The sequence below is a fragment of the Gammaproteobacteria bacterium genome (genome assembly GCA_014075255.1).
In the GTDB taxonomy this organism is placed as follows: domain Bacteria; phylum Pseudomonadota; class Gammaproteobacteria; order UBA4575; family UBA4575; genus JABDMD01.
In genome coordinates this window covers 2,549,711-2,607,381 of sequence record CP046178.1, presented here as the reverse complement: position 1 = coordinate 2,607,381, position 57,671 = coordinate 2,549,711, and the positions used below count along the sequence as shown (strand labels likewise).

Here is a 57,671-nt window from a genome sequence, read left to right as displayed (position 1 = left end):
CCACCTGGACCACGGGTACTTTTTACTAAACCCTGCTGGCGTAATCGCGTGAACAATTGCTCTAAATACGACAACGATATGCCTTGTCGATCTGCTATATCTGACAGCGAAACCGGACCCGTTTGATGATGCAATGCTATATCAAACATAGCAGTCACTGCGTATCGCCCTTTAGTGCTCAATTTCATGGTGCGCTATCCTCGTCATGCTTAACCCATATACCAGGGTTGTAGTATAACAAATAACCCAGTAGATCACTCAGGTATTATAGGGAGGTGAGCTATAAACGGCACTATCCCCAAGGTAGTGGGAAATAAGATAGAAAATTAAATACCTTTTTAAAAACAAGGTATTAGAGGCTCATTTATCCAGTGACTTCGTCTGGCGCCTAACCTTTTGTACGGCGCTGAGGATGCCACGCAGAATGTTGGTTTCTACCAATGTGGGCCGAGCTCGGCTATAAAGATGGCGCAATCGACGCATCAACAACTTAGGCTGCTTGGGGTCAAAAAACTCAATTTCCTGTAGCACTTGCTGCATATGCTCAAACAAGTTTTCTAATTGCTCTACGGTTGCCAATGGATCCACATCCTTACCAGACTCAATACCATCATATGTTGTTTTATTAGTAGAAGATTTTTTTAGATATGCACTATAAATTTCGTAACTAATAACTTGTACGGCAGATGCTAAGTTTAACGAACTAAATTCCCAATTCGCCGGAATCGTTGTTAAATAATGACATTGATCTAACTCTTCATTGGTAAGACCACTACTTTCGCGTCCAAATACTATCGCCACATTACCTTGCTCAAGTTCTTGCCATACCCTTGCCCCCACTTTATCTGGCTTGATTTCTGGGCACTGCAATCCTCGTTCACGCGCACTTGCACCTACTACAAAAGTGCAATCCGCAATCGCCTCCTTGAGAGTGTCACACACAACTGCTCGCTCAAGCACATCTATTGCACCCGTTGAACGCGCTCTTGCTTCTCCACTTGGAAATTTTTCAGGATTAACGAGTACTAAATTTTCAATACACATGGTTTTAGCTGCACGCGCTGCCGCACCAATATTCCCTGGATGAGAGGGTTCGACCAAAACGATTTTGATTTGATTAGGCTTGTTCACTTTTATAATTAAAATTCGAAATGATCAGAAGAGATATTTTTCTAGTGAAGTATACGTAATTTATCAGTCAGTGCTATGCTGGGCTAAATTTTTTCATACACTAGCTATACCTACTCATCATGCAAGCCACTTTAAACATTGCAATCGAAGCTGCGCGCGAGGCCGGGAAAATTATTTTTCGCAATATGTCTCGTGTTCATTCGCTAAATATTAAAACAAAAGAAAAGAATGACTTTGTAAGCGAAGTGGATCTACAAGCAGAACAAGAAATCATTAATGTAATCCATCGCGTCTACCCCCAGCATGGAATTCTTGCCGAAGAATCAGGTTCAAGGTTTAGCGGCAAAGATGATGAATATCAGTGGATCATCGACCCATTAGATGGCACGACCAACTTCTTACGTGGCTTTCCCCATTATTCAGTATCAATAGCACTTAAGCACAATGATCGACTGGAAGTTGCGGTAATTTATGATCCGTTTAAAGATGAATTATTTTGCGCGGGTCGCGGCAATGGCGCTTCATTAAATGATAGAAAAATTAGGGTTTCTAAATTACCTAGTTTTGATGGCGCATTATTGGCAACCGGGTTTCCGTATAAAGAAAACCAAAACATCGATACTTATATGACGTCACTTAAAGATATCATGCTGCAAACTTCTGGCATTCGCCGCGCTGGGTCTGCAGCGCTCGACCTTGCTTATGTTGCAGCAGGACGTGTAGATGGCTTTTGGGAATTTGGTTTAAATACTTGGGATATCGCTGCTGGGTGCTTAATCATCCAAGAAGCCGGAGGCTTAGTTGGTGACCCGGAAGGCGGACACACACATTTAGAAACTGGAAATATTGTGGCCGCGAATACGAAAATATTTCGTCAGATTTTACAAAGCCTAAATAAGGTTAACTAAAAATTATACCTGACTACCATCTTCGTTAGGATTTTCTACTTCTGCCTGCATTAGATCTTCTTTGCTTACATCAAGCGCTAGCAATGCAGAGCCGGCTACGTAAATTGAAGAGTACGTACCAACAATCACGCCTACGATTAGTGCGATAGAAAATGAATGGATCACTTCACCACCAAAAACAAACAACGCTGCCAACACTAGCAAGGTAGTAATCGATGTCATCAAAGTTCGTGACAAAGTCTGGTTAATTGAAGTATTCAACACACCTTCAGAGGTCGCTTTACGAAGACGTCTAAAGTTCTCACGTATTCGATCAAATACCACAATTGTGTCGTTGAGTGAGTAACCAATTACCGCAAGCAATGCCGCAAGCACCGTTAGATCAAATTCAATCTGGGTAATGGAAAAAAAGCCAACCACTATAATCACGTCATGAATCAATGCGGCAACCGAGCCTAAGGAAAAGCGCCACTCAAAACGTAAAGCGACATAAATAAGTATGCCAACCAAGGCATACAGCATGGCTAAACCACCTTTATCACGCAATTCATCGCCCACTTGTGGGCCAACGAATTCAACACGACGCATCTCGGGAGCACCGGTAGAAACGAGCGAATCTAGCACTCGATTACTTAATGCCGCTTTATCAGCATCCTTATCCGTTACAGGCAATCGAATCAGAACATCTTTCGTAGTTCCAAAATGTTGCACGATAGCATCATCATAACCACTTGAGGCTAACGCCTGTCGCACTGGCTCAAGCTCTACAGACTCCGCATAACCGACCTCAACTAAGGTACCACCTGTAAAGTCGATACCTAAGTTCAACCCTCGCGTTACCATCGCAGCGATAGAAATTATTATTAAAATTAATGAAATTATTAAAGCAAGCTTGCGCTTACCCATGAAATCAAAATTGAGATTATTTTTTAGAAGTTGCATAAATTTAGATTGAAAGCGAAGGAGATTTTTTATTGCCGTAATATAAATTAGCTAATGCGCGCGTTCCCATAATGGCAGTAAACATTGAGCATACGATCCCAATGGACAATGTTACTGCGAATCCTTTAATAGGCCCTGTACCAAATACGAATAGAACTACTGCTGCAATTAATGTGGTGATATTGGCATCAGCAATTGTAGACAATGCCTTTGCATAACCAGAATGAATACTTGCTTGCGGCGAATTACCATTTCGTAATTCTTCACGTATTCGTTCAAAGATCAGAACATTAGCATCCACAGCCATACCTACTGTTAACACAATGCCTGCAATACCGGGAAGCGTAAGCGTCGCACCAGGAATTAGAGACATGATTCCAATAATTAAAACTAAGTTAGCCGCCAAAGCAATGTTAGCCGCAAAACCAAATACCTTGTAGTAAAAAAGCATAAATATCATCACCAAAACCAAACCAATTAATATAGATTTTTTACCTAACTCAACATTTTGCTTACCTAAGCTTGGCCCTACGGTGCGCTCTTCAACAATCTCTACTGGCGCAGCTAGTGCACCTGCACGTAATAGTAGTGAAAGCTTAAGCGCTTCATGAGTTGAATCTAAACCTTCAATTTGGAAGCGCTTGCTTAACTGTTCTTGAATTCGAGCTACGTTAATTACCTCTTCACTCTTAACGGTTTTTCTAACTTTCTCACCATCTTTATCTACAGTTATAGATTTATTATCAATAAATACAACCGCCATGAGTTTTTTAATATTTTCACCGGTTACTTTGCTAAAACGACTTGCACCCTGCCCATCTAAAGTGATTATTGCTGCCGGTGAACCATTTTCATCATAACCAGAATTAGCATTAATGATGCGATCACCCGTTAGCATCACGCTACGCTTTAATAAAATTGGATTTTTACTGTCACGCTCGTAATACAAAACAGAACCCACAGGTACTCGCCCTGTTTCTGCCGCTGCAAATGGATCGTTTTGTTCATCCACCATGCGAAATTCAACCGTAGCCGTTGCACCTAAAATTTCTTTAGCTTGAGCAGTATCTTGCACACCAGGAAGTTGCACAACAATGCGCTCAGCACCTTGCTGCTGAATCACAGGTTCTGCAACACCTAATTCGTTTACACGATTACGCAGAGTTTGAATATTTTGCTGAATGGCTAAGGACTGGATTTCTTTCGCTGCATCTTCACTTATTTTTGCAGTTACGAAATAATCACCACCTTCACTACTCTCATCAAATATAAGCTCATTGTTATATTCTTTTCGTAAAGCCTCTAAACCTGCCGCCTTGCTTTCAGTATCTCTAAACTTAACACTTACTTTATCTTTACTTTGTGTTACAGAAAAACGCTTTTGTTTAGCTTCACGCAACGAGGTTCTAAAAGATGAAACATAGTTATTAATAGATTTCTCTTTAGCCGCTGCCATATCAACCTGCAAAAGAAAATGCACTCCACCGCGCAAATCCAATCCGAGATTCATCGGAGAAGCACCCAAGCCTCTTAACCAACCTGGAGTATCCGATGCTAAATTTAATGCAACGATATGCTGACCATCCAAAGCATCTTTTGTTATTTCAGAAGCCTGGAGTTGTTTTTCAGTATCTTCGAAACGCAACAAGATTCGGCCGTCTTGCTGCTCTTCACCCTGAACAACAACGCCTTTCTTAGTAAGCGCTTCTTTTACAACATTCAATGTTGTATCGCTTAATTCTCCAGATTCGTGAGAAATTTGTACCGCAGGGACATTGGGGTATAGATTAGGCAATGCATACAATGCAGCCGCTGCTACGATAAATAAGATCAGCAGATATTTCCACAGTGGATAATGATTCATTGGAACCACGGTCTTTTACCTAGCCTTTATAGTTATTAGTTAGTGGGTTTGAAACGTACTTTAAACTTTGCTTGGTCAATCTTGTTTAAGTGAACCTTTAGGCAGCACTTTAGAAATTGAATTTTTTTGCAGTTTAACGGTAACGCCCTCTGCAATTTCTATATGCAGTGAGTTATCTCCAACTTTAGCAATTTTGCCAAGCATACCGCCGGTTGTTTCCACTTCATCCCCTTTAGAAAGTGAGCCAATAAGATTTTGGTGTTCTTTGGCTCGCTTTTGCTGTGGACGAATTATCATGAAATACATGATGGCAAAGAAAATGCCAATCATGATGAACATTTCATAGCCTCCGCCTGCAGGTCCTGCCGCTCCTTCAGCCATAGCGTCTGATATCAAAAACATATTATAGGTACTGACTCAAATTCGAAGCGGCGTATTATGCCACAGTCTCTGTGCTGTGCGACTGTAAACGATAAAACTCTTCTATATAAGTTTGAAGCGCACCCTTCGAGATGGCTTGGCGCAGCTCACGCATTAAGGTCTGATAGTAGTATAAATTATGAATGGTATTCAGCCTGAGGCCCAGTATTTCACCACATTTGTCTAAATGGCGAAGATATGAGCGCGAATAGTGCTGACACGTATAGCATCCACATGCCTCATCAATCGGCCTCGCATCATCATTGAACCGACTATTTCTGATTTTTAGCACACCTTTACCTGTATACAAGAAGCCAGTGCGGGCATTACGAGTAGGAATCACACAATCAAACATATCCACTCCTCTGCGCACAGCTTCAACAATATCGGCTGGTTTGCCCACTCCCATTAAATATCGAGGCTTATCATTGGGTAAAAATGGCAGAGTGATATCCAGCATGGCTTCGCGCTCAATGGCCTGCTCCCCTACTGCAAGCCCGCCTATCGCATAACCGTCAAAACCGATATTCAGCAATTCGTCTGCCGACTGTTCTCGCAAATCACGGTGCATGCCCCCTTGCACAATTCCAAATAAAGCACCTTGACTAGAACCATGGTTAGAACCATGTGCCTCTTTACAGCGCTTGGCCCACCGCATGGATAACTGCATGGAAGCTTTAGCCTGCTCATGAGTGGCTGGATGCGCAGTGCATTCATCCAACACCATAATCACATCCGAATTTAATGTTTGTTGAATTTGAATAGCTGATTCTGGACTTAGAAAAACTTTGGCGCCATCAACAGGCGACTGAAAAGACACGCCCTCTTCTGACATTTTCCGCATCGTCGCCAAACTAAAGACTTGAAATCCACCCGAGTCTGTCAAAATTGGACCCTGCCAATGCATATAATCATGTAAACCATGAAACTGCTCGATCACTTGCATACCTGGCCGCAACATAAGATGGAATGTGTTGCCCAAAATCATCTGCGCACCAAGACCTTGCAGTTCTTCCGGTGTCATCGCTTTCACCGTGCCATAAGTACCCACTGGCATAAATGCTGGTGTGTCCACCATGCCACGAGTAAACGACAACTGCCCAAGGCGTGCAGTACCATCCGTTGCTGATACTTTAAAGTCCATGATTAGCTTTCATTCTCTATTTATTAGCAAGAGCTTTCTATAAACATAGCATCACCATAACTATAAAAACGGTATTTCTCTGTAACCGCATGTTGATATGCGGACATTACCGTTTCGTATCCAGCAAATGCACTTACTAACATCAGTAATGTAGATTTAGGCAAGTGGAAATTTGTGATCAACGCATCGATTACATTAAATTTATATCCTGGATAAATAAATAAACTTGTATCCATTTCATACGGCTCCAGTTTTCCACTTTGTGCAGCAGACTCTAAAGCCCTAGTCACTGTTGTCCCAACCGCAATAACCCGACCACCCTGTTGCTTGCACACAGAAATTTTTTCGCACACTTCCTCAGCAACGATAACTTTTTCTGCATGAATCTTATGCGCCTTAATATCATCTTCTCGAACTGGCTGAAAGGTTCCTGCACCAACATGTAATGTAACATTTGCAGACTGAATACCTTTTTGCTGTAAAGCTTTTAAAATTTTATGATCAAAATGCAAACCTGCTGTCGGAGCCGCAACCGCACCTTTATAATTAGCAAATACGGTTTGATAACGCTCACTATCGCTTTTCCTAGGTTCACGCTGAATATAGGGTGGCAATGGCATGCGACCGTAATCTTCTAGTAAACTTTCAACATTCGTTGCTTCATCAAAATCTAGTACAAAAAAATTATCCTGACGACCATGCACAACCGCTTTTATATTTTCCGCAAAAAAGATTTCAGCACCTATCTTTGGACTCTTACTTGCTTTGAGTTGCGCTAAAACAGTATGCGAATCCATTATCCTTTCTAATAAAAACTCTACTTTCCCACCGGATGCTTTTTCACCGTACATGCGAGCAGGAATAACCTTAGTGTCATTCAGCACCAACAAATCATTTGGCTGTAACAAGCTCAATATATCTGTGAATTGCAAATCATTAAAAACTGTTGCATGTGCATTAAAATGCAACAGACGACTTGCAGTACGTTCTGATAATGGTTCTTGCGCAATCAACTTCTCTGGAAGGTGATAGTCAAACTGGCTTATTTTCACAATGTATTCTTAATCAATGCTTTGCTAAGTTCTTGCTAGCTTATCAATTTGCGCTACACTAGACACCGTGTGGGCACAGACTTGCCGGGGTGGCGGAACTGGTAGACGCGCCGGATTCAAAATCCGGTTATGGAAACATAGTGAGAGTTCGATTCTCTCCCTCGGCACCAGTGCTAGCACATACTTTTTGTAAATAGCATAATTCTGTGGCTTTAGTTAATCTTTTGCGACGGAATTAGTCGTAAATTTAATTGTTGTACAGCCACGCATTCTCTTTATCTTGTTTTATCTGCCCCGATAGCTCAGCTGGATAGAGCGTCCCCCTCCTAAGGGGAAGGTCGTAGGTTCGACTCCTACTCGGGGCACCATTAGCATCAACTCATAGTTAGACTAAATTCCATTACAGGGTGGCTCGACCCCAACTTGAGGCGACATCTATCCGTATTAACCACCTCTTTAATTAACAATCGTTAATTATAATAAATTTAAACTGTGAACAATCGTAATTTCAATTAGCTATCAACGCCGGTGGCATGCAGAGTGTGTTATTAATAAACCCTTGATTTAACAAAGTTAATCGCACACAAACCATGAATGAAATAAACAGCCATGATGATTCGGCCTTACCACTGATTATCTCGTTTGCAGACAGATTAAATTCATTCACGCGGGCCACGCTAAATAAAGAATTAGACAGCTATGGATTGAAATTCAACCAATGGCGGCTCATTCATGCAATTTCTTCTAAGTCTATTTTTACTCCCGCAAAACTTGCCGATGAATTAATGATCGAACGTGCCACAGTTAGCCGTTATCTAGATCAACTTGAAGACAAGGAATGTATTCGGCGCTCACATAACCCTTTTGACCGAAGAGTCGTAGACATCGAGCTCACCTCTAATGGTGAACAAATTGCCAAATTTGGAGTTGATCTGATGGACAAAGCTTACAAAAGAGTACTTACAGATCTCTCTGCCGCAGAAAACAAAAATTTTGTTGCCTTAATTAAAAAACTTTCTGAGAATATTCCCACTCCTAGAGCACAAGTGCCCGCATAAAAAATTTAGCAAATTCGTAAATTTTGATCTGACACAACCCTAACGATAAACCCAAGATTGGATTTATCGTGCAAATATTACTTCCATTACGAGACATTACCTTTAAATATATAAGGATAATGTGCGTGTAATTTATGCGACTTGATACAAAACATTATTTAGATTTGTACAATTTTGTTTGCGAATTTATGGCTATCAAGCAATACTTACCTAGGGTTGAGAAATGCTAGTTTCTGACTGTTGTAAAACTATAAAAATTATTACTAACCATGACTGACCAACGTACAAATCATTGTACTTTTTGCATGTTAATGCCTTTTATTTTAGGCATTGCTGGCCTTACCGCTTTATATTGGTACGCAAGAGATAGCAAAGCAGAATACATTGAAAACAACTTGAGCATCCGTAGCAATCAGCTACTTAAAGATCATCAAATTGGCGGCGCAGTGGTTAACGTGGATGGACGAGATGCAACGCTAACTGGAATTGTTGTGAGTGTAAGTCGCTCTCAGGAGATCGAACAAATTGTTGCGACTTTACCTGGTATACGTTTAGTCGACAATCAACTCAGGATATCACAAACAAAAATTATTGAAGTTGCACCTGAACCAGAAATAGCCCCTGAGCCTGTACCTAAACCAACTCCCGAGCCACAAGTTGTTCTTGCGCCTGAAATTAAACCCGAACCTGAAGTTCTAGTTGAAGCTGTCGAAGAATTATTAAAAACGTTAGATCTATCAGGCATAACTTTCTTATTTGGCAGCAACGAAATTACCCTGCAAGGCAAATTAATTCTGGATGATGTGGTGAATGTATTAACCGAACACACAGAATTTGATGCGGTTATTGAAGGCCACACCGATAACGTTGGTGACGACAGTTTGAATTTTGAACTTAGCCAGCAACGCGCACAAGCCGTTTTAAACTACATTGCCGCCGCTGGAATTCAAACTGAACGCCTTACCGCTACAGGCTTCGGCGAAACTTTACCGATTGCTGACAACGGTTCTGCAAAAGGCCGCGCACTTAATCGACGCATTGAGTTTGCTGTAAGCCGGAAATAACTAAGTCTAAAGACAATAAATCCTACAGAGAATTAAATCACGAGACCATAACCATGAGCTATTTACTAAATGAATTACTACTTTATTTGCTAGCAGCTGCCGCCATCGGTGCAGCAATAGGATGGTTTATACGCCGCTGCACCTGCAACCGCGATTTAGCCGAATTACGTAGCAGCCTAGAATCTAAAATAAATACCCAGGCAACAGAACTAGAAAATACAAAAAAGCAAGCAATTAACTATAAAAACCAATACGGCGATATCCAATCAAAATACGATCGCCAAAGCGGCGACTTAATACTGATGACTTCACGTTGGCAGTCAACATTAAAAAAAGCCAAGCTGCTACCCATTCATCAAACTTGGGTTAAAAATCTTCAACATAAGTATCAGACAACCCTTAGCGAACGAAATGATTTTGAAAATTTAGCTTGCCAGTATGTAGACATGCATGCGGATGCTAATCAAAAAATCAAACGTCTAAATAAGCACGTTACGGATCAAGAGCCGTATAAATTCAGACTCGATGACATGATTGTCAAAGTACAAAACCTCAACGACAAAGTTACTAATTCAGAAAATGATGTTCGCGGCTTGCATGGCATGATCGGACAGGTGCAAAGCAAGTGGAGACGGGATCGTGTGGACACGGCTAGCATGCGCGAAATACATCCAATGCTAGAACAACAGGCCAGCGGTGCTAAAGCAGAGTTACATGCATTTAAAAACAAATCACAAACCGAAATAACGGCTGTTCAAAAACAGCGTAATAAAGATTTGGCTGAACAAAATGCTAGCAACCAAGCTGAACTACAAAGCTTGATGAAACGCATCGATGAGCTAACTCCACTAGAGACACCAAGCAACGACAATAAATTTAATCGCTTCATGGATAAAGTTCGGCTTGCTGGAACCAGTAAAAATAATGTCTTGGGTCGCACTTATAAACAAATTAATGAAATAAAACTTGAATCTAGCGAAAAAGAACGTGTGTTCGTCGACACTTGCGAGGAAAAAGATGCAGTAATAGATGATCTTCGTGAACAAATACGTACCGCAGATAACCGAGCACTCGCATCAAGCGCTGCTGCAGTTCAAGAGTACAAAGGAAAATTAGCAACCCTTGAAAGCGACCTACAAACTTCACGACTTGATCAGTCCATGTTGCGTGAGCATGAACACACTATTGAAGCCTTCAAAAGTAAATTAAACACGAAAACTATCCCTACGCCAAAACCAACTCGCCCAAAGCCTGCTAAGAAAAAACAATCGAAAGCATCTAAACCTGCTGCAAAACGTGCTGCTGGGCTAAAAGCACCTGCAAAAGGCCTAAAAATTGCAGCCGCTAAAGTTAAAGATGATCTTCAAGTTGTAAAGGGTATAGGCCCCGTTATGGAGGGCAAGCTTAATGCGTTTGGCGTGTATTCATACGAACAATTAGGACGCTTGAAAGCTGCAGATATAGAAACCTTAGCCACTACACTTGGAAGCTTCCCAGACCGTATCAATCGAGACAAATGGGTGAGCCAGTCAAAAAGGCTGTATAAACAAAAGTATGGTCAAAAAATTGATTAATCGTATTTAGATTTAACTTCAGGATTCAATTTGTCCTGGTAAAATGTAACGGCATCGGGGCTCACAATAACGTGATCACCCTCTTTAGAGAACAGTTTCAAACCTTTGGTATCCTTGTAGTCCCAATAGCCAATAGCTTCATCACCTGGACCAAGCAACACAAACTGTCTAGATTTTATTTTATCTGCAAAAATAATATTTGAGCCAGTTTCCGGCGCTAATGTGTCGTACATCATGAAACCAACTAGTACAATAATTGCGATACGCATGGTAGACATGATTCGTTCTAATTTAACAATTCTTTCTTCTAGACCTAATCCAGGTTCTTGCATTGCCCTCTCCTTAACTTACATATTTTTTATTTTAGATAGATAGCAGACCCGGCAACTCACTGAGTTTCTGAATTTCTGCATCCGGCATAATATCTTCTGGCCAATGCGCCGCCGCAGGATTAAACCACAGTGATTTCCAGCCACTATTGCTAGACCCTAGCACATCAATAGTAGGATGATCGCCTACATAAAGTAATTCATGACTGGCTAACTTTACTCTGTTTCGCGCATACTCAAATATCGCTTTATCCGGTTTTGCTACTCCTGCTTCCTCAGCTGTCACAATAAAATCAAAATGCTCGCTCAGACCTATAGCCTCAAGGTCAGCATTTCCATTTGTTATAACACCAATTTTAAAATGTTCACCTATTTTTTGTATTGTTGACAAAGCATCATCAAACAAATCAACTTGATTTCTATGCTGTCTAAAAAGTGTTAAGCCATCATTTGCTAAACTCATTGGATAATCAAATTTTTGCGCTAACTCTGCTAGCGATTGTTTGCGCAGTGCAGTCACATCGTGGGCTATGTGCGGATTGAGTAATGCAAAATTAGCACGCTGTTCCCGCAAACTTTCTAGTGAATACTGAGCTGTAATACGTGGATAACATTCTTTAAGCCATTCATATAATGCCAATTCTGCATTTAGTATAGTGGGTTCGCAAGGCCACAAAGTGTCGTCCAAATCAAATACAACACAACGGATATTCGAAAAGTCACCCATAACTATTGCCCATGAATGGTAACGATAATTTGTCTTTGGTGAGGCGAAGTTCGGTGTTCCCATAAGTAAATTCCCTGCCACACTCCTAAACCAGACCCCCCATTACTAACCGGAACATTTAATTCGGTTTGTGTTAGCACACTGCGAATATGGGCAGGCATATCATCATTGCCTTCTGCTCGATGGGTAAACATTGGGTCACCATCTGGGCTGAGTTTAGACATGAAGGTTTCAAGATCCACATGTACAGCAGGATCAGCATTTTCACTAATTATGAGCGATGCACTGGTATGTTGAATAAATAAATGACACAGCCCTTGCTGTACACCAGAGTCACGAATCATCTCTTCAACATTTCTAGTAATCTCGTAAGTACCTCTACCCGAAGACTGAAATGTGAATTTATTTTGCCAATACATATTTAAAATGAGGTATATATGGTTTTTCGAATCATACCAAGCTAAATCTATCTGGCTAATTCTACCCGCAACAGGATCCTAATGAGTTAAGATTCTAAATCGTTTTGAAACTAATACTGTATTGAGTATAAGCAAGCTATGAATTCAATAAAGTTTCGGCGTAATAGTACTGCAGTCGATGTTGGCAATGTAACAGTAGGAGGACATTCTCCTATTGTCGTACAGTCCATGACCAATACTGATACGGCTGATATAGAAAAAACTGTAGCGCAGGTTTCAGCTCTCGCTTCCGCAGGATCAGAAATTGTACGCGTCACCGTAAACAATAAAGATGCTGCCAAAGCAGTACCAACAATACGCGAGAAATTGGACAATGCTGGAGTGGATGTACCGCTGGTAGGCGATTTTCATTTCAATGGCAGCCGCTTATTAAAAAAATATACCGAGTGCGCACAAGCGCTAGACAAATATCGCATCAATCCTGGCAATGTTGGACGTAGTGATAAACAGTTTACTGAAATTATCGAAATCGCATGTGCAGAAAATAAATCAGTTCGCATTGGAGTTAATTGGGGCAGCTTAGATCAAGATTTGTTAGCTAAAATGCTGGATGATAATAAAAGTTCCTCACAACCAAGATCTCTACAAGAAGTGATGCACGATGCGTTAATTGCATCTGCATTAGAAAGCGCCGCATTGGCCGAAAAGATTGGCCTCGCACACAATAAAATTATTCTTTCTTGCAAGCTCAGCGAAGTGCAAGCACTGGTGCGTGTTTACCGAGATTTAGCAAAACGATGTGGCTATGCGTTACATCTAGGCCTTACAGAGGCGGGTATGGGTAGTAAAGGCATCGTCGCCTCAACAGCCGCACTCTCTATACTGCTGCAAGAAGGTATTGGCGATACCATTAGAATTTCGCTAACTCCTGAACCGGGCGGCGCACGCACGCAAGAAGTTGTTGTGGCCCAACAAATATTACAAATGATGGGATTACGCTCGTTCACACCAGAAGTAACATCCTGCCCAGGTTGCGGGCGCACCACTAGCGATTACTTTCAATATTTAGCGGCGGACATTGAAGATTATTTAAAAACTCAAATGCTTGTTTGGAAACAACAATATAGCGGTGTAGAAGAAATGAAAGTAGCTGTCATGGGTTGCGTAGTAAACGGACCAGGCGAAAGCAAACATGCCAATATTGGCATTAGTTTACCTGGAACCGGCGAGAAACCTATAGCACCAGTATATGTTGATGGTGATAAATTTACTACTTTAAGGGGCGAGAAGATTGCTGAGGAATTTAAAATAATAGTGCAAAAATATGTTGCGCAACACTACGCCTAAGCACAAAATAACTTAAAAAAGACTCACTAAGCTTTCTTTTTCTCAACTATTTTAAGTTGAGTTTTTTGTTTCTTATCAAACTCTTTCATCCATTGATCAAAAAAGTGTGACTCTAATGGCTGAGTGAAGAAAAACCCCTGGGCCTCATCCACTTCCATACTCTGAATAATTTCCAGCTGTTCTTTGGTTTCTATACCTTCGACTAAAACATTATCTGATAGGCACAAACTCAGCTTGACAATACCATTAAAAACATCGTAGCTATCTTGATCGGATTCGATTCCATTTACGAAGAATCGATCTATTTTTATCGAATTTAGCCCTAGTGTTTTAATCGACTTTAAAGATGTTTGACGATCACCAAACCGATCGATCGCAGTCGACACATGCAAACTCTTTAGAAAATCAACATTGGTCTGCATAATATTAGAATTTTCGATCGGCATCGTATCGGTTATTTCAATCTCTAAAGAGCCTGGGGGCAAGTTCAAATCCTCCATTAACTTTTGCAAGTCGCCTTTACACTTCTTAGATTCAAGCTCACGCACTGAAAGATTAACATTCATCCTAAATTTATCGCCGTAAATCCCACGCCAATTTCTAAGTTGCTTGCAACTTTGCTCGATAACCCATGAACCAATTTTTACAATCAAATCTGATTCACACGCTAGAGGAATAAACCGATCTGGCTCAACAATTTCACCATCTGTGCGTCGCCATCGTATCAGTGCCTCAGCACCCATAACCTCCATATTTTTTATATCGATGATCGGCTGGTAAACCAAGAAAAATTCTTTTTGCTGTAAAGCAAATTCGATATCTGACACTAATGCCAACCGCTTCGAAGGCGATGTACCCATATCTTTGACATAAAATTTATAACTAGGACCACGCGTGTGCTTGGCAAAATACATTGCAGTATCTGCATTGCGCAATAAACTATCTTCATTGTTGGCATCGTTCGGGAAAACCGAAATACCAATACTGATAGACATGCGAAATTCTGTACCTTCTACAACAATCGGATCTTCCAAGGACTCAATTAGACGGCTAGCGATGATTTCTATATCTTCACGATCTCCAATATGAGGAACCAATAAGGTGAACTCATCACCACCTAAACGGGCAATGGAATCAATGTCGCGCAAGCATTTTTTTAAACGTAATGCTGCCCCTTGAATCACTTTGTCGCCAACCTGGTGGCCAAATGAATCATTCACTTTTTTGAAATCATCTAAATCAATAAACATCACCACTACGGATTCTTTTTTTCTCTCAGCTTCTGCAATCGCCCTTTGCAATCTATCCGTAAACAGCGATCTATTCGGCAATCCTGTCAATGCATCGTGAAAAGCCAAATGAGTAAGTTGTTTTTCCAGCGCTCTGCGTTCACTAATTTCTTGTTCAAGCTCAGTTTCTCGAGATGCAATTTTTTGCGCTTGTTCAGCCTTTTTGTCTTCCAACAAACCTTTAAGTAAAACATTTTCGCGCAATTGCTTCGCTTGTGACTGCTTAGACTCGTAGGTGTCTGGCACATGCTCAATAATAATCAACATGCTATCCACTTGACGTAAAGCCGTTGCCTCAAAGGGTATGCTATTTTCAGAAGTGTCTCTTTCAATCCATATTGGAGAAACATTTCGTTCTTGCCCGGTAGTCCACATTTTCTGCGCGTCATCTTCAATAAATGTATTTAAAACATTGGAGGTAACTGAAAGAACTCGACCTTCCCCATTATCTTTAGCTAACTTAGCCAGCAATGAAAACCAGGTCGGCGCAGGAGAGACCAACCATAGACTCCTATCTTGTCGTAACTCCAGCACGACTATCCCAAGTCTTCTATACAAAGATACGAGTGTTTCAAAATTAGAAGTAGACATATAATATAAATTAGCAGGCATTTAACGAGCAACCTTAATTAATATAGACCTCAAACATTACACAGCGTTGCGAATGGCATTTTAAAGTCTTAACAAACTCAGATTGAACAACTTGACCACTCAAACCTTTGGCTAGCAAATCATCTTCAGCAATACCTTTGCTAGTTAGCACATTATGTACATTTCTAGCACGTTGTTCGCTTGCCAAAATATTTGCCGAGGATGTCCCAGTTGCATCCGCATAACCCAATATACCAAGTTTGAATTCTTGCTCGGTTTTAGCTAAGTAAATCCGCAAGTTGTTTATCTGCTTTTGAACATTACCTATAGATACTATGTCATTAGACGATAGCTCGCTTGAATTTGGTGCAAATTCTATTACCACCTCCTCAATAGAGCCGATGAATTGTTGTATTTTTTGTTGAATGTCTTCTTTTTCACGTAGTAGGTTGGTATCCACACGCTTAACACCCCATATGAACGGTAGCTTGTTAGGTAAAGCTGCTATCCATGAAGCTTCTGCCTTCCCCGATATAATCAACAGTCCGTTTTGAAAATTTACATCCACATCGTTGGGTGGGTTCAATACATCGAGCAAACGTCTTTGAATAATTTCGTTTTCATTGGAATAGTAAGATTGCATTTGCCACTTAACCGACTTATGAAATTCTTGATTAGCCGCAACAATTTCTGCAGGATCTCTAGACAAGGGATCACGCAATCCAATCACTACATACTCACCATTCTGTTTATGATGATTTAAAATCACAACGCCAGACTCTGCTTGCAATTGATGAACAACATTCTCCCATTTATTTTGCTCTATCTTATTAAACATCCACCATAGAAACGGAAGTAATAGCAAAAGACTGACAACGAAAATCGCAGGCCATGGTAATTTTTGTTTATTGTTGGATTCTAGTCTGCTATCTTTCTTCTTGCTCAATAAACACTTATCCAAGTGCTCATAAGTATCAGGGAAGTTTTCAGCATTACCATTATAAGTTTCCAACCTACTACCATATAATCGATGCAGCTCTTCGACTTGCTCGCGAATTGTAATCTGCAAATCAGCAGGAAGCAGGCCCCGCACCGCTACAACAATAATGGCATGCGGTCCCGCTTCAAACAAAAGATTCAGCTGACCAAACTTTATTGACTTAACATTTTGCTGCTTATCAACAACGAATGAGTCTTTTACAAAATCGGTCACCGCAGTGAGCATACCGGAAACCATATCTGGATCTTTGACGATCGCATTTGCAGACGTGAGATGTTTGATAAGTAGACTCGACTCACGATGGATTAGAAACACCTGCTCAACTTGATACAGCATAGTATCTGCCAGCATGACTTCCGCAAAAGAACGTTTAGTTCGAAAAGCATTAACGCGCCATTTAACAGAGCGCGCACTAAAGCTGTTCTCTAATAATTGATTGACCTGCTGCATCATTGCGCTAACAGTTTCAGCAACAGATTCCCTTATCGCAGGGCCCATTACTGGAAACAAAGCATTTGCTAAACGCTTAGGGTCACGTTTTGCAGATGCGCGGATGGCATGCTCTATTGAAGGAACTAAAGCTTGTGATACTGAATCGTCTTGTTTCGAACGAATTGCAATGGCTTCTGATATAACTTGAGAGATTTTTTCACTAATATGTGAATGATTTGAAAATTCACGCTGCAATTTGAGCAAATCTTGATACTCACTACCTAATAATAGCTTTCTCAAATGCGCTAAATCATGCACATCATCTGACGTAGGCAGTCTTGATTCGATGTTTGTTTCGCCAACTATATCGTTTTGATGCAACATGACTCTCGTCATATGCGAAGCTATAAATAACTTCGCCTACGAGCCCTCAAGTTCCTTAGCAAATTGACTAAATAAAGCCGCTAAAGATTTGCGATCGACTTTTGTATCCTGCAAAGAACCCGCCATAGAATTCAACTGATTTGTTGATTCCAGATGCTGATCCTCTAGTGCTTGATCTAATCTTTTAGCCTCTAAATCAATTTTAGTAAGGATGTCTGAATTCACACCAGATAAACTTGAAGTGAGTTCCTCATTTTGTGATTCACGATTCGCCTCTTCAGATTGCAGACTCTTTCGCAACTGATTAAACTTCTTATCTATTTGCTGTTGTAAATCTGCAATTGAAGTAGCAAACTCTTTACGCAGTATGGATACGCTTTGGTCAAGATTCTTGTCAAATTTTTGGTTAAGCGCTTGATGCTTATTTTGCAATGTAGCTACATGTTCGCCAAACAACATGGCACGAATCTGATCTAGTTTCTTAACCTCATCCACGAGCAGCTCATCATTGCTATTGCCATTACTTGCTTTAACTTTATGTGTAGAGACTTGTTTTGCCTCGACTTGCGAAACTTTAATTGATGCTTCTTGTTTAGAATTGCCCATAATTATTCACTTATTTTTATACTGCCTACAGAACTAGGTTGGATCATGATTTTCACTCCCAGGTGCACCCGCACCTTCGTAATCGAAAATACTATCAATATTGTACACGCAAAAATAAGCTCCAAACTAGAACACAAACTGAAAAATGTCCGCTTGATGAATAGAAATAGCTAAAAATCATGCTTCCCTATAGATCTAACAATCACTTAGTAGCAGTGATCACCCTTCTATCGCATGGTTACAACGCACGATCTCAAGCATATAGAGCACTACATTATCGGCCATTTAAGATAAGAGTTTTAAATAACCTACATATTTAGGGGCAGATACATTGAGGCAGTCTGAGCAAGTAGATACAACAGATTTCCCAGATCTATGGGGCTTGACAGCGAATGAGGTGGCTAATCGTAAATCCACTGCCCGCCTGAGCCTACAAGAATATCACATTGATAAAAATAACAGCGTTGACAGCGAAATTAGAACTATTGAAAGCGTGGCTTTTTATCCATTGCATCTATTACTTAAAAATCTAACACCTTTTAACTACACAATTGAGCAAGATCACGAAACCCCAAAGTCTTTTATTCCAATTTTCACCAATGCAGTAAAATTTTATCAACTATATATCTTCTTTGTATATGCGATTAATGAATTAGGCAGCTTACACGCAGAAAAAATTCTTGAAATACAAAGCCAACATATTGAAAAATGGATGGATAGCAGTCAAGCCTATGCACTTACCGCACGCTTTGATGATCTATCTATTGCTGCAAGAGAACATACTAAACAGCATCTCGCAAACTTAGAATATGATTCTTTAGATATCCCTATTGAACAATCAATTGCAAAAATCTTTCTATTGCATAACAAAGAATCACCTTTGCATATAAAAGCAGATACTAATACAACTGAATATGATGTTAATTTTCGCGGTATGGATCTTGCACTTGCTGATCACTTAGGCTTGGCAAAAGATCGTGCTCTTGAAGTGTACGCACATTACTTCAATATCGTCATTGTCGAGGTTTAAAAACCACTCATCTAAAACTCTGATGAATGGCAAACAAATCCTGACTACAGGCTTATAGTAATCATTGATCCAATCAGATAAATAACACAACAATACAATTAATTTTATTAACACAAAAATCTGATTCTAAAAAATTATGGAAATAAAATTCAAACATAAGGATGCACGATGAAAGAATTCATCATTGATACATGTAAATGGTATTTAGACGAAGAAATGGATGACGCCTCCAAGCTCGACGCCATTGAAAACTTTAAATCCAGGTACGAACCATTATTAGGTTTTTTGTTCGAAAGCGAGCTATACAAACATGGTTTACCAAAATCGTTTGAAGACTGGCAAAGTCTGGAAATAAAACTCTCAGACTTTACTGAAGAAGGATTAGAATTAGTGATGCACTGCCATGATCAATGGTTAGACAGTGTTGAGAAAGGTGTCAGCCCTAAAAATATAAAGTTATGGGAAAGGGAATTATATAAAATTCGCCAGGACCCAAATGAGAGCTTAATACAGTCGCTCAATTAAACAACAGGCGCACCTAAGGTGTATAAGTAAAATTCATACGTTACTAAGCCAAGATAAATAAACACTGCTGCAATCAAAACCACATCAACACGTAATAGATTAAATAATCTAATTCGATTATGTGCTACCAGCACAATAATACATAACGCAGTTACTACAATTTTAATCCAGATAAAATATCGAGTGCCTTGATTAATTAGCTCGTTCATTATCGGATTCAATTCAACTGCACCCAAAGAGAGCAGCTTCATAGTCATTGCCGCATCAAGGCAGGAAAGTAATAATAAGCTTAGCGATAACACTAGTAGTTTGACGTCATACCAATCACTATATTGATATAGATTTTCCGCACGCCGTGGGCCACGACGCCTAGCTAGAAACAACCCATATACAAACCCTTTTAAAGAGGGTCTACGCCGTTCACTGCGATCACGTCGCTCTAAAGCAAGCTGTGCATCATTAACAGCATCTTCTGAGTGTTCATATGACTTCACTATTTACTTGCTCCAACTCTGCCACGTTCCAAAATGGCATATAGAAAAAATTAAGAATACCTATAGTCACTAATTATAGCGGCTTGATCAACGGAATTACGTCACACTTTTTATAAAAGCCGTATTTTTATTTGGGATATTTATAATGACAAATAGACTCTTTGAGTACTAATTTCACCCACATTCAGAACCTTAGCTGATTTCTATTTGTAGTTTAATCAGGCCAACTCTTAGTACTCGACCTTACCTTATCTAGTTTACTCTCCGTCACGTAGCGCACGACGAAGAATTTTTCCAACACTTGTCTTTGGCAGGTCTTCACGAAACTCTATATGTTTAGGCCATTTGTATCGAGTAAGTCGATCTTCACAGTGAGCTAATACATCTTCCTCAGTGAGACTAGGATCTTTCTTAACGATAAACAGCTTAACCACTTCACCAGACTCTTCATCCTCAACCCCTACCGCAGCCACTTCTAGCACTCCAGCCAAAGACTGCACTACATTTTCAATTTCGTTTGGATAAACATTAAACCCAGACACTAAGATCATATCTTTCTTGCGATCAACGATACGAACAAAGCCATCTTCAGACACCATGGCTACATCACCTGTACGCAACCAACCATCGTCACTCAAAGTGTTGTTAGTTTCTTCAGGTCGATTCCAATAGCCTTGCATCACCTGTGGCCCACGCACACAAAGTTCACCGGCCTCTTCTATTCCAAGATGATTACCGTCATCGTCTTGTATAGAGATCTCTGTATTAGGAATTGGCAAACCGATAGTGCCGTTATATTCCTTAAGATTATATGGATTCATTGTGACCGCTGGCGATGCTTCGGTTAAGCCGTAGGCTTCTGCAAGCACACATCCTGTAGTCTCATGCCATTCTTTCGCTACAGACTCTTGCACAGCCATACCCCCACCCAAAGTAACTTTAAGATGAGAGAAATTAATATCAGAAAACCCATCGGTATTCAGCAAACCATTAAATAGCGTATTTACACCCGTGATAACAGAAAACTTAACATTACTTAATTCTTTCACAAAGCCCTTCATATCACGCGGATTGGTAATAAGATAATTAAGGCCGCCAATTTTAGTAAACAAAAAGCAGTTCGCAGTTAATGAAAAGATATGATAAAGCGGTAAAGCAGTTATCACGGTCTCTTTTCCCTCATCTAAAGCCGGACCAAAAAAAGCACCTGCTTGAGAAACATTTGCTAGTAAATTTCCATGCGACAACATTGCACCTTTTGCTAAACCGGTAGTACCCCCAGTAAATTGCAAAAAGGCCAAATCATCACGGCTGAGCTCTGGCTTAACTAACTGCCTTTGCTGTCCAGTCGCCAACACCTCATTAAATGGAACAATGTTATTCAACGCATACTTTGGAATCTTCTTCTTTACATACTTGAGAACAAAATTAACCAACAATGACTTAGGGAAACCGAGCATGTCGCCCACACGCGCAAGGATTACTTTATCAACCGCCGTTTCATCAATCACTTCAGCCAACACATCAGCAAAGTTTTCTAAAATTACGATTGCTTTTGCACCAGAGTCTTTTAGGTAGTGCTCTAACTCACGTGGTGTGTATAACGGATTAACATCTACCGCTACTAATCCAGCACGCAATACACCATATAGAGCTACTGGAAATTGAAGAAGATTAGGCAACATAATGGCAACTCGGTCACCTTTAACTAAACCTAGTTCAGTCTGTAGATAGGCAGCAAAGTTGTAGCTTTCTATATTAAGTTCTGAAAAACTTAAACTGGCGCCCATATTTGCAAAGGCTGGGAGGTGACTATAGCGTTCAGCACACTCATCAAACATGTGTGCTAGTGAGTTATATTCCCCTAACTCGGCAAATTCAGGAACACCTTTTGGATAACTTTTTAACCAAACTTTTTCCATATTACACCGCCATTATTGAATGTATTTTTTATACGCAGAGTTTCCTGCAGCACACAGCAGCTCATAGCTTATGGTCTCGGCATGTTCTGCCACATCAGTTACAGATATCGATTCTCCCCACAACTCTGCTATCTCACCAACTTGCGAATGAACACCACTCAAATCAACCGCGATCATATCCATCGAAACCCGTCCTACTAGTGGCACTTGTTCAGCGTTGATGGACACGCTTGGCGAACTTTTAAGATGTTGTGGATAACCATCTGCATACCCTATTGCTATGATGCCTATGACCATATCACTTGGGCAACAAAAATCTCCTCCATAACCTACTTTTTCACCTTTTTTACAGTGTTTAATCGAAATAAGTGGCGCATGCAGGCTCATCACGGGGCGTAATTCTATAGGTGAAGACCTAGTCTGATTTTGAAGTGGATTTACTCCGTATAAGGCTAAGCCAGGACGCACCCAATCACGATGAGCTTCTGGCCAAGCTAATATAGCTGCAGAATTTGCAATACTTTGTGCGTAGGGCTCATTTTTTACAAGCAAATCAAATTGATCGAGTTGTTGCTGTGTCTGGGGATTCTTGACCTCATCCGCGCATGCTAAATGTGTCATTAGACGAATAGTAGATTCAGGCGACAATAATGATTTTAGTTCGTCAAGAACTTGCTTAAATTTTTCAGCTGCAAATCCTAGTCGATGCATACCGGTATCAATCTTTAGCAATACATTTAAAGTCTGTGCAGGCTCATTGCTTTGTAAAATTTTGAGTTGTTCTTTATGATGAAGCACAACATGTACTTTATGTTCAATTGCATTGCGCAATTCGTCAGTGCTACTAAAACCCTGCAATGCCACAATCGGTTTTTTAATGCCACTCTCTCGCAACTCCAACGCTTCATTAACATAAGCTACCGAAAAAGCATCGGCATCACTTAAACATCTGCAAACTTCCAACACACCATGACCATAGGCATCAGCCTTCACTACCGCCATGACTTGTGATTGATTTACAAACGTTCGAATAGATGCAAGATTATATTTTAGATGAGCTAAATTGATACGCGCGAACGCGGCACGCTTCATATATTATTTCCGTCGTCATTATTCCCATCATTGGGGTTATTATCAGAAAATTTTTCGGTAGGGAAACTCCCACTACTAATACTCTCACCCCCAATACCTCCACCAGAATAAATTTCTGGTACGTAATTTTCAAAACGCGTGTATTGCCCTAAGAACGTAAGCCTGGTGTTAAATATTGGACCATTTCGTTGTTTTCTTACAAGTATTTCAGCAGTTCCTTTTTCAGGAGAGTCTTCGTTATAAACTTCATCACGATAAATAAATACAATTAAATCAGCATCTTGCTCAATTGCACCAGACTCGCGAAGGTCTGACATAACTGGACGCTTATCAGGCCGCGATTCTAGACTTCGATTCAGCTGAGAAAGCGCTATTACTGGCACGTCTAACTCTTTTGCAAGCGCCTTAAGTGATCTAGAAATCTCAGAGATCTCAGTAGCACGATTTTCGTTAGATCCGCTTACAGTCATCAACTGCAAATAATCCACAACTATTAAAGACAGGCCGTACTCACGCTTCAATCTTCGCGCACGTGCACGCAATTCAGTAGGTGTAAGCGCTGCTGAGTCATCAATAAACAAATTCGATTCCGATAACATTGACACTGCACTGGTTAGACGCGGCCAATCATCATCATTTAATTTTCCGGTTCGAATTCGCTGTGCATCGATGCGTCCCATGGAAGATAGCATACGCATAGTCAAAGAACGCCCCGGCATTTCCATACTGAAAATCGCTACTGATGCATTACTACGCAACGCTGCGTACTCAACCATATTCATTGCAAAACTGGTTTTACCCATTGAGGGCCGACCCGCAACAATAATCAATTCACCACTTTGCAAGCCGGCAGTCTTTTCATCAAACTCATCATAGCCTGTGGCTAGTCCTGTGATGTGATCTCCGCGCTCAAACAACTCATCAATCTGCTCTACCGTAGTTTTCAATAAAGACTTTATGTTTTGAAAGCCCTGTCCAGAATGCGTACTATCATCTGCAATCTGAAAAACTTTTTGCTCTGCTTCATCTAACAGCTCATTAACATCCCTACCCTCCGGCGACAAACCACTGGAGGCAATCTCGTTTCCAGCGGTAACCAGCTTTCTAAGAATAGATTTTTCTCTTACGATATCTGCATAGGCTCTAATATTTGCAGCACTGGGTATGTCATTCGCAAGCGTGCCTAAGTAGGCTAGAATATTTGTATCCGCAATTTCGGATTTTTGACGTAATAGGTCTGAAAGAGTGAGCACATCAAATGGTTGATGCTTATCAACCAACTCACTGATGGAACGGAATATGAGTCGGTGATCAAACAAATGGAAGTCATTTTCATTGATTCGATCTGCCACCTGGTCCCAGGTTGCATTGTCTAGAATCAAGCCACCAATTACAGCTTGTTCTGCCTCCATAGAATATGGAGGCGTACGTAGGCTTTCTGTATTTGTCGCCCCAAACTCTGCATCAATCGTGGTTAACTCAGCCACAATATTTTTTTATTAGCAGCATGCAACATAGTTACAAAACTTTTATTCTTCACCAATAATTTCTAAGTTAATCGTCGCATTCACATCGGTGTGTATATGAACTTCAACTTGGTATTCACCAGCATGGTGGAACGCACCGTCTGGCAAGCGCACTTCCTTCTTCTCAACATTTTTGCCAGCTTCATTCAAGGCATTAACAATATCCACCATGCCCACTGAGCCAAACAACTTGCCCTCACCTACAGATTTTGCTGTGATACTAATCTTTGCACCATCAATTTCAGTTTTTCTTGCTACAGCTGCTGCTAAAGAGTCCGCTGCAAGCTTTTCAAGCTCAGCACGACGTGCTTCAAATTCGGCTAAGTTTGCTGAGGTTGCAAATTTTGCTTTGCCACTTGGTATCAAAAAATTACGTGCATAGCCTGGACGCACACTAACCTTGTCTCCAAGATCACCAAGATTATCGACTTTAGTAAGTAAGATGACTTCCATATTTTTTCTCTTTATAAATATTTAAAAATTTCTGACTAAATAAATTACCGCTTAACCAATCGTTTACGAAAATCAAAAAAGGTATCCACCACACCTAATGTTGATAAGGTCATAATCATTTGTGGCGCAGCAATAAATAACAGCCCATAAACTGCCACAAACCCAAAAATTGAATTTGAAAACTGCCCAAAAAACGCATGTGCAATTGCCATTCCCTGTAAGGAGAATATGCTAAGGCAAACCAGCGCTAACTGCCACAAAATTGCATACTTAAACACCAATGCAGCAATTAAAAATACGACCGCAAGCCCCGCGAGCACCTTACCTAAACGTATAGCCACAAACTCCTCACGAAAACTACGGATATTTTCCTGAAAACCCTGCCACTGTCGACCCAGAAATACCGTTATAGACGTGACAAGAATAAACAAACTTACTAGTACTCCAGTCATTAATGAGGCGATATACGGCAAATACTTCTCTAGTCGCTCAGGACTTAATTTATCACTTTGCCACATACCCTGTAATGCAGGATCTTTCTCCATCACTTTAATTGCACTTTGCATAAAGTTTTGCCAATGCATTTGCATATCAGGAAACATTACTGCTAACAGCAGCACTGAAAATAGCCCTAAAACCGTAAGCAATTGCAAAGACAAACTTATTGACTGAGTATTTCGATACACTGCTGCAACTACAACCGCTGACAACCATACGAAGAGCGGACCTATCGAAAAACCTTTTAGCAAAAAATAAGTGCTCGCAATAATTAGCGCAGCACTTATAAGCATCACTTTTACACTTTGAATTAGTCCTAACTGCAAAGTAACTAAAACTAGCGCAGCGCCACTAAATATAATCAAAAATGGGAATGGCAACGACAACACCGCTAACCCAAACACGACGGCAATCGCCTGCATCGGGCCTGATAGGATAAAGCGAGCCAACGAGCGCATGGCCAGAAAATATAACTAGAGCAAAGATTAATTAATTATTTGCAATATACACCTAGTGGTTATCACAGTATGGCAATAATGCTATATAACGTGCACGTTTTACCGCAGTAGACAATTGACGCTGATATTTTGCTTTAGTGCCCGTGACACGGCTAGGAACAATCTTTCCTGTTTCGGTGATGAAATCTTTTAAGATCGCAATGTCTTTATAATCTACTTCTTCTATGCCTTCTTCAGTGAAGCGGCAGTACCTTCTTCTACGAAAATAACTTGCTTGTGCCATAATTATTACCTTTTAAATTTTATACCTGTGTGTATTTACGTTTAACTTTCAGACTGATCTTCAACAGCTACTTCTGTTTCTGCAGTAACCTCTTCAACCGCAGCGGGAGCTTCTTCAACTGCAGGACTTTCAGTTACACTTTCCGACTTAGTTGCTTCAGTTGAAGTTTCTTGCTTTTGCGCTGGCGCAGTAGAGGTAGACCTTTTACTACTGTCAGCTTCTTCTTGTTGGATAGATTTCAACATAGAAGATGGTTCAGTCTTAGCCCTTTTCATTCCCACTACCATGGTGCGAATTACGGCATCGTTAAAACGAAACGAACTATTCAATTCATCCAATACTTCTTGATTACACTCGATATTCATCAACACATAATGTGCTTTGTGAATTTTTTGAATGGGGTAAGCCAGCTGCAAACGTCCCCAGTCTTCTGAACGGTGAACATTGCCATTGCCTTGAGTGATAATTGAACGGTAACGTTCAGTCATTGCAGGTACTTGATCGCTCTGGTCAGGATGCACCAGAAACACTATTTCGTAGTGACGCATATATATGCTCCCTATGGGGTTAAAGCCTCCCAATAACACAGTATCTGTATTCTGGTGAAGCAAGGAGTTAGTAGTAATTTTGAGCTGCGAAGTCTACGTGATGACCCGGCTACAAACAAGCTACCATAATACTTACAGTCTAATTTGTAGGGTTTTTATCATCTAGCTAGCTTTCTGCCGTTGTCGAACTGCCTCAAATAACCCAATTCCTGTGGCGACTGAAGCATTGAGGCTCGCCATTTCTCCCGACATCGGTAGATTCAGTAATTCATCACAATTTTCGGAGATCAGACGGCGCATTCCTGCTCCTTCTGCTCCAATTACCAAGGCTACAGAGCGAGTGAAATCAGCCTGATAGATTAATTTTGCAGCCGTTGGCTGCGTACCATAAACCCACACCCCCAGCTGTTTGAGCTCATCTAAAAAGCGCGCCAGATTCTTTGCAAAAATTAATGGAATTCGTTCGGCTGCACCGCATGCCACTTTGCGCACGGTAGGCGTTAAAGGTGCAGAATTACGGGTTGAACTGATCACTGCATTGGCACCTGCAGCTTCAGCAGTGCGCAGACACGCACCTAAGTTATGTGGGTCCACTATTTGATCCAATACTAATAACAATAATGGCTCAGTTGCGTTTGCGCAGTGCTCTAACAGAACTGCTTCACTATTAGTTTGTTGCTCTTTATAGATCACCACCACACCTTGATGATTACCTTTCCCACTATACTTCTCCAACTCCTCCTTACTCACTAATCGGTGAACAATGTTGTTTGCTAAGGCCTGATCTTTAATTTCTTGTATACGCTTATCTTGCCTGCTTTCCAGTAAATAAATTTTTTGAATATGAAAAGGACGTTGCTGAATGGCTGCGAGGGAACTATAAAGACCAAAAGAAATATTTTTCACAATGAAACCAATTTATATCTTTTTCTTTTTTCTGCGTTTTTTAGTTTTACCCTTCTTACGCTTATTGTTTGCAGACACTTGTTTGCCATTCGCTCTATTTTTATTTTTTTGTGATTTTTTCCCGTATGGAGATTTACCCTGATCTTTCTCATTACTACCACTTAATGCTAGTGAAAAATCCATTTTACGCTCATCTAAACTAACTCGCGCTACAATAATTTTTATCTCATCTCCCAAGGAATAGCGCTTCTTACTACGCTCACCAGATAAGCTATGCGACTGCTCGTCGTAATGATAAAAATCACTTTTTAACGCGGTTACATGCACCAAGCCTTCTACAAAATACTCATCTAGCAAGACAAAAAAACCAAAGCCCGTAACCGAGGTTATCGTGCCACTAAACTCTTGCCCCAGTTTATCCAACATAAACTCACACTTAAGCCAGGCATCCACATCACGCGTTGCATCATCTGCTCTACGTTCACACATAGAACAATGCTCGCCTAGAAGCACTAAATCATTTTGTGATAATGGGAAAGAGTCTTTGTTTTGCTTGCTAATTAAGTGCCGAATAGTTCGGTGCACCACCAAGTCCGGATAACGACGAATTGGAGAAGTGAAGTGTGCATACAAAGGCAAAGCTAAACCAAAGTGACCGATACTATCCGGGCTATACACCGCTTGCGCCATCGATCTGAGCAACATCATTTGAATGATATGCTTATCTTTACGATGCGCTATCTTCTTGAGTACCGTCATGTAATCACTCGGCGTAGGTTTTTCCGCTTTACTGAAACCTACTCCTAACGATTCAAGAAACTCACGCATGTCACGCAATTTTTCAGTCGTAGGGTCTTCATGCACACGAAACAATGTGGGCAACTTGCCTCTGGTGATATATTCAGCTGCGGCAACATTAGCACTGATCATACATTCTTCAATAATCATGTGAGCTTCAGAACGCTGGCGCGGAAGAATGGCTTTTATTTTCTTTTCATGGTCGAATTCAAAGTACGTTTCTTTAGTATCGAAATCAATCGCACCGCGTTTTTTGCGCTGCTTTCGCAACGCATTATAAACCGACTGTAAATTTTCCAAGTCGCCAATCAGATGCTGGCGCTTTTCTCTAGCCTCCGGATCTTTATCATAAAGAATGGTTTGCACTTCATCATAGGTAAGTCGCGCAGATGAACACATTACAGCATCATAGAATTTGTGACGTTTAAGCTCCCCTGTTTCTGAAATAAACATTTCACAAACCATGCACAAACGATCTACTTCAGGTTTTAAAGAACAAAGCCCATTAGAAAGACTTTCTGGCAACATAGGAATAACGCGCTCTGGAAAATATACCGAGGTTGCACGATTATGCGCCTCCTCATCTAAAGCAGTATCGGTTTCCACATAATGCGACACATCTGCAATCGCTACCCAGAGCTTCCAACCCTTATCATGCCGCTCGCAATACACCGCATCATCAAAATCTTTTGCATCTAAGCCATCAATCGTTACGAAGTTTAGCTCACGCATATCCTTTCTATGCTTAAGCTGGTCTTGAATAGACTGTTCACTAAACTGCTCTACTTGTTGCAAGACCTCATCAGGCCACTCATAAGGCAAATCATAAGAGCGAATCGCAACATCAATCTCCATCCCAGGTGCCAAATGATCACCAATTACTTCAATCACCTTACCAATCGGCTGTCGAGATTTATTAGGCATTTCTACGATAGACGTCACTACGAACTGCCCGCTCTTAGCCTGCATTGCAGCTTGCTCGGGAATCATAACGTCTTGATTCAAACGTTTGTTATCCGGCACCACAAACCCCAGTCCAGACTCTTTATAGTAACGCCCTACAATTTGCTTATTACCACGCTCAATAATTTCAACTAGCTTACCCATCAGCTTGCCGCGCTTGGATTTGCCAGCAGGTCGAACTACTGCACGATCTCCATGCATTAAGGTACGCATTTCAAATGGCGATAAAAATAAATCTTCGCCGCCCTCATCAGGAATCAAGAACCCAAATCCATCGGCATGACCCATTACACGGCCACGCATTAAATCTACTTTTGAAATCGGTAAATAATGATTTTGACGATTGCGAATTAGCTGACCATCGCGCTCCATTGCACCCAAGCGTCGCGCCATCGCTACAACCACTTGCTCAGAATCCACCTGTAACGCCTTATGCAAATCATCCAGCGACATAGGGCCGTCACCTTTCTCTAAAATTTCGAGAATGAGCTCGCGACTTGCAATTGGGCTTTCGTATTTAGATGCCTCACGTTTGGCGTAAGGGTCAACTAATTTATTCTTCTTTTTGCGTACCATGTGTGGCGCACTCTACTATCTCCGCCAGCAAACAGGAAACTTTATTAAATTTCCAATGCAAACAATAAGATGAAATTCGATCAATTAACTAACTAATTTTTCTCATTCTGCACAATTAAGTCTAAAAACAATCAGAATTGAAATTTCGCAATGATGTGTTTTGTAGACACTCAATTGGAGAACCAGATTTATCCGGCTCATTCAGTCCATCAAGTCAACACTACCTTTAATACGTTGCTGAAAATTAAATCACTGATATCACATAAATTTAGATTAGTTTTGTTCCATTACCTGCCACCTAACCCAAAATTAAAGTGTGATGGAGTTCAACTTATTTAAGGTCTCGTTTACTAATAATTATAGTTAGTTCAATTAATGCTATAAAACTAAGGATAAGTTAAATGGCACACAATCCAAATCGGGTTATTTATTGCAAAGGTAAAACATGGGTAAATTATCGTATTGATGGATTTGGTCCAGATACGAACCATCGTTATCTTACCCATGCAATTCAACGCGCAGCACATTGCATTAGAAAACTAGGAGAAGGTCACTTAACCATTAAAGATGGGTATAGCGATGATGTGGTCTGTGAAATAGCAGAAAAGTAATCATTGGTACTTTTTTCTCACCCTCATATTAGTGTTTTAACTCTGGCGCTCCTAATGGAATAAATACCCTGCCAAGTGGAAAGTTCGATGTGATCTAGCTCACACTTATAGATCGCATGACTGGTATTGTTTTATACTAATTTTACATATATATAATTTGGTGATTACTCATGGGGCAAGAAGCAAAAGTCATCTATGATCGCCGGTCCAATGAGGATCGTCGGACTGATAAAAAAGGATCATTTCCATTGCATGACAGCAAAGGCAAAGTCGTTGAGGATAACCGACGTTTATTAGGAGATCGCCGCAAAACCGAAGGCTTAGAGCTGTCTACATCAGATATCAATGATGATGAATTTGCTGAAGTATTTAAGCAATTCCAGAAAGACGAATCTGAACCGAACAATGACGAACCTAACAAAGGATCTGAAAATTTAGAAATTATCGATTATCAAGTACTGTACCGTAAGGGAGTCGAATGCGCATATATCACTCTGCTTAAAACCGACGAACAAGATAATGGACCAACACTCTATGCTTTTAGAGAAGAAAATGAAGATGCAGATTCACAGTTAGAAAGCGCACCTCTACACGTACAAAATATTTTTGGTCCAGATGCATATGAAAGTTATCTTGAGCAAGGCTGGCAGGATATCTCTAAAACAGAAAATATTTTTCCCTGGGCACTTAAAGCTTGGCTGGCGCAAAACATGAAACAAGATACAATTGAATCACGCAAAATTTTTTAATAATAAATTTCAACAATTTATACGAGTAAATAAAGCCTCGCCAATGCGAGGCTTTTTAATTTCACTATAAAATTCCCTTTCAAGGAAAATTAAACCGACATTTTCCAACTTCCATCTGCTTGTCTGCATGCTGTTCCATACACTTGCTCAGCTTGACCACCAACCTCTGCATCCATCGTAAATTCACGGCATGGCGTTCCTTCAGATTCATAGGTATTTGTAGGGGTAACCGAGTACGCAGTACCTGAATCAGGATTCACCCATTCCTTCGTTGCACCAGTAGGAGCCGTCTCTAAAGCTTGACCTGTATAGTAACGATCTCGATCGTCTAGCTGCTTGCCAACATGCGCACCTGCTAGCGCGCCAATTAGCGTACCTGCCGCTGTCGCCCACACTGTCCCTCTACCATCGCCGACAGTAGAGCCCAAAAGACCGCCAATTACACCGCCGGCAATTGCACCTTGGGTTTGTTTGCTAGGAGCATTGTAAGGACTGGATGCGCAGCCCGATAAAATGGCACTAATTACAAGAATCATCGATAGTATGAGATTTTTATACATGGGTTACCCCTCCGTTATTGAAAACTTCATATCTACTACAACGTTTCACTTCGAATTTGGTTTACACAGCGATGGTGTAATAAAAACTCAAAATAAAGGCCTACATGAAATTAGTGGGTGAAAATAGAGATAAGGTTTACTATTAAATAACTACTTGTTAATTATAGTTAATTTCTTAGATATGATTAAATAATATACAGAAAATACAAGATAATTTTATATGGCTTATTGATGACTTTGCTTAATCTCCCATTTCCAAGCGTGTTCAATAATTTCCTCTAAATTCGAGTATTTTGGTTGCCAATTCAGCGTTTTTTTAGCCAAAGCAGCATCTGCCACAAGTTTGGCTGGATCGCCATCCCTACGTTCAGCCTGCTGCACATTAATGGGCTTATTGGTGACTTGCTTTGCCAAGTTAATAAGCTGTTTAACGGTGTAGCCGTTACCGTTGCCAAGATTAAATCTCCTACTAATATTTTCTTTTAGCAACAGCTTAGTAGACAACAAATGTGCATTACATAAATCTACAATATGTATGTAGTCACGCAAGCAAGTGCCGTCATCAGTATCGTAATCATCACCAAAAACACTAACGCTTTCACGGCGACCCGAAGCAACTTGCAACACTAGCGGAATGAGATGCGTTTCAGGGTCGTGACGCTCACCAATTCTAGATTTAGGGTCCGCGCCTGCTGCATTAAAATAGCGCAAACAAATTGATTTTAAACCATATGCTTGATCATAACTTTCGAGCATTTGCTCCACCATGAGCTTGCTATGCCCATAAGGATTTATAGGGTTTTTACCGTGGACTTCATCAATGGGCACATATTCTGGTTCACCAAAGATTGCCGCAGTGGATGAATAAATAAAATTACTGATACCGTTAGAAACCATCCTTTCCAGCAAAGCCTGCGTAGCCACAACATTATTTCGATAGTATTTAAATGGATCTCGAACAGATTCTCCAACATCGATATGCGCAGCAAAATGCATAACTACATCAATTTTAAAATTTTTAAAAACCTCGTCTAATTTTTCTGAATCATGAATATCGCCTTGAATAAACTTTGCACCAATCACCGCATCCTCAAATCCTGTGGACAAATTATCCAGCACAATTACTTGATACCCTAACTCATGTAGCATTAAAGTCATATGTGAACCAATATAACCCGCACCACCAACAATTAAGAATGTTTTATCTTTTAAGCTCATGAAAAAACAAGAAAACAGTTATTCACTTTGGTTACGCCCTAGTCAAACACAAATTGATGAATTGACTAGGATTATATCAGGGCTTTCGCATCGTTATCGCACGACACCTTTCCCGCCACACATTACATTATTATCCAATATCACAGCGCCTATAAATGCTGTAGAAAAGGCTTGCAGAAAGATAATTGAACGACATCAAGCTTTCGACATTGAACTGAAAGAGATTGCGTATACAAAAGACTATTATAGAAACCTATATATTCTTGCCAAAACAGAAACCTTATTAACCTCTTTATATGAAGACTGCAAAACCACACTTAGTAAGGTAACAGATGACACTTTTATGCCTCACCTAAGTTTACTATATGGAAAACTTGATGCGAAAAAGCAACAAGCACTGCAAAAAGAATTAAATGGTAGCTATGCAAAAACATGTAGTTGCCAGAGGCTGGATATTTTCAATACCACGAAAAAAACAAGTGAGTGGCACTTAGTAAATTCGTATTATCTATCTAAATCAGAATAACTCTTTGCATATAACGTTGTGTGTTCTATCTGGACCTGTTGAAACAATATCGATTGGCACACCAAGTAGTTCTGAGACTCTATCCAAATATTCTCTTGCTTGTTTAGGCAAGTGATCAAATTGAGTTATCCCTAGTGTATTCTCCTGCCATCCCTCATGCTCTTCATAAACAGGTTCACATTGATCAAAGGTTCCACCATCCATTGGTGACAAGTGTAACGATTGACCTTGGTATTTATACTCGTTACATATTTTTATCGTCTTAAGTCCGTCCATGACATCGAGCTTAGTAATACATAAACCTGTAACGCCATTTATTTGCATAGCGCGACGCAGTGCTACCGCATCTAACCATCCACAACGTCTTGCACGACCCGTAGTTGCGCCAAACTCCTTACCTTTATCAGCAAGCTCTTCGCCTACCGCATCAAATAATTCAGTTGGAAACGGACCACTTCCCACACGTGTGGTATATGCTTTCACGATACCTAACACATGATTAATGCTACTTGGGCCTGTGCCACTACCTATGCAAGCGCCTCCTGCAGTTGTATTGGATGAAGTTACAAACGGATAAGTACCATGATCAATATCCAGCAAGGTTCCTTGAGCACCTTCAAATAAAATCTTATTACCATTTGCACGTAACTCATTTATACGGGCAGAAACATCCATCACATAAGGCTTAAGCATATCTGCATATTTTCTACATAATGCTTTCATCTCACCTAAATCTATTGTGTCATGCTTAAAATATTCCTTAAGAACGAAATTATGGTAATCAATTATATTTTCCAATCGTTCATTACAATGTTGCTCGTTATATAAATCTGCAACACGTATGCCGCGTCGCGATACTTTATCTTCATATGCAGGACCTATGCCACGCCCCGTTGTTCCAATCGCAGATTTACCACGCGCTTTTTCACGCGCCTGATCCAATAAAACATGGTAAGGCAGTATCAGTGGACATGCAGGAGAGATTCGTAAACGTTCGACAACCGGTACACCTTGCGCCTCAAGCATCGTGACTTCTTCTTGCAATGCATCTGGCGCCAGCACCACACCGTTGCCGATAAGGCACTCTTTATTTTCACGCAAGATACCTGAGGGCACCAAATGGAGTACAGTTTTTTGATCGTTAACAATAATGGTATGCCCAGCATTATGTCCTCCCTGAAAGCGCACCACCGCATCCGCTTGCTCGGTAAGCATGTCGACAATTTTACCTTTGCCCTCATCACCCCATTGAGTACCTAGTACTACTACACTTTTAGCCATGACTATAATTCCATTCTTTATATATTATTATTTTATGAAGCACCCTTAACTACCCACTTTTGTTGCTCTTTCACCAAAACACGATCGCATTGCATTTCTTTTACACCACCTTGTTGATTTGATAATTCACAAATCACTCGTTCACCCTGCGCTCGCAATTGTTTAATTTTTTCTCGCTGCGCGGGATCATCATCGAGTGGCGCATAAATTGCTAAAACAGTTTGATTTGTTTTCGGTGAGATTTTTGCCAAGGCTTTTAAATCTAAACTAAAGCCCGTAGCAGGTCTTGAACGTCCAAACACTTGTCCGATCGTGTCGTAGCGTCCGCCGCGCGCAATTTCTCCGCCTTGACCTGAAATATAAGCTGCAAACACTGCGCCATTTTGATAACGATAACCACTCAGTGCTGCAAAATCATAATGTAGTTGAGTATTTGGATACTGCTTAGACACACGCACTGAAAGTTCGGCTACGTAGTCGATATATTCAAGCACCTTATTGCCACTATCTTTCAATAACTGCTTGGTAGTTACGATTACACTCTCATCACCACTTAAATCCATAAGTGATAAAAATATTTTGTGCCACTCATCTGATAATGAACATGTCTCAAGAAACTGTTCATATTCAGGTTGAGCTTTTTGTTGCAGCAAGGCCTGTAGTTGTTTTTGCTGAGCTTCAGTTAAACTCGCTTTCTCAACTAAAATAGTCAGTATTCCAACATGCCCTAAATCTAACAGCACATCTTCAATTCCTACTAAACACAAGGCTTCTAACATTAAACAAATGACTTCTACATCACTATCTAACCCCGCATGCCCATATAACTCTGCACCAACTTGCAAAGGACTACGTGTTAAATCACGACCATCTGGACGTGTATGTAATACGGTACCAAGATAGCAAAAGCGCGTAGGGGCTTCACGCTTCAACATATGTGCATCGATACGTGCAACTTGAGACGTCATGTCTGCACGCACACCCATCATTTTCCCCGTTAACTGATCGGTTAACTTAAAGGTTTGCAGATCAAGATCATCACTAGGGCCAATTAACAGAGAGTCCAAGTACTCAATCAAAGGCGGTATGACCAGCTCATACCCCCAGGTAGAAAACATATCGACTAACTCACGGCGATTTTTCTCCAGCCATGCGGATTCATCCGGCAGTGATTCCTCAATACCCTCGGGCAAAAGCCAAAGATCTTTACTCATGCTAATTTAAAATTCTTAATATATATAGAAAGACAATTCCTAACGTCATGCTTGCTAACCCAATCATGCGCAAAACCTGATCAGGCATTTGCACAAGTCGGGCTAAAGCTTGTCGGAATTTATCAGGTGCAAGAAATGGAATTATGCCCTCAAAAACTAAAACCAGCGCAATCGCAACCAGTAATTCATTCCACATAAAATCAGTTTAGCCAAATAAAATCTGAACAAATGACTATTGTTCAGATTTTTTAAAATAGCGGAAGAATTCGGAATCAGGTTCCATAATCAACACATCATTATTACTATTAAAAGTATTAATATAGGCTTTCAAACTTCTAGTGAAGCTATAAAATTCTTCATCTTGCGTAAAGGCTTGTGCATAAATTTCTGCAGATTTTGCATCACCATCACCGCGCACCTGTTCAGCTTCGTTATAAGCATTGGCGATGATTACAGTACGCTCTTTATCTGCTCTAGCACGAATCACTTCAGCCTGCTCTCGACCACGTGCTCGAAAATCTTTTGCAACACGATCCCGTTCAGCACGCATGTTTTTAAACACCGAGTCACTCACCGAATCTGGCAGGTCAATTTTGCTTACACGAACATCTACCACTTCGATGCCAAAGTTTTTAGCCTCTTCATTTGATTGAATCTGAATCACATCCATGATTTCTGCGCGCTCACCAGAAACTACTTCTTGAATTGTGCGTTTACCAAACTCATTTTTAAGACCATCCACCAAAATTAGTTCTAAACGTTGATTAGCTTTTGTTTCTATACCACTGGTAGCAAGATAATATTTCTCAACATCTTTAATTCGCCATTTAGCAAAGAAATCAACTTTTACATATTTCTTTTCATTGGTTGGAAATTCTGTTGGCGGTACATCCAGCGTTAAAATACGATTATCGTATTTTTCAATGACGTTCATGAAAGGAATTTTCAAATGTAAACCAGGCGGTATATTTGCTTTGTCGACCTTTCCAAACTTCAACTTAATGGCTGTTTCTCTTTGGTCTACCTGAAATGTAAACGAGAACAAACCAATAAGAGCTATAGCAATAATTGCTATTAATATTTTCGCATTCATCTTATCGGCCCTCACGCTCAGGCCGAAGGCCTGATCCTGTTTGATTACTCAACCCAAAATTTTCACTAGTAAGTGGATTACTTGAATTATTTTGAGAATTTGAACGTTGCTTCACAATTTGATCTAGCGGTAAATACATAATGTTATTACCACCCTCAACATCCATAAGCACTTTAGTGCTATTCGCATAAACAGACTCAACTGCTTCTATATATAAGCGTTCACGTGTTACCGCGGGGGCTTTTTTATATTCTGCTAAAAGTTTTAAGAAACGTTTTGCCTCACCTTCGGAATTTGCAATGGCGCGATCACGATATGCATCCGCTTCTTGTAAAAATCTTGCTGCTTCACCACGGGCTTGGGGAAGTATGCTATTTGCATACGCTTGAGCTTCTTTTATGTAGCGATCATAATCCTCACGAGACTTAATCGCATCGTCAAACGCTTCTTTAACTTGATCAGGAGGTAAAGATTTTTCTAAGTTCACTTTCTGAATAAAAATTCCTGACGCATAACTATCTAGAATTTCTTGTAGCAGTAGCCTCGTTGCAGTAGAAATTTGTGCACGACCTTCAAATAACACAAAATCAATGGTGCTCTTGCCCACGATCTCACGCAGTGCACTTTCCATTGCATCTTTAACGGTTTTATCCGGATCACGCACATTGAATATGTATTCTTTAGCATCGCCAATTTTATATTGTGCTTCCAGTGACACGCCAACGATATTCTCATCTTGTGTCAACATTGCAGTTTTGTTTGTAACTTCACGCACTTCATCAACGTTTACAATTTCAACTGTCTCAATCGGAAATGGTAGTTTCCAATTTAAGCCTGCACTGGTTATTTGTTTGAACTCACCAAACCTAAGTTCAACACCTCTTTCCGCCTGCTTAACAATATAGAAACCAAATCTGTCATATAGCCCCCAAATAGCTAAAACCGCTATCAGAGCAATCAACAGCACAGGCTTACCCGAACCTGTTGAACCAGAAGACGAACCTCCACCACTGCCAAAAATCCCACCGAATTTTTTAGTTATATTACGAAATACATCATCAAGATCAGGGGGGCCCTGATTGCCTGAATTCTGACCCCAAGGATCTTTATCTTTATCACCGCCTGGGCTATTCCAAGGCATAAGGCTCTCCAAATATGGTTACAGGTTAAAATTAATTAGACACGAACGTTGTATTCTATCAAGACAATAGAAAAAGTCAGCTTATAAGCTTGCTCTCTGAACAGATTCTTCTGAAATCTGATATTCCGTAAATTTTTTAAGTATATTTAGTGGAATTTCAGCCTCAATCTGCGAGCAGCCTTGATCATCCGTAAATTCTTGCAAAACTGCTCCTATGCTATATAGCTCACTGCGCAAGCCACCTTCAGCGGGCGGTAGGTGCAACCATATGCGCTTTACTTGATGTTCAAAATATTGTCGCAATGCCTCAACCAATAGATTTAGCCCATCACCATTTAAAGCCGACAACCAAACTTGCTTAATAATACCCTGGGAATCTAGATCAACATGAGGGAGCGTATTAATTTGGTCTATTTTGTTATAAACCATTATCTGCGGCACCTCCAAGGCATCAATCTGCTCTAACACCACCTGGACTTGCGCTATATTATTATCACGATGCGGGTCGCTGGCATCTACAACATGCAACAACACATCCGCTTCTTTAGTTTCTTGCAAAGTTGCATGAAAAGATTCGATTAAATCATGTGGTAAATCTTGTATAAACCCAACCGTATCCGCCAAGACAATATGCTGACCTTTCGAAATTTGCATACGTCGTAAAGTTGGATCCAAAGTGGCAAACAATTTGTCAGCAGAATATACGTTGGCATCTGTAAGATTATTAAACAACGTAGACTTTCCTGCGTTGGTATAGCCCACCACTGCAACTGTAGGGGTAGTCGCTTTTCTACGCGAGGCACGCCCTTGATCACGTTGCTTGCGTAGTTTTTCTAATCGTTTTGAAAGTTGCTTTATGCGCAATCTCAGCATGCGCCTATCTGACTCAAGTTGTTTTTCACCTGGTCCGCGCAAACCAATGCCGCCCTTTTGACGTTCTAAGTGACTCCAGCCACGCACTAAACGAGTGGATAAGTATTTCAACTGTGCAAGTTCGACCTGCAACTGCCCTTCATAAGATCGCGCGCGTTGCGCGAATATATCCAAAATCAAACCGGTACGGTCTAACACACGCTTCTCACAAATTTTTTCTAAGTTTCGCTCCTGACTTGGAGACAAAGAAAAATTAAATATGACGATATCAGCGTCTAATGAGTGTGCAAGAGAATGTATTTCATTTACTTTGCCGCTACCAATTAATAACTTTGCATCCGGAATACTACGTTGCACTTTTACGATAGTCGCAATCTCAGCTCCAGTTGAACGCACCAAATCCTTAAATTCATTTAGATCCTGATTGCCCTCAGCATTACTAAATTCAACATGCACGAGGATCGCACGCTGACCAAGATCGGGACGCTCAAACAAAGACGAATCCCGATGTAATTGTTAAGAAAGAGCGCAAGTTACTCAGGTTGCTCATCAGCCATTGGCATCTTCACCATGCGTGAAGGCACAATAGTTGAAATGGCATGCTTGTAAACCATTTGATTGACACTGTTTTTAAGTAGTACTACAAACTGATCGAATGAATCCACTTGACCTTGCAACTTAATTCCGTTCACTAAATATATTGATACAGGGACTTTTTCTTTTCGCAGAGCATTTAGAAAGGGTTCTTGTAAAGTTTGACCTTTTGACATTGCGATTAAACCTCTAGTTATTGTTATTTTTATTTTCCTAATGAGTATTCAACAATTCTGCTTGACTCTCACATTACACTATTAGTGTACCAGTTCAGCTACTAGTTCAGCTATGCCAAATAAGACCGTATTTGTTGATGTACATCATGAATATCAGGCTTTTCGGCAGAATTTACAGATAAGGATGACTCACTTCGCAACCAAGTCAACTGACGTTTGGCTAGCTGGCGCGTAGCGATAATTGCCTTTTCTCTCATCACAGTGACATCGTATTCCCCTGAAAAATGCTTCCATGCTTGCCTATAGCCTACCGAACGCATAGAAGGTAAATCTGCATGAAGCGTTTTGCCCTGATACAGCTTTTGCGCTTCCTCCAAAAAACCTTGCTCAAGCATTAGATCAAAACGCTGCTCAATAAGCTTATGCAAATGTGCACGATCTTCTGGAATCAGTGCCAGCTTTAATGCCTTAAAAGGTAACTCATTCTGTTCAGACTCGGAATGCCAATCACTTATCGGCGTCCCTGTAAGCTCATACACTTCCATCGCACGTTGAATGCGTTGCGGATCGTTTGGGTGAATTCGCTCAGCCGCTAACGGGTCTACCTCTGCAAGCCGAGCATGCACATACTCCCAACCTTTTTCTTCCGCTAAATCACTAATCTTTTTTCTAATCTCTAAATCAGCGCTGGGCATTTTAGAAAGACCACGCAAAAGCGCGCCAAAATATAGCAACGTGCCACCCACCAGAAGTGGAATTTTATTATTATCATGTGATTCTTTTATTATATGTAAAGCATCATCACGAAAATTAGCTGCAGAATAATGTTGATTTGGCTCTAAAATATCAACCAAGTGGTGTGGATATTTTTTTAAAGTATCTGCATCCGGTTTCGCAGACCCAATATCCAAACCTTTATATACCATTACCGAATCCACACTAATAATTTCACAAGGAAATTCATCTGCAATGGAAAACGCCAGGTCTGTCTTACCGCTAGCGGTAGGACCCATTAAAAATATTACGGGAGAGTCTAACAACGGAAAATTAGTATTTAATTACTGGCCGCGCTTAAATAATTTGTCTAGTTGATCAATGCTAAGCTGCACCCAAGTCGGACGACCATGATTGCATTGCGCACTTCTTTCCGTGGCTTCCATTTCTCGCAACAAGGCATTCATTTCAGCAATATTCAACTTCCGATGCGCGCGCACTGAGCCGTAACAAGCCATAGTAGATAATAATTCGTTATTGGCCTGTTCTAATTTCTCAGAAGTTCCAAATACATTTAAGTCTGCCAACACATCAAGCACCAACTTATTTACATCCGCTTGTTGCAATAGTGACGGAATTTCACGCACCACAATACTATCTTCACCAAAACGCTCAACATGAAAACCATATTTCAAAAAATCATCACTATACTGCTCTGCAAGCGCAGCTTCTTGCGGACTAACATTTATTGTTAGCGGCACTAATAATGGTTGAGTCGCCAAATCACCTTGTTGATACGAAGCCTTTAGTTTTTCATACACAATGCGTTCATGTGCAGCATGCATATCGACAACCACTAAACCATTAGCATTTTGCGCAAGAATATAAATGCCATGTAGTTGCTCAATCGCGTAACCCAATGGCGGCGCATCTTCAGTGGTATGTGCTTCTTCGGCTGGAGTTTTTAGTAGTAAGTCGTATTCATTTATAGTCTGGGCACTATAATTATGTCCTGTTTCACGGACACGCGACTGGGCTGAGCCACTTTGTGGCGGATAAGAACTATTGGTTAAAGCACTTTGGTTTTGCGCAGCACGAATATAATCATCGACGATTTCACGATACTGCTCAGCACCTTGTTGCTCCTGCTTAGGCATCGTTTCCGCAATCGCTTTACCCACTGTATGACGAATAAAATCGTGCACATATCGACTTTGACGAAAACGTACTTCATGTTTAGTAGGGTGTGCATTTACATCAACTTGCGAAGGATCCATCTCTAGAAATAAAACAAATACAGGAAAGCGACCATGATAAAGCACATCTTTATAGGCCAGTTTAATGGCATGCGCGACAACCTTATCGCGTATCGCACGCCCATTCACATAAAAGTATTGTAGATCTGCCTGGCTTCGTGAAAATGTTGGCAAACTAATCCAACCTTTAACCTGGATATCGGTTGCAGAATTTTCTAGATAGATGCTTTGACCGGCAAACGGTTTGCCAGTTATCTGGCCTACGCGATCAGATCCATCACTTAAAAAATCACATGCATTAATTTCCAAAAAGCTTCGATCATTATGTTTAGCTATTAAGGATACATCAAATCGACTTAATGCAATTTTACGCAAAACGTTGTCACAATGTTTTAACTCGGTTTTTTCTGTTCGTAAGAATTTTTTCCGTGCAGGAATATTGAAAAACAAATCTTTTACTTCAACCGTAGTACCCCGCATTTGACGCACAGGTTCAACCTCTTCTGCAAATTCTCTGCCGTCGGTGCTTATCACCCAACCCGCATTACCTTCTTCACAATTATTAGAAGCCAAACGGAATCTTGATACTGACGCAATGCTAGGCAACGCTTCTCCACGAAAACCCAAGGTCGCAATATGTTCAAGATCGTCCATATTTTTTATCTTGCTGGTTGCATGACGCTGAACCGCTAAGAGCAATTCATCTTTAACAATTCCGACGCCATTATCACTAACACGAATAGATTGCATACCACCTTGTTCTAACTCAACAACAATTCTTGATGCACCTGCATCAAGTGCGTTCTCCAGCAGCTCCTTTAATACCGATGCTGGACGCTCAATCACCTCACCCGCAGCAATTTGATTTACTAGCTGAGGTGGCAACTGTTGAATAGAACTCATAATATTTAGCTAAGAAATGGGATTAAGAAATAAGATAGGGCTCTTCATCGTCTAGCCCCAACATTTGTCGAAAACCGGAAAGTCCGTACGATATAAATTCTTCACGATCACTCCAAGTATCGGACTGATCGATAACCGCACCGGATGATTGTTCGTCCATCTGAGTTGCGAACACTCTAATAATATGTGTGCCATTTGCTAATAAATCTGATGGCGCCTTTTCACATGTAATATAAATTTCAGGCTCATTGTGCCCATCTTTGAGGCCCGCTAGCAAATAGCTGTATTCAATTTCATTCTCAGATTCAATTTCTTCAAGCACAACAATTGTATATGCGCCAAACTTATAGCGTTGCTTTGGAATTGCGGTGGAAATGTTTGGTTTTTGCATAAATATTCAGGGTTGTCATGCTAGGATAATGCAAAATTATCCAATAAATATAGAAATAATCCTATAGCGTTTTTTGAATAGCACTTTCCTTTCATGGCAAAAAAACTTTTACAACTCTTTCCTCAATCATTGGAAATGCATGAACTGAAGAATTTATATCTATACAAACAAGGTTGGTATTCCGCGAACACAGAACAACCCATTGTTGCGGCAAATTTTCTCAGCAGTCTTGATGGACGTATTGCCATCAGTCCTGATGCAAATGCGAGCGCTGAATTGCCAAAATCATTGACCAGCCTAGAAGACTTTCGACTATTTCTTGAACTGCATGCACAAGCAGATTGCTTAATCACACATGGCGGCTATATGCGCTCACTAGCTGAACAAAAACTGGGCAATATATTACAATTGCCCAACACCAGAGATTGTGAAGATTTATACAACTGGCGCGCACTGCAAGGGCTTTCACCACATCCCGCATTGGTAATTGCTAGCGCAAGCCTAGACTTTCCAATACACCCTTCTTTGAAAGAACATAGCCAGCAAGTCTACATCGCTACAGGACAGCAAACAGATTCCGACAAAATTAAAAAATGGCAGGATGATGGCTATGAAGTACTCATTACTGGAAAATCAGAGACAGTAGAAGGTAAACCATTAATTGAGACGCTCGCAAACAAGAACTATAAGCACATTTATTTAATTGCTGGTCCAAAAATGTTACACACCATGATTAACGATCAACAATTAAACAAACTTTATCTGAGCTATTCACATCAAATACTAGGTGGTAATTTTTTTAGAACTAAAATAGATGGCCCTGCTCTAAACACACCCAAGCTAGAATTAAATGCATTATTTTATGATGAATCTTCAGAAAATATGCACGGACAATTTTTTAGCAGTTACACCTGCAACTACAATAAAAATTAGGAACCCCCATGATTGAATTATTTGCCGAATACGGATTATTTTTAGCCAAAGCTATTACCATTCTTGTATTTATCTTTGTACTTATATTGTTGATTTTTTCATTCTCAAAAAAAGCACGCGGCGATGATCATTTTGAAATTATCCATCTGAATAAAAAGTACAAAAACATGGCAGACATTCTGCGATTTTCTTTGTTAACTAAAAAAGATCTAAAAAAAGCCAAAAAAGAAAACAAGAAAGAAAATAAAAAAGAACGCAAACAAGAAAAGAAAACTCCAGACACCAACAAAAAACGTATTTTTGTACTTAACTTTCTTGGAAACATCAAAGCTACCGCAGTGCGTCATCTTCGCAAAGAAATCACAGCAATATTATCCGTTGCCTCTAGCGATAATGAGGTAGTAGTTTGCTTAGAAAACGCCGGTGGTTTAGTACATGAACACGGCTTCGCATCCTCTCAGTTATTGCGCATTAAGCAAAAAGGTATTCCGCTCACCATTGCAGTAGATAAAGTTGCTGCCAGCGGCGGTTACATGATGGCTTGTGTGGCCGACAAAATTATTGCTGCACCGTTTGCCGTTGTGGGCTCTATTGGTGTGATCGCACAACTACCCAACTTTAATCGCTTGCTGGACAAACATGGTGTGGACTTTGAACTTATGAAAGCCGGTGAACTTAAACGCACCGTCACCATGTTTGGCAAAAACACTGACGAAGACCGTGCACACTTTAATGAACAATTAGAAGATACACACGATTTATTTAAAGATTTTGTAAAAGAAAACAGGCCTGTTTTGGAAATGGACAAAGTAGCGACTGGCGAACATTGGCTAGCTACGCGTGGAATCGAATTAAAACTGGTTGATGAATTGCTCACCAGTGATGACTACTTACTAGAAGCAAGTAAAGACGCAGAAATTTACGAAATCTCCTACACCGTTCCAAAAACTATCAGCGAACGGATCGCAACATCCGTGCAAATGAGTGTAGATAAATTATTTTTTTCTTGGTGGCAGAAAGAACAAGATTCAAAATTGTTCAGTTAAATGTTAAACCTAATAATGTCTGCTTACGATCCAGAGTAAGTACATGAATGTACGCATAGAAGAAGCATCAGTGCGCTCAAGTGCCAGCTGTAACCGTAGCTGGAATCTTCAATACTTGCCCAACACGTAACATATCAGAACGCAAACTATTAACTTTACGTAAATTAACCAAGCTCACATGGTAACGAATGGCAATGCCTGACAAAGTATCACCAGATTTAACTTTGTATGTAGTTAACGGAACAGTATTTTGCATATTCGCCATAATGGCATCGGCTGGCGCATGATCTTTAGCATAACGACGCAAACCTTTAAAGATCGCAGTTGCTAATTTTTGTTGGTGTTGTGCTGTTTTTAAACGCTTTTCTTCTTGTGGATTAGATATAAACGCTGTCTCCACTAAAACTGATGGGATGTCTGGTGATTTCAACACTGCAAAGCCTGCTTGCTCCACTTTATCTCGAAGAATATTACCCACTTGACCAAGCTCTTTAAGAATATCTTCTGCTAAATCAATACTGGCATCAATCGTTGCAGTTTGCGATAAATCTACCAGCACAGATTTCAGTACATCATCTTTGTTTTCCAAACTGACACCGCCAATTTTATCGGATTCATTTTCTCGTTTCGCTAAAATGCGCGCCGCTTCACTGGTAGCGCCATGTTGTGACAAAACATACACCGACGAACCTTTCGCGCGACGATTAACCGCAGCATCCGCATGAATAGATATAAATATATCGGCATTAAGTTTACTGGCTTTTTGAATGCGCCCTCTTAATGGCACATAGGTATCACCACTACGAATTAAAAGTGCACGCATGCCAGGCTCTTTATCAATAAGCTTTTTTAATCTTTTTGAAATTGCTAATACAATATCTTTTTCACGTGTACCGGCACGACCTATAGCACCTGGATCTTTCCCTCCATGACCTGCATCTAAGGCCACTACAATATCTCGAAAACTTGCCGGCGCATCTTGCATCGCAATTACTGGCTCTACTCTAGGTTTTGGATTCTCGCTTGTAGCCGCTTTAGCATTTGCGGCCGACGCAATATCTGTTGCAGCAGTTAAATCAATTACTAGGCGATAAGTTTTTCCACTAGAAGGCGGTAACAAGAAACTTTTTGGTGAAACCCTTGAATTTAGATCAAAAACTACACGTAATTTTTCACTAGTCTTTTGCGCATAACGTAAATCTTTAACTAAGGTGCCTCCAATGCGCCCCCTTTTGAGCTTTCCATTGGCATCGCACTGTTCAATATCTAGCACCACGCGATTAGGGTTTTGCAGAACAAATACACTGTGCTTAACCGGTGAAGTTAAATCGAAAACCACACGAGTTTCGGTTGCACGATCCGCAAATCGAACTTCGTTTATTTTGGCTATATTAGTCGCCGAGAAAGTCGAATAACTAACCAGCAATAAAAGGAATAATGAAATATAGGCGACAAGCTTTAGCTGATTTACACCAGCGCTCGCTGATTGAGGTGGTTTTGTAGCCAATGATGAACGCTGTTGCACGAGAAGCTGTAGTCCTTACAACAAGAAACAGAATCGAAAGTGTGACAAATCTAGAAAAAATTGCAAGCAATAACTCCAATGAAACTAATGACCTATGCCTATTTATTAGAGCCTGGTCTCATAATTTGTCAATAATCATCTGACCTTTGGTAGAATTTGCTTGGTAATCAACATCCCGTGACTCCCCGTGATACTCAAGGCTGATCACTAGATCGGCTTCAGGCAACCCTGCACCCCCTCTTTCAGGCCATTCAATCAGACACATTACATCGACTTCTCCGACAAGATCACGGATGCCAATGTACTCTAATTCAAGCGGGTCTTTTAAACGATACAAATCAAAATGGTATAGACGTGCACTCTCTAAGTCATAGGTTTCAACAAGCGTGAAGGTTGGACTTTTTACATTACCACTGTACCCAAGCTTATTGATAAAACCACGTGCAAACGTGGTTTTGCCACTCCCCAACTCACCCTGCAAATGAATGTTTAGAGGCGGCTGGCAAAATTTTGCAAGCTTTGCAGCAAATTCTAAGGTGGCTGCTTCGCCGATTAGCTTAGTCATTTTCTAAATTAAGAATTAATTAATTTTCTCAGAGGAACAAATAAATCACTCGCCAACATTCCACGCATTCCATCTTCTGCTGCGAGATCAGCACTTTGCGCATGCAGTTGTACCCCAAAACATGCAGCATCATAGGCACTCAAATCTTGTGCAAGTAATCCTGCAATAATTCCTGTTAGCACATCTCCCATTCCACCACTCGCCATACCAGGATTTCCAGCTGTGCAAATCGATGTTTCATTTTCATTTGCAATCCCACTTGTAACCAAGGTTCCACTGCCTTTTAAAACTGCTACCCCACCATATTGATTTTGCAAAGTCTGAGAAGAGTTCAACCGATTTTTCTGAATTTTTTTAGTAGTACTATTTAATAAACGTGCAGCTTCACCTGGATGAGGTGTAAGTACCCAAGATTCTTTTTGCAAAGGCTCGCCCGCTAGAAGGTTAAGCGCATCGGCATCCACAACCATAGGAATATCAAATTCCAATACACGCGAAAATAATTTTTTAGCCCAAGCGTCTTGCCCTAAACCTGGCCCAATGGCCACCACTGTCGCCTGCTTCAACAGTGGGTTTAATTCTTTTATAGAGGCAACACCATGCATCATAATTTCTCTACAAGACTGCAACGCAGTATTTGCATGCTGCGGAAGCGTTGCAACAGAAACTAAACCGCTACCCGTTCTTGCCGCAGCTTCCGCAGCCAACATCACCGATCCTGCCATCCCTGCGTTTCCACCAATAACCAACACATGGCCATAATCACCTTTGTGCGCATCGACATCACGTTTTCCAAGCACAGCGTGCAGATCACTTAATTGAATAGACTTGCAGATAGGTTGGCAGGTAGATGACATAGATTGATAAACTTCTTTTGGTATTTGCAAATGATTAAAAATTATTTTACCTGAATACTCTCGCCCTGATGCGGTTAATAAACCCAACTTCATCCCTACAAAAGTAACCGTGCTGTCTGCTTGTATCGCAACACCTAATGGGCAACCGTTATTTGCATCCAATCCAGATGGAACATCTACACTAAGAATAGGAGCAGTATGTTGATTGGCTAATTCTATAGCCGTTGCATAATCTCCTTTAACTATTCGAGTCAATCCTGTCCCCAGCAAGGCATCTACAATAACGTCACAGCCAGAGAACTCATGCTCATCAAAAGCAGTACAAAACCCATTATTTTCAACAAACATATCATGGGCTTTTTTGGCATCGCCCTGTAATTTGGCATGATCTCCAACCTGAATTACTTTTGTTTTAAGATTTGCAGCTAGCGCAATACTGGCAATTACATATCCATCACCACCATTATTACCCGTACCTGCCAACACAATGATATGGTTCGCATTTGGCCATGCTAGTTGAATTTCACGAAACGCAGCTTCAGCGGCCCGTCGCATTAAGCTAAAACTGGGTATATTAAATTCTTCGATTGCAGTGCGATCTAATTCCCGCACTTGCTCAGTAAGATAAACATCTTTTACAAAATCACTCATAAGCAAAGTATATCTAAGCCCTAAATGAATAGCTCCACTACAGATTTCTCAAAACTCGCGCAAGACATAAGAGCTTGGAGCATTGAACTTGGCTTTGATGAAGTTGGAATTACCAATACTGAATTGAGTGAACACGAAACTCATCTTATGAATTGGTTAGCAGCTGGTTATCAAGGTGAAATGCAGTACATGGATAAGCACGGAACAAAACGCTCACAACCTGAAAAACTGATCCCAGGAACCATCCGCATAATCTCTACTCGTATAAATTACCAAACACCTGATGCCGCAGATGAAGAAGATGTATTAAACAACCATGAACTAGCTTATATCTCTAGATATGCACTAGGCCGCGATTATCACAAAGTGATTCGCAAACGTTTGCAAAAACTCGCTGATAAAATTGCCAAAGAAGTTGGCCCATTTGGTTACCGTGCATTTGTTGACAGCGCACCCGTATTAGAAAAAGCCCTGGCGGAAAAAGCAGGACTCGGCTGGATTGGTAAACACACTAATTTAATTAACCGCGAATGCGGTTCATGGTTTTTCTTAGGTGAACTGTATACCGACCTGCCCTTGCCCATAGATTCACCCGTTGAAAATCATTGTGGCACGTGTAACAAATGTATTGAAATTTGCCCTACACAAGCCATTATTGCGCCTTATAAATTAGACGCTCGCCGCTGCATTTCTTACCACACAATAGAGCTTAGAGAATCAATTCCTATTGAATTTAGAAAAGCCATGGGTAATCGCATTTATGGCTGCGATGACTGCCAATTATATTGCCCCTGGAATCGCTTTGAGCAAAAAAGCGAACTAGCAGACTTTGCAGTACGAAATAATTTAGATGCGCCAGAACTTATAAGCTTATTTAGCTGGAGCGAAGAAGAATTTTTAAAGAATACTGAAGGATCCGCTATTCGACGCATTGGTTATGAATGCTGGTTAAGAAATATTGCCGTCGCACTGGGCAATGCACCTAGCAGCTCAAAAATCAATACTGCTTTGCAAGAAAAACAGAGCCACCCAAGTGAATTAGTACGTGAACACGTTGCATGGGCAATAGAACAACACCATTTAAATTAGCTATTTATTCTGCTTATAAAAATCAATCAGCCCAATAGTTGATGAATCCTCATCAGTAACTAAACCATTATTTTTGATTTTATCTAACAAATTATTTGCAGTGCGTTTGCCCAGCTCAACACCCATTTGATCAAATGAATTAATATTTAATAGAGCGCCATGTACAAATGTTTTGTGTTCATACATAGCTATTAGTAGGCCTATCGAATAGGGGTTCAATTCGGTTAAAAATATAGTATTGCTGACTCGATTACCTGGAAAAACTTTATGCTCTGCATACTTCGCGGGCCCTATTGCTTCGAGAGTCTGTCCCTGCATTAAGGCCTGAGTTTGGCCAATCATATTGGCTAATAGCATGTCGTGCTGCACGTGGTTATCATGCCCAGGCTTAGCAACCCCTATAAAATCACAACTCAATTGATGCGTTCCCTGATGCAACAACTGAAAAAAACTATGTTGCGCGTTGGTGCCCACATCCCCAAACACAATTGGTGAACTTGGAACATTTAAAACATTACCCTCTCGATCAACAGACTTTCCATTACTCTCCATCACCAATTGCTGCAAATAAGCAGGCAGTAATTTCAGCCTTACGTCATAAGGCAAAATCACATGAGCTTGAGCTTCAAGAAAGATTTGATTCCAAACCTCCAGTAATGCCATTAAAACAGGGATGTTTTTATCTGTAGGAGCATTTATAAAATGCTCATCCATTGCATGCGCGCCCTTCAACAAATTTTTAAAAGCACCCATTCCTACTGATAGCACTATAGATAAACCAACCGCAGACCATAACGAATACCTGCCACCAATTTCATCCCACATTGGAAATATATTTTCTTCTGCTATACCAAACTTTCGTGCATTTTCAACATTAGCTGTCACCGCAACGAAGTGGTCTTCATTTTTTAGATTTTCACTTTTTAATAACCAATTTCTTGCAGTTTTTGCATTGGTAAGTGTTTCTTGCGTAGTAAAACTCTTAGAAGTAACGATAAAGAGCGTATTCTCAGGATTCAGTTTATTCAATACGCGGTTAATTTCTTCAGCATCCACATTCGCTACAAAATGAACACTTAAATTGGGCTTAGATATTTCCTGCAATGCATCGCAAACAAACAATGGCCCGAGATGGGAGCCTCCGATACCAATATTTACAATATCTGTAATATTAGACCGATCAACTTTTTCTACAAAAGCCTCAATAAGCAATAGGATGGCAACTTGTTTTTTTGTTAACGCTGAATTTTGGTTTTCTAAGTTGCGTAATGCTGTGTGCTGGACTGCTCGATCTTCAGTTGAGTTTATTTTTTCTCCAGAAAACATTTTTTCTCGACATGCATGCACATCGCATTCATCAAATAGCGCAACAAGTTTTTCAATGGTTACTGAATTAATGCGATTTTTTGAATAATCAAGCAGCAGGCCATCAAACTGGACAGAAAAAGTGGAGAAACGATTTGTATCTTGCGCAAACATATCTCGCATGTTGTGAGATTTTGTTTCCTCAAAATGTGAAGCAAGCGCTTGGTAGGATGATAATTGTGTTATTGAGTCACGCATAGTGATTTTAATATCGCACAAAAAATAAAGGCGCTAATTAAAGCGCCTTTATCTGAAATTTTTTTTAAGCGTTAAGAATCGTCATTTGATACGCGCTTAAATTGTATAAGTTGTGTAAGTTTTACACCAAATACATCTAGCTGCGCCCATACTGCAAGAATAAACGTTAACACTACACAAATTACTACTAACACCCACATATCTATCTCCTTAACTAATAAATATTCTTTTGCAAAGTATACTGAATTAGCGCTTCGGTAACAGTAAGTTGTCGATTAAGCGCGCTTTCCCTAACCATGCTGCCACTAAAATTACAATAAAATCAGTACTATAGCTTGCAGGCTCCATGTCTTTAGCATTCCTGATTGCTACATAATCTGGTTGAAATCCAGCCTTCATAAGGTGGCTCATTGCCTGCTTTTCAATTTCAGCAAAATCTTGAGACCCTGATTCAATTTGGGTTTTAACTTCTAACAATGCCTCATGAATTTGTTTGGCTTGTGCTCTTTCGTTTACATTTAGATATGAATTACGAGAACTATAAGCAAGTCCATCCTCTTCACGTTGAGTAGGGACTTGCTCAATCAGAATTGGAAAACTCATATCTTGAACTAAACGTTTAATGATAATCAGTTGCTGATAATCTTTTTCTCCAAACACCGCCACATCTGGACGGATCATGTGAAATAGTCTCGCCACCACTTCAGCGATGCCATCAAAAAAGCCTGGTCGATATTTACCGCATAACTGATCATTAAGTGGATACTTGGGTATAGCTTGCTGGGGTTTATGCACTGCTGCATACACCTCTTCATGTTCCGGCATAAATACTAGATCTACATTTTCAACTTGTAATGCCGCAAGATCTTGCTCAGGTGTGCGAGGATATACTTTTAAATCTTCACTGCGATCAAACTGCAGCGCATTAACAAATATACTACATATCACTTTGTCTCCACAGCGATGTGCATGCTTCATTAACGTTAAATGGCCTGCATGCAAGTTACCCATAGTAGGCACCAACACAACTTTATTACCCAGATTCTTCCATTTATTAATATGCTGACGTAATTCAGCAACGGTGGTTACAGTTTGCATACAGGAAATTTAAAAAATGAAATGTATTAAGCAGGAAACTTAAGATTTTTCACGTCTTGCACATAGTTTACGACTGCGCTTTGTATATCTTCCGCCTCTGCAAGAAAGTTTTTTGCAAATTTAGGAGTCACGCCATGCGTAATACCGATCACATCATGCAGTACCAGTATTTGGCCATCACATTGTGAACCGGCACCAATGCCAATTACCGGAATGGAAGACTGTTGAGTAATTTTTTGCGCTAAGGCATCTGGTACACATTCCAACAATAACATATCTGCACCCGCCGCCTGTAAACTTTGCGCGCTTTGATACAGTTCATTTGCACTGGCTTCATCTTTACCTTGCATGGCATATCCACCCAACTTATGAATATATTGCGGTCGTAAACCTAAATGCGCACAAATTGGAATACCACATTCACTGAGCTCTTGCACAATACTAACTTGGCGGCTGGATGCTTCTAGTTTCACCATTTGCGCACCACCTAACTGAATTAGATCAGTGGCATTTGCTAGAGCTTGCTCTACATTGGTGTAAGACATAAAGGGCATATCTGCAATCAAGAAAGCCTGTTTAGCTGCGCTACTTACACATTGGCTATGATAGATCATATCTTCCATAGTCACTGATACCGTACTGTCTCGTCCCTGCACGACCATCCCAAGAGAATCCCCTACAAGAATAATATCCATCCCAGCCTGATCCAGTATGGAAGCAAAACTCGCATCATAAGCGGTGAGACAGGCAATTTTTTCACCACTAGCCTTCATAGCATGCAAGCGAGTAAGCGTTATATTTTTGTTTGGTTTATGGATGCTCATTTTAAACTTACAAATGGTTTAACTTACAAATGGTAGCGGATTAAAGTATCGCTTACCCGCATCTGTATTTAAAATCTCACCCAACAACTGCTCATAGTCTTGATCGTTATTAATAAAATCAATATCACTTGCATTAACAATTAAACATGGTGCGCCGTCATAATCGTAAAAGAATTTTGCATAAGCCTCATTCAACTGCTCTAGATACGCCGTTTCAACTAATCGTTCATAACCGCGTCCGCGTTTACGTATACGCTGTAACAAAATTTCTACTGGGGCTTGCAAGTACACCACCAAGTCGGGCTTTGGAGCATCGATCGTTAAGTGCGAGTAGATTTGCTCATACAATTCATATTCACTTGCATTCAATGTTACTTGCGCGAATAAACGATCTTTTTCAATTAGGAAATCTGCAACTCTTACCGGCGAAAAAATATCGGCTTGCTTAAATTCTTGAAGCTGCTTGGTGCGTTGCAATAAAAAATACAATTGAGTTGAAAGTGCAGCCTCACGAGGGTTTTGATAAAAACGTTCCAAAAACGGATTGTCATCTACGTGCTCCAACAACAAAGTTGAACCAAATTCATCCGATAGGCGCTGCGCCAAACTGGTTTTACCCACACCAATGGGGCCCTCTACAACAATATATTTAAGATTATGCTTGATCATTTTGGTTATTTATTCTTGATAGCTCATAGGGCGGCAACTGCGCAATCAAATCCTCAACCGGTCCCTTACCCGGAATAATGAGGTCCGCTTGCAGCTCTTGTAAAGGAATAAGTACAAATTCTCGTTCCGCCACACCGTAATGTGGGATTTGCAGAGTTTTAGTATCCATTTGTAGATCACCAAATAGAATAATATCTAAATCCAAGGTCCTTGGCCCCCAGCGTTGATCTTTTCTTTGTCTTTGGTGCGCCTGCTCAATGCCCTGTAGCTCAATTAACAAACTTTCTGGCGGCAGACTCGTTGAAATCTTCGCTACAGCATTTACATAGTCAGGCTGATCTGACGGCCCCATTGGCTTGCTCACATACAAACCTGAAGCCTTCATCAAATGAGTATCCGATATAGAATCTAGCTCCTGCAATGCACGGGTAACTTGTTCTTGAGGGTCTGATAAATTACTACCCAAACCTATATAGGCATCTACCGTTTGCATCACACTATTTTGATCGTGGCGTTTAAAAACTATCTAAAGCTTAGTGATAGGTTTTCTTTTTAGAACGGCCAGATTTCGTATTTGACCCAGACTGATTAGATTTTTTTTGTTGCGCGTGTATCATTTTCTTGCGTGTAGCATCATCGACATCTTGAAACACTGTCCACCATTCACACAACTCCTCTACTGGCTCACCCGCACTGGCTCGCAAACATAGGAAATCATATGCAGCACGAAATCGATCATGCTCGTAAAGTTTATATACTAGTTTGCCACGACGACGATAAAAACGATGTTGCAGATTCCATATATCGCGCATTGAATAAGAAAAACGCTTAGGAATAGAAGTGTAAGGAAGTTGCGAAAGAATCGTGTCTTTTATTGACGCATCATGAGCTACTTGAGGAGAAAGACCATCCAATTCTAATTGCTTGCTCAGCTTGCACATAGGCCCCCATAAAAACACAGCATACAAAAAAGCAGGGGTAACCGATTTTCCTGAACGTATGCGGTCATCGGTATTTTCTAATGCTATTTTAACCAAATTAGTAAACGAATTAGCACCTTGATCTAACACTTGCTCCGTTAACGGGAACATATGGCGAAATAAATCGAAGTCACGCAAGCCTTGATAGGTTTGCAACGCGAAGCCGCCATGAAACAGTTTAATCATCTCATCAAACAACCGCGCTGAAGGTACTTCAGACAATAAACAGCCTAAGCGTATAATGGCATCTTTAGCGCTCTCTTCAATTTCAAAATTTAATTTTGTAGCCAATCTTACCGCACGCAACATACGTACTGGGTCTTCGCGAAAACGCAGATCAGGGTCTCCGATAACGCGCAATACTTTTGCATCGACATCTTGCAGACCCTCTACTAAATCCAGGATTTGATCTTTCTCAGAATCGTAAAACAATGCATTAACCGTAAAGTCACGTCGAAATGCATCTTCTTCAATACTGCCAAAAGTATTATCTGCAATGATACGTCCTTGTGTATTTACACTAGCCGTATTAGCAGCACGAAATGTTGCTACTTCAGTAAAGCCACCTTCGAAGTAAACATGCACAATGCGAAATCGCCGACCTATTATTCGACTATGCTCAAATAGTTCGCGCACGTTCTCTGGGGTGGCATCTGTGGCAATATCAAAGTCTTTAGGGTGAAGATTTAGCAGCAAATCGCGAACACCACCACCTACGATATAGGCCTTAAATCCGGCTGCATGCAATTGGGAAATTACATCCAAAGCACCTTCGCAGATCAAGCTCGAATCAATCGAAGGCTCACCCAACCTGTTCATTGAGGTTTTATTGTGATTTTGATCTAAATCCTTCATGCGCTATTTAGTCTTTCAAATGGAATAAAATTATCAGTAATATCTTTAACTTATCATAGCATTTTTAACCATTACCTTGATTCAAAAGGAAATTAAAATGAGGCAAATCTGCTCACTTTCCAGTCATTCCAGATACATATTTTGTCAAAAAAACCACACAATTTACTTTGTAATTGTGAATAAAAAATTACCCCAACGACATACCAACTTAACACTCAACATGTTAAAATTTCTACCTAGAATTTCAACATCTAGTCTTTGAGGTACGTCGATGACACAACTTGTAGATAACGCTAGTCTTCCCAGTTTTAACGAACAGAGGATTTCTCCGGTAATTTTACTCGCAACCTGGCTGTTTTTAGGTCTTGCCACCTATGGCTATGCAATGTTCAAAATATGGGCGCCACAGCTAACTCAGTCATTACTAATTATTACGTAACGTAACCTCAGCTTGATGCGTTACCCGTAACATGCACATGAGTTTTTATTCGTGTGAGGTAGTCGTTACGCTTCAACTAAAAATAACAACATGAATTCTGAACACATCAATGAACGAAGGGCACTAGACGATCGTCGTAAAACGGAAAGTGAACCACCCTTTCCGTTTTTTGATAGCGAGCAAACTTTAGTTCGTGAAAACAGGCGAAGAACACCTGACAGAAGAATCAATAATATTCAAATAGACCGCAATAACGAAGAGTCTACAAAAGAAGCTACCAGACTATTTCTTTGGCATAAAGAAGCAGTCTGTGAATTATTTCCCGGCACAAACGAAATTATTGTGGGTCGTGCACAAGCTTGTGAACTGATTTTTCAAAACCGCTACACTTCTCGCCACCACGCAAGATTTAAGTTTGAAAATGGTGAATTCACCATTACCGACCACAGCACCAATGGCACTTATATTAAAAACGAAGAAGGTGAGATGTTTTTAATGGGTGAAAAAATGGAACTACATGGTAGCGGTATCGTAAGCTTAGGCACCCCAATTGAATACGTTGAAAAAGACGTTATTCACTACTTCTGCCCATAATTTATTCCAAGCGATCTAGATTTAAATAAATCTTCAAACGACCAATCTAGCCGCACCCCCTCCACATAACCTCTGCAAATTGTTGAATGGCTAAAATTAAGCTATTTCTCGCTTCATTAATCGGTAGATTTCTACCATCTGGCTGGAGAATAGTCTTAAGGTATTCAAAGTGTTAGCTATTTCCGCATACTTTGACATTCATTAGTTTATCCTCCTTTTTTATGAAAGAACGCAGAAATCAAGAACGTCGTCGTTGGGGCAGAAAAGTCACTTATCCATTCATTGATAGTGAAGGCGTACTCGTTACCAAAAACCGCCGCCGAAAGATTG

60 protein-coding genes and 2 tRNA genes (2 of these 62 running past the window's edge) are annotated in these 57,671 nt (G+C 40.4%); 18 read left to right on the top strand and 44 right to left on the bottom strand.

The genetic code is table 11. The annotated features are described in order from the left end of the window. Both GKR92_13330 and GKR92_13325 read right to left on the bottom strand, forming a co-directional pair. Positions 1-188, bottom strand: partial view of an Rrf2 family transcriptional regulator gene (locus GKR92_13330; GenBank protein ID QMU62627.1) — the 5' portion only. The gene continues 283 nt to the left of window position 1, outside the view; the window shows 188 of its 471 coding nt (coding positions 1-188); it begins with the start codon at positions 186-188; the stop codon falls past the left edge of the window. A gap of 172 nt (positions 189-360) precedes the next feature. Then, positions 361-1,113 (bottom strand): TrmJ/YjtD family RNA methyltransferase, encoded by a 753-nt coding sequence (locus GKR92_13325; GenBank protein ID QMU62809.1) that lies wholly within the window; start codon positions 1,111-1,113, stop codon positions 361-363. Positions 1,114-1,250: 137 nt separating this feature from the next. On the opposite strand from GKR92_13325, the gene GKR92_13320 reads away from it, so the two are divergent. Then, positions 1,251-2,039 carry an inositol monophosphatase gene (locus tag GKR92_13320; GenBank protein QMU62626.1) on the top strand — a complete coding sequence of 263 codons (789 nt, stop codon included), beginning with the start codon at positions 1,251-1,253 and terminating at the stop codon, positions 2,037-2,039. 3 nt (positions 2,040-2,042) lie between these two features. Here the strand turns inward: GKR92_13320 and secF are convergent, their stop codons facing one another. The 5 genes from secF to queA all read right to left on the bottom strand — a co-directional run bounded on the left by secF (position 2,043) and on the right by queA (position 7,461). Beyond that, a complete protein-coding gene (gene secF, locus GKR92_13315; protein ID QMU62625.1) occupies positions 2,043-2,981 on the bottom strand; it encodes a protein translocase subunit SecF in 939 nt (312 codons plus the stop codon). Positions 2,982-2,985: 4 nt separating this feature from the next. Next, the gene (secD, locus tag GKR92_13310; protein QMU62624.1) at positions 2,986-4,845 is read right to left on the bottom strand and encodes a protein translocase subunit SecD; all 1,860 of its coding nucleotides are present in this window, start codon (positions 4,843-4,845) and stop codon (positions 2,986-2,988) included. Between the two features lie 75 nt (positions 4,846-4,920). Beyond that, positions 4,921-5,247: a preprotein translocase subunit YajC gene (yajC, locus tag GKR92_13305; GenBank protein ID QMU62623.1), complete on the bottom strand. Its 327-nt coding sequence runs from the start codon at positions 5,245-5,247 to the stop codon at positions 4,921-4,923. Between the two features lie 34 nt (positions 5,248-5,281). Further along, entirely contained in the window at positions 5,282-6,409 is a 1,128-nt protein-coding gene (gene tgt, locus GKR92_13300) for a tRNA guanosine(34) transglycosylase Tgt (GenBank protein ID QMU62622.1), read from the bottom strand. A 23-nt stretch (positions 6,410-6,432) separates the two neighbouring features. Further along, the gene (gene queA, locus GKR92_13295; GenBank protein QMU62621.1) at positions 6,433-7,461 is read right to left on the bottom strand and encodes a tRNA preQ1(34) S-adenosylmethionine ribosyltransferase-isomerase QueA; all 1,029 of its coding nucleotides are present in this window, start codon (positions 7,459-7,461) and stop codon (positions 6,433-6,435) included. A gap of 83 nt (positions 7,462-7,544) precedes the next feature. On the opposite strand from queA, the gene GKR92_13290 reads away from it, so the two are divergent. The 5 genes from GKR92_13290 to GKR92_13270 all read left to right on the top strand — a co-directional run bounded on the left by GKR92_13290 (position 7,545) and on the right by GKR92_13270 (position 11,157). Beyond that, positions 7,545-7,631: transfer RNA gene (locus tag GKR92_13290), tRNA-Leu, on the top strand. A 121-nt stretch (positions 7,632-7,752) separates the two neighbouring features. After that, a tRNA-Arg gene (locus tag GKR92_13285) sits at positions 7,753-7,829 on the top strand. A 222-nt stretch (positions 7,830-8,051) separates the two neighbouring features. Next, positions 8,052-8,519 carry a MarR family transcriptional regulator gene (locus tag GKR92_13280; GenBank protein QMU62620.1) on the top strand — a complete coding sequence of 156 codons (468 nt, stop codon included), beginning with the start codon at positions 8,052-8,054 and terminating at the stop codon, positions 8,517-8,519. A gap of 269 nt (positions 8,520-8,788) precedes the next feature. Continuing rightward, the gene (locus GKR92_13275; GenBank protein QMU62619.1) at positions 8,789-9,583 is read left to right on the top strand and encodes an OmpA family protein; all 795 of its coding nucleotides are present in this window, start codon (positions 8,789-8,791) and stop codon (positions 9,581-9,583) included. A 53-nt stretch (positions 9,584-9,636) separates the two neighbouring features. Further along, positions 9,637-11,157 (top strand): hypothetical protein, encoded by a 1,521-nt coding sequence (locus GKR92_13270; GenBank protein QMU62618.1) that lies wholly within the window; start codon positions 9,637-9,639, stop codon positions 11,155-11,157. On the opposite strand, the gene GKR92_13265 is transcribed toward GKR92_13270, so the two are convergent. From GKR92_13265 to GKR92_13255, 3 genes are read right to left on the bottom strand one after another with little or no spacing between them, the layout of a single operon-like run. Continuing rightward, positions 11,154-11,489, bottom strand: coding sequence for a hypothetical protein (locus GKR92_13265; GenBank protein QMU62617.1), 336 nt, complete (start codon positions 11,487-11,489; stop codon positions 11,154-11,156). The genes GKR92_13270 and GKR92_13265 overlap by 4 nt on opposite strands. A 31-nt stretch (positions 11,490-11,520) precedes the next feature. Next, on the bottom strand, positions 11,521-12,276 hold the full coding sequence (locus tag GKR92_13260; protein QMU62616.1) for an HAD-IA family hydrolase: 756 nt from the start codon (positions 12,274-12,276) through the stop codon (positions 11,521-11,523). Next, positions 12,216-12,632: a YjbQ family protein gene (locus tag GKR92_13255; GenBank protein QMU62615.1), complete on the bottom strand. Its 417-nt coding sequence runs from the start codon at positions 12,630-12,632 to the stop codon at positions 12,216-12,218. Before GKR92_13255 ends, GKR92_13260 begins: the two co-directional genes overlap by 61 nt. 138 nt (positions 12,633-12,770) lie before the next feature. On the opposite strand from GKR92_13255, the gene ispG reads away from it, so the two are divergent. Beyond that, positions 12,771-13,979, top strand: coding sequence for a flavodoxin-dependent (E)-4-hydroxy-3-methylbut-2-enyl-diphosphate synthase (gene ispG / locus GKR92_13250; GenBank protein QMU62614.1), 1,209 nt, complete (start codon positions 12,771-12,773; stop codon positions 13,977-13,979). Positions 13,980-14,005: 26 nt separating this feature from the next. On the opposite strand, the gene GKR92_13245 is transcribed toward ispG, so the two are convergent. From GKR92_13245 to GKR92_13235, 3 genes are read right to left on the bottom strand one after another with little or no spacing between them, the layout of a single operon-like run. Further along, positions 14,006-15,880, bottom strand: coding sequence for an EAL domain-containing protein (locus GKR92_13245; protein ID QMU62613.1), 1,875 nt, complete (start codon positions 15,878-15,880; stop codon positions 14,006-14,008). A 13-nt stretch (positions 15,881-15,893) separates the two neighbouring features. Next, positions 15,894-17,687, bottom strand: a complete 1,794-nt coding sequence (locus tag GKR92_13240) for an OmpA family protein (protein QMU62612.1) — start codon at positions 17,685-17,687, stop codon at positions 15,894-15,896. A 24-nt stretch (positions 17,688-17,711) separates the two neighbouring features. Continuing rightward, positions 17,712-18,281: a hypothetical protein gene (locus tag GKR92_13235; GenBank protein ID QMU62611.1), complete on the bottom strand. Its 570-nt coding sequence runs from the start codon at positions 18,279-18,281 to the stop codon at positions 17,712-17,714. Positions 18,282-18,612: 331 nt separating this feature from the next. Between GKR92_13235 and GKR92_13230 the strand changes: the two genes are divergently transcribed. Then, positions 18,613-19,311, top strand: coding sequence for a hypothetical protein (locus GKR92_13230; protein ID QMU62610.1), 699 nt, complete (start codon positions 18,613-18,615; stop codon positions 19,309-19,311). Between the two features lie 168 nt (positions 19,312-19,479). Continuing rightward, positions 19,480-19,836 (top strand): hypothetical protein, encoded by a 357-nt coding sequence (locus GKR92_13225; GenBank protein QMU62609.1) that lies wholly within the window; start codon positions 19,480-19,482, stop codon positions 19,834-19,836. Here GKR92_13225 and GKR92_13220 read toward each other — a convergent pair. From GKR92_13220 to rnr, 10 genes are all read right to left on the bottom strand, one after another. Next, on the bottom strand, positions 19,833-20,330 hold the full coding sequence (locus GKR92_13220; protein QMU62608.1) for a hypothetical protein: 498 nt from the start codon (positions 20,328-20,330) through the stop codon (positions 19,833-19,835). The genes GKR92_13225 and GKR92_13220 overlap by 4 nt on opposite strands. 257 nt (positions 20,331-20,587) lie before the next feature. Further along, positions 20,588-22,252 (bottom strand): AMP-binding protein, encoded by a 1,665-nt coding sequence (locus GKR92_13215; protein QMU62607.1) that lies wholly within the window; start codon positions 22,250-22,252, stop codon positions 20,588-20,590. 12 nt (positions 22,253-22,264) lie between these two features. After that, positions 22,265-23,344 (bottom strand): alanine racemase, encoded by a 1,080-nt coding sequence (gene alr, locus GKR92_13210; GenBank protein QMU62606.1) that lies wholly within the window; start codon positions 23,342-23,344, stop codon positions 22,265-22,267. After that, on the bottom strand, positions 23,341-24,756 hold the full coding sequence (gene dnaB, locus GKR92_13205; protein ID QMU62808.1) for a replicative DNA helicase: 1,416 nt from the start codon (positions 24,754-24,756) through the stop codon (positions 23,341-23,343). The genes alr and dnaB overlap by 4 nt, the downstream gene beginning before the upstream one ends. 117 nt (positions 24,757-24,873) lie before the next feature. Continuing rightward, positions 24,874-25,323: a 50S ribosomal protein L9 gene (rplI, locus tag GKR92_13200; protein QMU62605.1), complete on the bottom strand. Its 450-nt coding sequence runs from the start codon at positions 25,321-25,323 to the stop codon at positions 24,874-24,876. A gap of 44 nt (positions 25,324-25,367) precedes the next feature. Continuing rightward, on the bottom strand, positions 25,368-26,279 hold the full coding sequence (locus tag GKR92_13195) for a hypothetical protein (protein QMU62604.1): 912 nt from the start codon (positions 26,277-26,279) through the stop codon (positions 25,368-25,370). A 52-nt stretch (positions 26,280-26,331) separates the two neighbouring features. Next, positions 26,332-26,562, bottom strand: a complete 231-nt coding sequence (rpsR, locus tag GKR92_13190) for a 30S ribosomal protein S18 (GenBank protein QMU62603.1) — start codon at positions 26,560-26,562, stop codon at positions 26,332-26,334. 41 nt (positions 26,563-26,603) lie between these two features. Further along, complete coding sequence (gene rpsF, locus GKR92_13185; protein QMU62602.1) at positions 26,604-27,110, bottom strand: 30S ribosomal protein S6; 507 nt, start codon at positions 27,108-27,110, stop codon at positions 26,604-26,606. A 162-nt stretch (positions 27,111-27,272) separates the two neighbouring features. Further along, complete coding sequence (gene rlmB / locus GKR92_13180; protein QMU62601.1) at positions 27,273-28,019, bottom strand: 23S rRNA (guanosine(2251)-2'-O)-methyltransferase RlmB; 747 nt, start codon at positions 28,017-28,019, stop codon at positions 27,273-27,275. Between the two features lie 9 nt (positions 28,020-28,028). Next, positions 28,029-30,353 carry a ribonuclease R gene (gene rnr / locus GKR92_13175; protein ID QMU62600.1) on the bottom strand — a complete coding sequence of 775 codons (2,325 nt, stop codon included), beginning with the start codon at positions 30,351-30,353 and terminating at the stop codon, positions 28,029-28,031. A gap of 401 nt (positions 30,354-30,754) precedes the next feature. Here rnr and GKR92_13170 point away from each other — a divergent pair, with 401 nt between their 5' ends. Both GKR92_13170 and GKR92_13165 read left to right on the top strand, forming a co-directional pair. Then, the gene (locus tag GKR92_13170; protein QMU62599.1) at positions 30,755-30,964 is read left to right on the top strand and encodes a hypothetical protein; all 210 of its coding nucleotides are present in this window, start codon (positions 30,755-30,757) and stop codon (positions 30,962-30,964) included. Between the two features lie 170 nt (positions 30,965-31,134). Further along, complete coding sequence (locus tag GKR92_13165) at positions 31,135-31,713, top strand: hypothetical protein (protein ID QMU62598.1); 579 nt, start codon at positions 31,135-31,137, stop codon at positions 31,711-31,713. A gap of 89 nt (positions 31,714-31,802) precedes the next feature. Here the strand turns inward: GKR92_13165 and GKR92_13160 are convergent, their stop codons facing one another. After that, complete coding sequence (locus GKR92_13160) at positions 31,803-32,273, bottom strand: glycine zipper 2TM domain-containing protein (GenBank protein ID QMU62597.1); 471 nt, start codon at positions 32,271-32,273, stop codon at positions 31,803-31,805. Between the two features lie 225 nt (positions 32,274-32,498). Then, a complete protein-coding gene (galE, locus tag GKR92_13155) occupies positions 32,499-33,491 on the bottom strand; it encodes a UDP-glucose 4-epimerase GalE (GenBank protein ID QMU62596.1) in 993 nt (330 codons plus the stop codon). On the opposite strand from galE, the gene GKR92_13150 reads away from it, so the two are divergent. Continuing rightward, positions 33,490-34,017 (top strand): hypothetical protein, encoded by a 528-nt coding sequence (locus GKR92_13150; protein ID QMU62595.1) that lies wholly within the window; start codon positions 33,490-33,492, stop codon positions 34,015-34,017. The genes galE and GKR92_13150 overlap by 2 nt on opposite strands. Here the strand turns inward: GKR92_13150 and GKR92_13145 are convergent. From GKR92_13145 to GKR92_13100, 10 genes are all read right to left on the bottom strand, one after another. Beyond that, positions 34,009-35,298: an adenylosuccinate synthase gene (locus GKR92_13145; protein QMU62594.1), complete on the bottom strand. Its 1,290-nt coding sequence runs from the start codon at positions 35,296-35,298 to the stop codon at positions 34,009-34,011. The two genes, GKR92_13150 and GKR92_13145, sit on opposite strands and share 9 nt — an antisense overlap. A 32-nt stretch (positions 35,299-35,330) precedes the next feature. Beyond that, a complete protein-coding gene (locus GKR92_13140) occupies positions 35,331-36,512 on the bottom strand; it encodes an ATP phosphoribosyltransferase regulatory subunit (GenBank protein QMU62593.1) in 1,182 nt (393 codons plus the stop codon). 1 nt (position 36,513) lies between these two features. Then, on the bottom strand, positions 36,514-36,708 hold the full coding sequence (locus tag GKR92_13135) for a DUF2065 family protein (protein ID QMU62592.1): 195 nt from the start codon (positions 36,706-36,708) through the stop codon (positions 36,514-36,516). A gap of 36 nt (positions 36,709-36,744) precedes the next feature. Beyond that, the gene (gene hflC, locus GKR92_13130) at positions 36,745-37,605 is read right to left on the bottom strand and encodes a protease modulator HflC (protein QMU62591.1); all 861 of its coding nucleotides are present in this window, start codon (positions 37,603-37,605) and stop codon (positions 36,745-36,747) included. A gap of 1 nt (position 37,606) precedes the next feature. After that, positions 37,607-38,746, bottom strand: coding sequence for an FtsH protease activity modulator HflK (gene hflK / locus GKR92_13125; GenBank protein QMU62590.1), 1,140 nt, complete (start codon positions 38,744-38,746; stop codon positions 37,607-37,609). An 81-nt stretch (positions 38,747-38,827) separates the two neighbouring features. Then, positions 38,828-40,114, bottom strand: coding sequence for a GTPase HflX (hflX, locus tag GKR92_13120; GenBank protein ID QMU62589.1), 1,287 nt, complete (start codon positions 40,112-40,114; stop codon positions 38,828-38,830). Positions 40,115-40,152: 38 nt separating this feature from the next. Further along, positions 40,153-40,389, bottom strand: coding sequence for an RNA chaperone Hfq (hfq, locus tag GKR92_13115; protein QMU62588.1), 237 nt, complete (start codon positions 40,387-40,389; stop codon positions 40,153-40,155). Between the two features lie 110 nt (positions 40,390-40,499). Continuing rightward, positions 40,500-41,402 carry a tRNA (adenosine(37)-N6)-dimethylallyltransferase MiaA gene (gene miaA / locus GKR92_13110; protein QMU62587.1) on the bottom strand — a complete coding sequence of 301 codons (903 nt, stop codon included), beginning with the start codon at positions 41,400-41,402 and terminating at the stop codon, positions 40,500-40,502. 45 nt (positions 41,403-41,447) lie between these two features. Then, positions 41,448-43,262: a DNA mismatch repair endonuclease MutL gene (gene mutL, locus GKR92_13105; GenBank protein ID QMU62586.1), complete on the bottom strand. Its 1,815-nt coding sequence runs from the start codon at positions 43,260-43,262 to the stop codon at positions 41,448-41,450. A gap of 22 nt (positions 43,263-43,284) precedes the next feature. Next, positions 43,285-43,653, bottom strand: a complete 369-nt coding sequence (locus GKR92_13100; protein QMU62585.1) for a hypothetical protein — start codon at positions 43,651-43,653, stop codon at positions 43,285-43,287. A gap of 135 nt (positions 43,654-43,788) precedes the next feature. Between GKR92_13100 and GKR92_13095 the strand changes: the two genes are divergently transcribed. Both GKR92_13095 and sohB read left to right on the top strand, forming a co-directional pair. Then, entirely contained in the window at positions 43,789-44,586 is a 798-nt protein-coding gene (locus tag GKR92_13095) for a riboflavin biosynthesis protein RibD (protein ID QMU62807.1), read from the top strand. Positions 44,587-44,594: 8 nt separating this feature from the next. Further along, complete coding sequence (sohB, locus tag GKR92_13090; GenBank protein ID QMU62584.1) at positions 44,595-45,632, top strand: protease SohB; 1,038 nt, start codon at positions 44,595-44,597, stop codon at positions 45,630-45,632. A 76-nt stretch (positions 45,633-45,708) separates the two neighbouring features. On the opposite strand, the gene GKR92_13085 is transcribed toward sohB, so the two are convergent. The 3 genes from GKR92_13085 to GKR92_13075 form a co-directional block, all read right to left on the bottom strand. Next, positions 45,709-47,076, bottom strand: coding sequence for an AMIN domain-containing protein (locus GKR92_13085; GenBank protein QMU62806.1), 1,368 nt, complete (start codon positions 47,074-47,076; stop codon positions 45,709-45,711). A 199-nt stretch (positions 47,077-47,275) separates the two neighbouring features. Continuing rightward, positions 47,276-47,722 carry a tRNA (adenosine(37)-N6)-threonylcarbamoyltransferase complex ATPase subunit type 1 TsaE gene (gene tsaE / locus GKR92_13080; protein QMU62583.1) on the bottom strand — a complete coding sequence of 149 codons (447 nt, stop codon included), beginning with the start codon at positions 47,720-47,722 and terminating at the stop codon, positions 47,276-47,278. An 8-nt stretch (positions 47,723-47,730) separates the two neighbouring features. Then, a complete protein-coding gene (locus tag GKR92_13075; protein ID QMU62582.1) occupies positions 47,731-49,230 on the bottom strand; it encodes an NAD(P)H-hydrate dehydratase in 1,500 nt (499 codons plus the stop codon). A 24-nt stretch (positions 49,231-49,254) separates the two neighbouring features. On the opposite strand from GKR92_13075, the gene queG reads away from it, so the two are divergent. Next, positions 49,255-50,319 (top strand): tRNA epoxyqueuosine(34) reductase QueG, encoded by a 1,065-nt coding sequence (gene queG, locus GKR92_13070; GenBank protein QMU62581.1) that lies wholly within the window; start codon positions 49,255-49,257, stop codon positions 50,317-50,319. Here the strand turns inward: queG and GKR92_13065 are convergent, their stop codons facing one another. The 6 genes from GKR92_13065 to pcnB form a co-directional block, all read right to left on the bottom strand. Then, positions 50,320-51,882, bottom strand: coding sequence for a glucose-6-phosphate isomerase (locus GKR92_13065; GenBank protein ID QMU62580.1), 1,563 nt, complete (start codon positions 51,880-51,882; stop codon positions 50,320-50,322). 246 nt (positions 51,883-52,128) lie between these two features. After that, positions 52,129-52,980: a pantoate--beta-alanine ligase gene (locus tag GKR92_13060; protein QMU62579.1), complete on the bottom strand. Its 852-nt coding sequence runs from the start codon at positions 52,978-52,980 to the stop codon at positions 52,129-52,131. Positions 52,981-53,006: 26 nt separating this feature from the next. Continuing rightward, positions 53,007-53,804: a 3-methyl-2-oxobutanoate hydroxymethyltransferase gene (gene panB / locus GKR92_13055; protein ID QMU62578.1), complete on the bottom strand. Its 798-nt coding sequence runs from the start codon at positions 53,802-53,804 to the stop codon at positions 53,007-53,009. An 18-nt stretch (positions 53,805-53,822) separates the two neighbouring features. Next, a complete protein-coding gene (locus GKR92_13050) occupies positions 53,823-54,473 on the bottom strand; it encodes an AAA family ATPase (GenBank protein QMU62577.1) in 651 nt (216 codons plus the stop codon). Then, complete coding sequence (folK, locus tag GKR92_13045; protein ID QMU62576.1) at positions 54,460-54,966, bottom strand: 2-amino-4-hydroxy-6-hydroxymethyldihydropteridine diphosphokinase; 507 nt, start codon at positions 54,964-54,966, stop codon at positions 54,460-54,462. The genes GKR92_13050 and folK overlap by 14 nt, the downstream gene beginning before the upstream one ends. Positions 54,967-55,006: 40 nt before the next feature. Further along, entirely contained in the window at positions 55,007-56,308 is a 1,302-nt protein-coding gene (gene pcnB, locus GKR92_13040; protein ID QMU62575.1) for a polynucleotide adenylyltransferase PcnB, read from the bottom strand. A 271-nt stretch (positions 56,309-56,579) separates the two neighbouring features. On the opposite strand from pcnB, the gene GKR92_13035 reads away from it, so the two are divergent. The 3 genes from GKR92_13035 to GKR92_13025 form a co-directional block, all read left to right on the top strand. Beyond that, positions 56,580-56,747, top strand: a complete 168-nt coding sequence (locus GKR92_13035; GenBank protein QMU62574.1) for a hypothetical protein — start codon at positions 56,580-56,582, stop codon at positions 56,745-56,747. A 90-nt stretch (positions 56,748-56,837) separates the two neighbouring features. Further along, on the top strand, positions 56,838-57,341 hold the full coding sequence (locus GKR92_13030; protein QMU62573.1) for an FHA domain-containing protein: 504 nt from the start codon (positions 56,838-56,840) through the stop codon (positions 57,339-57,341). 221 nt (positions 57,342-57,562) lie between these two features. Further along, positions 57,563-57,671, top strand: the 5' portion of a protein-coding gene (locus GKR92_13025) for an FHA domain-containing protein (protein QMU62572.1). Its footprint extends 704 nt past the window's final position; only the first 109 of its 813 coding nucleotides appear in the window; it begins with the start codon at positions 57,563-57,565; its stop codon lies off the right edge, out of view.

Excerpts from the sequence above, each read along its gene's own strand:
- GKR92_13320 (QMU62626.1), top strand. The coding sequence starts at position 1,251 with ATGCAAGCCACTTTAAACATTGCAATCGAAGCTGCGCGCGAGGCCGGG.
- secF (QMU62625.1), bottom strand. The coding sequence starts at position 2,981 with ATGCAACTTCTAAAAAATAATCTCAATTTTGATTTCATGGGTAAGCGC.
- secD (QMU62624.1), bottom strand. The coding sequence starts at position 4,845 with ATGAATCATTATCCACTGTGGAAATATCTGCTGATCTTATTTATCGTA.
- yajC (QMU62623.1), bottom strand. The coding sequence starts at position 5,247 with ATGTTTTTGATATCAGACGCTATGGCTGAAGGAGCGGCAGGACCTGCA.
- tgt (QMU62622.1), bottom strand. The coding sequence starts at position 6,409 with ATGGACTTTAAAGTATCAGCAACGGATGGTACTGCACGCCTTGGGCAG.
- GKR92_13280 (QMU62620.1), top strand. The coding sequence starts at position 8,052 with ATGAATGAAATAAACAGCCATGATGATTCGGCCTTACCACTGATTATC.
- GKR92_13275 (QMU62619.1), top strand. The coding sequence starts at position 8,789 with ATGACTGACCAACGTACAAATCATTGTACTTTTTGCATGTTAATGCCT.
- GKR92_13270 (QMU62618.1), top strand. The coding sequence starts at position 9,637 with ATGAGCTATTTACTAAATGAATTACTACTTTATTTGCTAGCAGCTGCC.
- GKR92_13265 (QMU62617.1), bottom strand. The coding sequence starts at position 11,489 with ATGCAAGAACCTGGATTAGGTCTAGAAGAAAGAATTGTTAAATTAGAA.
- GKR92_13260 (QMU62616.1), bottom strand. The coding sequence starts at position 12,276 with ATGGGAACACCGAACTTCGCCTCACCAAAGACAAATTATCGTTACCAT.
- GKR92_13255 (QMU62615.1), bottom strand. The coding sequence starts at position 12,632 with ATGTATTGGCAAAATAAATTCACATTTCAGTCTTCGGGTAGAGGTACT.
- ispG (QMU62614.1), top strand. The coding sequence starts at position 12,771 with ATGAATTCAATAAAGTTTCGGCGTAATAGTACTGCAGTCGATGTTGGC.
- GKR92_13245 (QMU62613.1), bottom strand. The coding sequence starts at position 15,880 with ATGCCTGCTAATTTATATTATATGTCTACTTCTAATTTTGAAACACTC.
- GKR92_13240 (QMU62612.1), bottom strand. The coding sequence starts at position 17,687 with ATGACGAGAGTCATGTTGCATCAAAACGATATAGTTGGCGAAACAAAC.
- GKR92_13235 (QMU62611.1), bottom strand. The coding sequence starts at position 18,281 with ATGGGCAATTCTAAACAAGAAGCATCAATTAAAGTTTCGCAAGTCGAG.
- GKR92_13225 (QMU62609.1), top strand. The coding sequence starts at position 19,480 with ATGAAAGAATTCATCATTGATACATGTAAATGGTATTTAGACGAAGAA.
- GKR92_13215 (QMU62607.1), bottom strand. The coding sequence starts at position 22,252 with ATGGAAAAAGTTTGGTTAAAAAGTTATCCAAAAGGTGTTCCTGAATTT.
- alr (QMU62606.1), bottom strand. The coding sequence starts at position 23,344 with ATGAAGCGTGCCGCGTTCGCGCGTATCAATTTAGCTCATCTAAAATAT.
- dnaB (QMU62808.1), bottom strand. The coding sequence starts at position 24,756 with ATGGAGGCAGAACAAGCTGTAATTGGTGGCTTGATTCTAGACAATGCA.
- rplI (QMU62605.1), bottom strand. The coding sequence starts at position 25,323 with ATGGAAGTCATCTTACTTACTAAAGTCGATAATCTTGGTGATCTTGGA.
- GKR92_13195 (QMU62604.1), bottom strand. The coding sequence starts at position 26,279 with ATGCGCTCGTTGGCTCGCTTTATCCTATCAGGCCCGATGCAGGCGATT.
- rpsR (QMU62603.1), bottom strand. The coding sequence starts at position 26,562 with ATGGCACAAGCAAGTTATTTTCGTAGAAGAAGGTACTGCCGCTTCACT.
- rpsF (QMU62602.1), bottom strand. The coding sequence starts at position 27,110 with ATGCGTCACTACGAAATAGTGTTTCTGGTGCATCCTGACCAGAGCGAT.
- rnr (QMU62600.1), bottom strand. The coding sequence starts at position 30,353 with ATGGTACGCAAAAAGAAGAATAAATTAGTTGACCCTTACGCCAAACGT.
- GKR92_13170 (QMU62599.1), top strand. The coding sequence starts at position 30,755 with ATGGCACACAATCCAAATCGGGTTATTTATTGCAAAGGTAAAACATGG.
- GKR92_13165 (QMU62598.1), top strand. The coding sequence starts at position 31,135 with ATGGGGCAAGAAGCAAAAGTCATCTATGATCGCCGGTCCAATGAGGAT.
- GKR92_13160 (QMU62597.1), bottom strand. The coding sequence starts at position 32,273 with ATGTATAAAAATCTCATACTATCGATGATTCTTGTAATTAGTGCCATT.
- GKR92_13150 (QMU62595.1), top strand. The coding sequence starts at position 33,490 with ATGAAAAAACAAGAAAACAGTTATTCACTTTGGTTACGCCCTAGTCAA.
- galE (QMU62596.1), bottom strand. The coding sequence starts at position 33,491 with ATGAGCTTAAAAGATAAAACATTCTTAATTGTTGGTGGTGCGGGTTAT.
- GKR92_13145 (QMU62594.1), bottom strand. The coding sequence starts at position 35,298 with ATGGCTAAAAGTGTAGTAGTACTAGGTACTCAATGGGGTGATGAGGGC.
- GKR92_13140 (QMU62593.1), bottom strand. The coding sequence starts at position 36,512 with ATGAGTAAAGATCTTTGGCTTTTGCCCGAGGGTATTGAGGAATCACTG.
- GKR92_13135 (QMU62592.1), bottom strand. The coding sequence starts at position 36,708 with ATGTGGAATGAATTACTGGTTGCGATTGCGCTGGTTTTAGTTTTTGAG.
- hflC (QMU62591.1), bottom strand. The coding sequence starts at position 37,605 with ATGAATGCGAAAATATTAATAGCAATTATTGCTATAGCTCTTATTGGT.
- hflK (QMU62590.1), bottom strand. The coding sequence starts at position 38,746 with ATGCCTTGGAATAGCCCAGGCGGTGATAAAGATAAAGATCCTTGGGGT.
- hfq (QMU62588.1), bottom strand. The coding sequence starts at position 40,389 with ATGTCAAAAGGTCAAACTTTACAAGAACCCTTTCTAAATGCTCTGCGA.
- miaA (QMU62587.1), bottom strand. The coding sequence starts at position 41,402 with ATGGGTCCTACCGCTAGCGGTAAGACAGACCTGGCGTTTTCCATTGCA.
- mutL (QMU62586.1), bottom strand. The coding sequence starts at position 43,262 with ATGAGTTCTATTCAACAGTTGCCACCTCAGCTAGTAAATCAAATTGCT.
- GKR92_13100 (QMU62585.1), bottom strand. The coding sequence starts at position 43,653 with ATGCAAAAACCAAACATTTCCACCGCAATTCCAAAGCAACGCTATAAG.
- GKR92_13095 (QMU62807.1), top strand. The coding sequence starts at position 43,789 with ATGCATGAACTGAAGAATTTATATCTATACAAACAAGGTTGGTATTCC.
- sohB (QMU62584.1), top strand. The coding sequence starts at position 44,595 with ATGATTGAATTATTTGCCGAATACGGATTATTTTTAGCCAAAGCTATT.
- tsaE (QMU62583.1), bottom strand. The coding sequence starts at position 47,722 with ATGACTAAGCTAATCGGCGAAGCAGCCACCTTAGAATTTGCTGCAAAG.
- GKR92_13075 (QMU62582.1), bottom strand. The coding sequence starts at position 49,230 with ATGAGTGATTTTGTAAAAGATGTTTATCTTACTGAGCAAGTGCGGGAA.
- queG (QMU62581.1), top strand. The coding sequence starts at position 49,255 with ATGAATAGCTCCACTACAGATTTCTCAAAACTCGCGCAAGACATAAGA.
- GKR92_13065 (QMU62580.1), bottom strand. The coding sequence starts at position 51,882 with ATGCGTGACTCAATAACACAATTATCATCCTACCAAGCGCTTGCTTCA.
- GKR92_13060 (QMU62579.1), bottom strand. The coding sequence starts at position 52,980 with ATGCAAACTGTAACCACCGTTGCTGAATTACGTCAGCATATTAATAAA.
- panB (QMU62578.1), bottom strand. The coding sequence starts at position 53,804 with ATGAGCATCCATAAACCAAACAAAAATATAACGCTTACTCGCTTGCAT.
- GKR92_13050 (QMU62577.1), bottom strand. The coding sequence starts at position 54,473 with ATGATCAAGCATAATCTTAAATATATTGTTGTAGAGGGCCCCATTGGT.
- folK (QMU62576.1), bottom strand. The coding sequence starts at position 54,966 with ATGCAAACGGTAGATGCCTATATAGGTTTGGGTAGTAATTTATCAGAC.
- pcnB (QMU62575.1), bottom strand. The coding sequence starts at position 56,308 with ATGAAGGATTTAGATCAAAATCACAATAAAACCTCAATGAACAGGTTG.
- GKR92_13035 (QMU62574.1), top strand. The coding sequence starts at position 56,580 with ATGACACAACTTGTAGATAACGCTAGTCTTCCCAGTTTTAACGAACAG.
- GKR92_13030 (QMU62573.1), top strand. The coding sequence starts at position 56,838 with ATGAATTCTGAACACATCAATGAACGAAGGGCACTAGACGATCGTCGT.